The sequence below is a fragment of the Shinella sumterensis genome, assembly GCF_004514425.2.
GTDB lineage: Bacteria > Pseudomonadota > Alphaproteobacteria > Rhizobiales > Rhizobiaceae > Shinella > Shinella sumterensis.
Genome location: NZ_MYFN02000022.1, coordinates 1 through 45,028, shown reverse-complemented (window position 1 = coordinate 45,028; position 45,028 = coordinate 1). Strand labels below are relative to the sequence as shown.

The window sequence follows — 45,028 nt, the reverse complement described above, 5'->3', positions numbered from 1 at the left end:
CACGAACGTCCAGCAGGTGTAGCCGAGTTCCTCCAGCGCAGCGAGGACGGCGTCAGCGCCCCGAGTTCGGAGATTAGAGCTGTTCTCAAGAGCGAACCAACGAGGACGGCACTCTCCGATGATGCGGATGGCTTCGAAATAGAGGCCGCTGCGCGCGCCTTCGACCCCTTTTCCTTTGGTGTTGGCTGAACTGATGTCTTGGCATGGGGGGCTTCCGACGACGACTGACGGAAGTCGTCCGAAATCTCGAAGAATTCGATCTGCCGTGAGGGTGCATACATCGTCATAGATCCTGACGCCTGGGTTGTTCTGCGAGTAGATCTCCCGGCGCCATTCGACGAACTCACAGGCGGCCATGGTCTTGAAGCCGGCGCGATGCATCCCGAGCGACCAACCGCCAGCGGCGGCGCTGAAAAGGTCCAAGACTTCGATCATAGAAACCTCTCCTGATCTCGTGCTTGAAGGTCGGTAAACATCGTCTTCGCCCCTTCCCAGCCGACCTCTTTGCGTTGCGGCCAGCGGGTGTGACGGGACAGCGCGACGATGATCTCAGCCTTGCCGCGCACCGTGCTCATGACCTCTTCCCAGATCGGATGCAGCTCAGAGCCTTCGGACGGCTCCAGCTCCTGCAGGATCGGCTCGGCGCGGTAGGGGATGATGACGTGGTTGGCGTCCTTCTCGCAGGAGCCGTAGATATCGGCATACTTGGGCCGACGGCCGATGGCCTGCATGTATGTCGCCCGGGTCATCTTCCGGTCTTCGATGGCGAAGGTGTTCTTCTTGAGCTGCGCGGCCGCGACGATCGGCAGGCGCAACCGGTTCGCAACCATCTTCAGGCGGCGCGTGACGAACGGTCCGAATTCCGTCTCCGATAGCTTGCCGGTTTCCCGATCGCGCTCCACGAGGCCTATATGGTCGATTATGGCCATGCCGCCGGGGTGGCGCTTGGCGAAGTCCTTCAGGTCGCGCTCGATCTGGGAGAGCGTCATGCTGTCATCGCGGATGAAGCACCGATCCTGCCATGTCTCGGCGTTGCGGCGGGCCGCTTCCAGCTGCTCGTATTCCCGCTCGGTAACCTTGCCGCGGATCTGGCGCCATGCCTGGATGTCCGTCACCCGGGACAGCGACCGATGGGCAAGCTCCTCGATGCCCATCTCGCCCGAATAGATCCACACCGGATGGCCGTTCGATGCCGCGCCGTGGATGATCTGCTCGATGAGGCTCGACTTGCCCTGCTTGGTGCCGCCACCGATCACGATCAACTGGCCGGGCATGAAGGGGCCGACCATATCCATCAGGAACCGGATGCCGTAATCGACGCCGGCCACGCCGCTGCCCTTGTAGGCCGTCGCCGTTGATTCCAGCGCGCGTTTTGCGCCTTCTGCAAGGGTCCGGGCCTCGGTCCGACCGTTCAGCGCGCGAATGATATCGTCCAGCCTTCCCCGCAGCGCCTCGATCTCGTCCATGATCTCCATGTCGGTCGAGAATGCTGCGTCCTCCATCTTGTGACCGATGGAGATCACCGCCCGGCGCGCCGCACAATCCATGATGGAGTAGGCGAAGTCCGGGACGTTCACGAGGTTCACGGCGTCAACAGCGAGCTTCGACACATACTGCGCGGTGGTCATGCCGCCGATCACCGTTTCATCGAGACGGTTCTTGATCGTGATGGTGGTGGCCGCCCTGCCCTGCCTGGCGCTCTCGACGATGACGCCGAATATCTTGCCATGAACTGCTTCCGAGAAGTGCTCGGCCTCAAGCGGTAGGCGGATGGCATCCAGCGCTGTGTTGTTGACCAGCAGAGCACCGAGAAGGGCTTGCTCTGCCTCCACGTTCGCCGGCAGTTCCCGCCGTGCCGTGCCATGCATGGACATGTCTATGGGGTGGACGTTCATATCGCCTCCGAAAACATGTCTGGCTTGTCATAGGCTGCAGCTACTCGCGCCACGGCCATGTCAAAGAATGGTTCGTGGATCTCAATGCCGATGAACTTCCTACCGAGATTGAGCGCGGCAATGGCCGTCGATCCGCTACCCATGAAGGGATCGAGAACGAAATCGCCGGGCTGGCTGGAGTTTCGGATGTACTCTGCCATGAGATAGACCGGCTTTTCGGTCGGGTGGCCAGTCACCTTGTCGATGCCGCCACGCAAGAGCTGCTTGGATGACGGATCATTGATCGTCCGCGCCTTGCCTTTCCAGAGGTACAGCGTGAACTCCAGGTTCTTCATGTACCAACGGTTTGCGGTCGGGCTCACCTTGTCCCAGACGAGAAGGTTGTGAAGCTGAAATCCGGCATCCAGAGCCGCTTGCGTGAGCGGGTGGACGTTCTTGTCGTTGGCCATGACATAGCAGTCCGCATCGTCGGCCAAGGCCGCATACAGGGCTGTCATCATCTCGGGGAACGGGACAGTTGCGGCCACGATCTGGCCGTCGTTCGTGTACCGCTCCGCAGAGAAGATGCCAGACATGGTGCCTACGCCCTTGGAGGGTCCGCCAGTCGTGAGGGCATAGGGAACGTCACTGACGATCAGATCAGCCTTCTGCAGTTTGGGCATGATCTTCATGGCATCGCCAAGGATGAGCTGGCAGTTGCCGATGAGTTCTATCTTCTTGATGTGGAAGGAACTCACGCCGCATCCTCCCGCCGCTCTACCGGCTTTGCGCAGCGCTCACGGGCCGTGAAGCCGTCCGGGTAGCCTTCGACGAGCATCTGTACGATGGTGTCGGCCGTCGCCTCGCAATCGGGCAGCGTAACCTTGCTGGCGTGGATGAAGTTGGGGGAATGGCCGTTGTTGCGCTTGCTCATGCGGCGGCTCCCATCGGCTCAGGACGGGCGGCACGTGGACTGCGCTCCAACAGTGCCTTATATTTAGCTTGGTCACGAGATGCGGGAATGGAAATCCGGTTCTTGCACCGCCAAACCATGGCTATAAGTGCTGCTTCTGCCGCATTGTGCGCGATAGATTTCTGCGGCGGGAGTTGGACGCCGAGTTCTTCGCACTTCTCTACGGCGATGTCCCCCCAGTCCTTTTTCTTGAACTCCAGCTTGCCCGTTTCCTTGTTAACCTTTTGCTTCCCATTTCGGTCGAGAGCCGGGAGGAGAGGTTGCTTGAAGCCATCGGGATATGCCGCGGAACGCCAGCTCTGAGAGTAAATCGTCCCGAATGCGATCCCCATCGTGCAGCAATGGGACAAAATCGCGCCGTGAATGGCCTGTGTCATAGCAAAAGAGTTATCGCCGGTCTTGGAGAAGCGAAGCCTCTCCTCTATCAGGACGAATTCCGGCTTGGTCCGCTGCAACAGCTTGAGTATCTTCGGGCCGACCTGCGCCACCCGCCAATCGTCCCAACTATAGTCGTGCTTTTCCTCTTTTGTTCGCGGATCAAAGTAGGTTTTCGCCGCCGGCAGCTCGATCACGCCCGCATCGATTGACGAAACATCGCGGTCAGAAATCCAGAAGCCATAACCGGTGCAGGTTGAGACATCGAGACCAAGAATTCGGGCGCTCATATCGGTCCTCGTGGAAAAGAGAGCGAGGCATTCGCGCCTCAGGTGGCCCGCCGGTCTTGGGAGGTCGGCGGCGGGCTGGGAGGAACTATTCGGCTGCTTCGGCTGTCTCTTCGCCGAACGGGTTGTCAGTCGCAGGGGCCGGTTCTTCGTTCGTGCGCTTCGCCTCGATGCGCGCGAGGATGTCCGGGATATCGGTCTGGTACTCCCGCTTGCCCTCGTCGTAGGCTTCCAGCCAGAGCTTGTCGTCTGCCGAGCCACCGTCGTAGCCGGACGCGCGGTCAAGATTCGTCAGGCCGGCGTGGTAGCCCTTGGCCCGGATAAGCTGCTCGCCGTCGACGCGGTCAGCCTGCTTGAGCAAGTCTCCGCCGCTCGTCGTCGGAATGAGCCCGAGCCATTCCAGGTTCTCGCGATCGGATTTCAGCTTGTCGACCGGCTTCTGCTGGTCCTCGGCGAGGAAGGCCTTGAGGTAGTGGTCGAGCTTGGCCGACGCGAAGCCGGAGGCCTTCGCGTTCTGCCGGTTCGCCTTCTTCTCCTCGCCGAGGGCCTTGATCTTGGCCGCGATGTCGCGGTCCTTCTGGTGGTAGTAGGAGAAGAGCTTTTGGCGGTCCTTCTCGCTGAGTTCGCTGTTATGTCCTGTCGTCATGCTCTGATCCTTTCCGTTTTCGCGACTGAGAGCGCAGCTTCCGCTCGAGCCTCCAGTGCCTCCACTTCGCCAATAATATCCGCCACAGCAGCATGTCCGTGGACCTCCTCGGTGATCTCAACCTCGTGTTTCAACTGCCTGATCATCCGAAGGCAGTAATTGACGTAGGCGCGGTGAATGCGGCCATAGGTATCCAAGCCGACGATCTTCCGCTCGCCATTGATGAGCCGTTTGAGGGCCCGGCCGGACATGCCGCACCAGTTGGCGACTTCATCGACCGCATTCGTGTCGTCGCCCCAACCCTTGGTCCGGCGCTGGACCATCTTCTTCGCGTAAAGTGCCGCCAGTTCTGGCGTGTAAGCGTCTGGTACTGCAGACATGCGCTTAGCCCCTGTATGCGTTGCCACCGTTTGGTGAGTTTCTTGCCGTGTCATGGTCGCCGCTCCTGATAGGTTGAACCCATCAGCGGCGAAGCGATCAGGAAAGGAGTTGTTGCCGCCCCGCGTAACCGACCTTCCCTTTTGGCCAGCCGGTGGGCTTGGCTTTCGGGTGGAGTTCGTAAGGAGACGGAAGACGAAGTGAGGCGCTTCGAGCCTGCGAAACTTGAGAAAGCGCTTCTGCTTCGGAAATCGAAAAATACTTGGCGATCTGCAGGGTGTCGTAACCCTTGCGAAACAGATCGAGAGGAGTGACGAAGGCGTTCATGCGCGCCTCACGTCAAGGGTCGGATTGCGATCGTCGCCCTCAAGGGCGCCCGAGTGGTCGGAGTTGCCGACCTTCGACATCGCGCGATCCACCAGCCAGAGGAACATTGCGATGATGAGAACGACGAAGCAGATGAGGAGCGTGACAGTCATGCGTCTTCCCTCACCGGCTGATCGGTCTTGTTCAGGAGTTCGCGTAGGATCGACATGCCGGCGTCAGTGCCGCGCTCGGCCACGGGGCGGAAGTGTCGGGCATCCATTGCCAACTCACTGACCTTGTTGGCGTATGGAAGAGCCGGATTTACCAACTCACGGAAGCGCAGCGCTATCACGCCGCTTTCGTGGAGAAACACTTCTCGGATTGTGTAGGTCGTCCCCACCACCGGGTATCGGACATCGAACCCTCTGGAACGGCTCCACGCCTCATGTGCTTCGGCATTGTGAGCGGCCGAAATGCAAACCACCTTCTGCCCAACCTGGAAATTGCATCGCATGTCACACACTCCCCACGTCATCGATGATCGGGATCGCCTCTGCCGAGACCGGCAGGAGATCTGCCGGCATCATGTGGTGCGGGTGCATCGGCACGACATACGGCTGCCATGCCAGCGGCTGCGCGCCGTTCGTCGCAAACCCGGCCCACTGGCCGCGCTTCTTGTCCCATGCAGCCTTGATGACCTTGCCGCACCGGCTTGCAAGCCAGAGGTCGCGGTCTTTCGGCGCTTCGGAAAGGTTGAGGTTCCAGGTCATGCCGCCTCCGCCGCCGCAATCGCGCGGCGCATGCATGTCAGGACAGCCTTGTGACCGTGGCCGTCGTTAAACTCGAAGATGGATTGCTTGCCGCACTGCGCCCGCAGGATGCGGATGGCCGCGCCATAGTCATTGGCGTCGGCCGGAACGCGCTGGATAGCGCCGACCATATCGAAACGCTTTGCTCGGTCGCTGCTTGGCTTCACCTCAGCGCCCCGATGGTCGAGCGCAACGGCGTCCTTAGCCCACCGGCTCGGAGCCGCGATAATCGCAAGCGCGTCTGCCAGGACGGACGCGGCACTCATGCTGCGTTCTCCGCCGCTGGCTTATGCTCGTCGACGAGGCGCGCGATAAGCTTTCGAACCGGCCCCGAAGGGTTGGCTTTCCCGTTCACCCACTTCGACACTGTTCCCTGGTCGACACCGACCAAGTCAGCGAAGCGTGGCTGGTTGAGGCCAAGGTGCTCCATGGCGTCGGCGATAAACTGCGATGTCGAGATGTCTTGGGTCATGCATAATAGATGCATTACGCATTCTTTCTTGTCAATGCCTATCGCATTTTTCTTTACGCTACAAAATGCGCATGACTGATGATCAAGAAATCGGCGCTCGGCTTAAGCTTGCTCGGCAGGCGGCGGGCTTCAGATCGGCAAAGGCCGCTGCGGAATCGCTCGGCGTTGCCTACCCTACCTATGCACAACACGAGAACGGCACTCGCGGCATCGTCCGGGAGGCAGAGCTTTACGCCCGGCGGTACAAGGTATCACTCGACTGGTTGATGCGCGGTCGCGGCGCTGGCCCTGCTGGATCGTCTGCGAACGACAACGACGAGGATGTCGACGCCCCGATTACCTCTGCAGTTCCGAACGCCAGCTTCCCACCGGTCTACCAGCAATTCCCGAGTACTCGACGTATTCCGCTTTTCGGCCAGACCGAGGCCGGGCCGAATGGCAAGTTCATCATGAACGGTGCGCTTGTCGCTGATGTCTTCTGCCCGCCAGGCCTTGAGAATGTTCCGGATGCCTATGCCGTTCGCGTGTACGGCACCTCTATGGAGCCGCGGTACAAGGCGGGCGAGACCGTCTGGCTTAACCCGCAGCTGCCGGTGCGTGCCGGCGACGATGTTGTGGTGCAGCTCAAACCGTCGTTCGATGGAGACGAGATGGCGAGCTACATCAAGGAATTCAGATCTCGATCGTCAAAGGTTCTGAGGCTGTGGCAGCACAACCCCGAGGAAGGGGAGCCGAAGGAGCTCGTTTTCGATAACGACGATGTCTTCTCGGTCCACAAGGTCGTGCATCACGCCACACTCTGAGCGGCCATCCCTCGCCACAGGGGCTTGATATCCAGCCGTCGCCACGGGCGTGGCCGTGGTGGACAGTCCTTGCAGCGGAGCCGTTCACAAAGGCGCTCGAAGTTGTAGACCCCTGAGAATGTGGCTGACTGGAGCTCCTTGAACCCGAGGGATGATGAGCGTCCGCACTCTTCGCAAGATACCTGGACGCTCGAAAGCTCGCAAAGCATCCTGTTCGCGTCCGAATACTCAACAACCCCGCGCATCCTCACCTCCGCAATGTTCTCATTCCGTTCACGTAGAGAAAGCAGGAGTCAGGCTGAGAGTCGAGTCGAAAGTGATTCGTTTTTGGCGTGAACCTCGTAACCGCTGGCCAGGTCAGCGATATTTTTTCGAACCCGCAAAAATCAAAATCGACGCTTTTCGACCGAGCCCGGCTTCATGTGGAGCCACATGTAGAGGGTCGTCAGCCGTTCGCGCTCGATTTTGATCCACTTGTCCTCTGGGATCATCGCGCATCGCGCCACCAACGACTTCTGCTCTGAGTTCATTCGATGAAGCTGAGACTGTAGATAACCTATCATCTCTATCTTTTCCTTGAGGATTTGAACCCGAGTGGAGGGAGGGAGGAAGCAAAGCTCCCCCTACCCCATGAAGTCACAAAGACCCCAAAAGGCAGGGAGAGCGATGCACTGGCTTGAACCGTCGTTCGGTCGGTCGCTCAGCAGGATGCCTTTCGGCTGATCCGTCCCCATTTTCTGGCAGCGCAGTAGGACTTTCGCTCCCGCGCCTCGGGCTTCACCAGCTCGGGAATTGCACCCGGTCGCCCGTTCGATGGCGACAGAGATACGCTCACACACAAACCTGCGTCAACAAAAAAAGATGCGTTTTGCATTCTTTCCACTTGACTGCGAAAGATGCATTACGCATATTAGCCCTCGTAGACAGCGACCACGAAGACGGCTCCGCCAGATCTGGTCGCGGTGAGAACTGAGTGACGGTCACTCCATCAGGGAGGCGGTCATGTGAAGCGCAGCACGGACAACGCGGCGGGGCCCGTGCCTCGAACAACCCCGCCGCCCCCGGCACACCGGGAACATGAGGAGCAAGGGAAATGGACCATCTCGATCACCAGCGCGCAGTCCTGAAACTCAAGTACGTGCCGTTCAATCACCCGGCCATCGACTGGCACTGCCGCGAAGGCAATCGGAAGGTCAACGAGCGCTTTGCTCGCGAGGGATATCCGAGCCGCGACACCGGTTACGACCCCATCATGTCCGACGCCTGACCGATCTTTAGCGGCATCCGCCTCTCCCATGGGGCGGATCTCGATAGAGATGAACCCAGAGGGGATGAAGATGAAGCAGGCCCGAATCCATCAGATCAGTGACCACCTCTGGTCTCAGGGGAAGGTCGCGCGCTTCGATACCGCCGGGAACATCACCTACACGTTCTATCGGCAGAGCGACAAGCGCGTAATGAGGGCCGGGACTGTCTCGGAATATTTCTCGGATGGCGACGGTCACGTTTGGCGCGTTCGAGCCGACGCCGCCTAACCCCACCCAATTCCGTCCAGACGGGAGAGCGTCCCGTCGCAGTTTGAGGACAATGGCAATGCCCGCATTCAGCATGGAATACGACTTCGATGAATTCGAGCTCTGCCCCGGCATCTTCGCGGCTGGCACGGCGACCTTTGTCGAGGACGGCGACGGCGAGTTCTACGTCTCGCAGATCGTCATCGGCGGGAAGCGGTTCACCCGCAACGGCTACGGCTCGGAACGGTTCTTCACCACGACGAACAAGAACATCTTCCTGCTGATCGCTGACCATTTCGAGAACGACGGTCGGGCGCAGCTCGCGTTCGCCGAGGCGATGGCTGGCGAGGATGATGGCAACCCGGATCGCGCGTTCGACATTCGCCGCGATGAGCAGATGGCGGTGCTGTGATGAAGAGCCCTTCCGAATATTTCACCGAGGCATTCGGCGGCATGCGCGTCATGGAAGTGGATGCGGGAACTGTCATCAAAGACGAGCGCAGCGGCGAGGCCATCACGGTCGATGACGAGACGGTGGCCGTCAAAGGTCGGGTCATGTTCTGCACGAAGAAGGTCGCCGACAAGCTCAAGAACGAGGTTCCTATCCATGGACACGCTTGACCGCTGCGACCTCCGCACCCTTCGCGAATGCGACTGCGAGCCCTCTGGCAAGCCGTGCCATTTCCAGCCCGGCGCCTTCGAAATCATCCGTGACGCGAACAACGACATCGCTCGGCATGGGCCGACGGCACTCATCCTTGCCGCGGCAATCGTCTTCGCAATCAGCCTTTACGCCGCGACCAAGTTCGGCACGACCGGGATTTAGGAGCAGCCAGGATGTCCAAGACCAAAACCATCTTCTGCTGTGGCTGCCAGCGCGACGTCGAGGCTCGGCTGACCAGTGGGCGTGAGACCTACTCGCATCGCCGGGACCTTCACGAACTCCCGTTCTGGAAGTGTGACGGCTGCGGCAACTTTGTCGGTTGCCATCACAAGACCAAGAACCGGACGCGCCCGCTCGGCGTGATCCCGACCCCGGGAATAAAGGCGATGCGATCTGAAATTCACTGCGTCATCGACCCGATCTGGAAATCCGGCCGCGTCGGTCGGCGCGAACTCTACGGGATGATCGCGCACCTGATCGGCGTCAACGAATACCACACGGCGGATATCCGCACGGTCGAACAGGCCCGCGAGGTTAAGCGCGTGGCCAAGGAACTGGGAGCAACGATATGAACCGGAATCCAGATATCGACACCGACGCCTTCCAGTCGATCGGCTCCATCGTCGGCAAGATGGTCGATGGGATGAAGCGCGACATTGCCTATCAGGGCGGGAAGATCACGCGGAATGGCGTTTACCGAAATGTTCCAATGTCCGTTTACCACTCGGACTGCTGCGATGGTCCTTCCATCTCATCCAGTGGCTTGCGCGAAATTGCTCCGCCGGATGGCTGCCCCCTCAAGTTCTGGGACAACAGCTATCTGAACCCGGATCGCGCCCCGGAAGAGCCCAAGGATCATTTCAACCTTGGGAAGGCCGTACATACTTTGCTTTTAGGGGAAGACGGGTTCCGCGATGAATTCGTGATCCGCCCCGAAGAGTTTCCCGACTACAAGACCAAGGCGGCTCGTGAATGGCGTGATGCCCAGATTGCCGCCGGCAAGACCGTGCTTCTCCCTTCCGCTCTGGAACAGATCGAGGGCATGGCCGACCGTGTGGCGCGGGATCAGACGTTCATCGACTTGCTTCGCGGGGATGTTGAGCGTTCCGTCATCTACAAGGACCAGAAGACCGGGGTGTGGGTGAAGACCCGCCCGGACTCCATCCCGACAGACAACGTGATTGCTGATCTAAAGACGACGAGTGATGCCAGCGACCGCGGATGCGCCTTGTCCGTACGCAAGTTCAACTATCACATGCAGTTGGCTCTTGCCGGCACAGCAATCAGGGAAGTTCGCGGGGTCGATATCCGCGACCACGTTCTGCTCTTCATCGAGCCGAAGCGGCCCTACGCCTACAACATCAAGCCGATTGACGCCCAGTACATCGAGCTTGGCGCACGACAGAACCGGGCGGCGCTCAACGCCTTTGCCGAATGCTGGAACTCAGGCTTCTGGCCTACCTATTGGTACAGCGGCGTCACGATCAGCCCGACCGATCAGTTCGAAAAGATGATCGAGAACGAACCCTCCATTCCGAAGGCTGCATAACCATGAAGATCGAACGCGCCGTTCGCGAGAAAACCTATACCCTCACGTCCATTGCCGGTCCTTCCGGCTCAGGGAAGACGTACAGCGCCCTTCTGTATGCCCGTGGCCTTGTAGGCCCCGAAGGCAAGATCGGCTTCATCGACACCGAAAACAAGCGCTCCAGGTTCTACGCCGACGTGGCCGGTGGTTTTGACGTGATCGATCTGGATCCGCCATTCACCTCCGGCCGGTACATCGAGGCCATCAAGGCATTCGAGAAGGCTGGATATACCGCCATCGTGGTCGATAGCATTTCTCATGAATGGGAAGGCTCCGGCGGCGTTCTTGAGCAGGCCGAAGCTATCGAGGACAAGACCAAGCGTGCCGGCCTTCATTGCTGGCAGAAGCCGAAGGCCGGCCACAAGAAGCTCATGAACGAGCTGCTGCAGACCCGCGCCCATCTCATCTTCTGCTGCCGCGTCAAGGAAAAGGTTGTTCAGGCCAAGGGTCGTGACGGCAAGACTGAAATCATTAACGAAGGCTTTGTCGTCGTTCAGGAGAAGTCGTTCATCTACGAGATGACGGTCTCCATGATGCTTGAGGAAGGCACTCACGTCCCTACCCTCCAGAAGTGCCCCGGAGACCTGCTGGCTGCTTTCCCGCAGGGAAGCCGTATCACCACCCAGATTGGCGCTTCTGTCGCTCAGTGGAGCAATGAAGGGCGTTCCGTCGATATGGCGCTGGAAGAGGCGAAGCGGGAGGGTCTTTCCGTAGCCGCTCAGGGCATGGGGCCTCTCACCGCATGGTGGAAGGCGCTCGACAAGGACAAGAAGGCCGTTCTGGAAGCCTTCAAGGACACGCTCAAATCTATCGCTTCTGCCCATGACCAGATGCTTGCCGACCAGATGGATGCCGGAGCGGGCGACATTGGCGAGCGCATCGCACATGCCCGCAAAACGGCAGGCGAGCCCGCTGGAGAGCAAGAGGGCTTCAATCGTGACTTTGTGCGCCAGCAGACGCAAAGCGCGTCCACGGCTCAATCTGACAACCCGAACACCGACGAACGCGGACCCGCCAATGAGGCGTCGTCGGTTAACGGCGAGGCGCCCCCGGCCTCGTCGCAGGACGGAGGCGAGGCGTCATCCCCCTCCGCTTCGTCTCCGTCCTCCCTATCAACCGACATGACCGAAGCCGACCGGGCGCTGTTCATCGAATGCGCCGCCAAGCTGTTCGCGATCACCGTTCAGGATGATCTGGACGGGCCCGCCAAGCGCGGCGTTCTCGCCTCGGCCAAGGACGACTGGAAGAGCACTATCCGACCCGAGCTTCACCCGAAGCTGGCCAGCATCTTCCTTGCGGCCGATTCCATCATCACCGGGAAGAACACCAACCGCGCAGGCGCCATCCGTGAGGTGGCCGGGTGGCTGGAGTGTGCGCCGGAAGAGATCGGCGGTGAGGCATGACCAAGACCTTGATCGACCGCCAGCACCAGATGACGGCCCTCCTCCGCCGAGAACTCGCCGTTGCCGACGCATTGAAGCGCCTGAACGACTACCGCGACGGGATCGGCTGGAAGCAGGAGCGCACGCCGGCTCAGACTGCCATGGTTGCCGACATCCCGCCTATCACGGCCTTCATGGGCATGGAGGGGTGAGTATGTGGTCGCCGTATCAAATTACTGTCCTGCTTCATCACCACACGAGCGCCGCCGAGTTCCCGCGCCGCGATGCTCCGGCATACAACGAGGTGATAACCGGGTTTATGGAAATGGGGCTGCTTCACCGCAATCCAGAGGGATTCTTGACCACGACGGAGCGAGCGCACGCCCTCATCGACATGTGGCGCAGCACACCGCTTCCAGAGATACGGTGGATCGATCCGCGCTCCGACCATCGGGAGGGTTAAGATGGCGATGCGTATCAACACCGCGGCCTTCCGCACCGAACCCGAACCGCCGAAGCGCCGGCCGAAGAAGCGGAGCGACTACCTGTCGTTCCTGCACAAGCTCCCGTGCGTCGTAACCGGCCGGTTTGGCGTCGAGGCAGCCCACGTCTCCTATGCCAACATCTTTCACGGCCATTTCGGTCGGGGAAAGCAGACGAAGGCGCCCGATCGGTTCGCCCTGCCCCTGCATCCCGACGAGCATCGCGCGCAGCACGCCATGAACGAGCGGGAATACTGGACCTCAAAGGGCATCAATCCGCACGAGCTGGCGAATACCCTCTTCGGCATCTGGTCGGATTACGACGAGCCCGAGGCCGTCACCCACTGCACCCATCGTATCAACCAGGGCTTGGCAATGGCCGGCCGGCTGCCTTCGAAGGATTGCACATGACTGACATACCCTTGATCCACATGGACCCGCGCACAATCAAGTCGATCTGGTATGACGGCGAGGACGCTGGCGGATATTCCACTGACGCGCGTTTTGACGGCAGCACCTCCAAGATCGTTGCCTACGGCGAGAACGGCCAGTGCGCTACTGTCCCTTTCTATGCCGTCTATGATCTTGCGGGAAATATCAAGGCCCGCGTGCCCGCGCAGATGGTCACGGTCGTTTATGCCGATGCGGAGGATTCCGCATGACCAAGAAGATAGAAGACGGCGGGCCGGCGTTCAGTGGCAGACGTTTCGAACCGCAGCACGGTGGATCGAACGACCGCGAGCCGTGGAACCCAGGCATGAGCCTCCGCGACTGGTTCGCCGGTCAGGTACTTGCCGGTTTCATGTCCGCAAAGCCCATGCATTTCAACCCCGATGATGACGCAGCGTATTGCTACAGGGTGGCCGATGCCATGCTGTCTGCGCGAAAGGTTGGCTCCGAATGAACAGGTACAGCGCAGAACAGTATCTCTGCATCAGCGCCAGCGAAAGCGGCACTGAGGTCGAGTTGCAGATGGTGGTGGACTTCACCGTCCATCCCGGATCAAAAGCGACAATGATCGACCCGCCGGAAGGACCGCTGGCTGAGGTTGAAGACGTTAAGTTCTTCCTCATGCGCGAGGGAAAGCCATCCCAAACGCCGGCAGCCCTGCCGGTCTGGATGATTAATCTCTTCTGTGACAACGATGATTTCCAGCAGTGGATGCTCTCGGAAGCCGCGGATCAGCATGTTGCCGCAGTCGAGGACGCGGCCGACGCCACGCGCGAAATGATGCTGGAGGACCGTGAAGCATGAGCGACCTGTCCTCACTCATCGCAGACAACACCAAGGAATGGCGCTGTTTTCATTGCGGTGACGTTTTCACGACCGAGCGCGCCGCTAGGCTTCACTTCGGCGCGACCGAATGCAGCGCCCCCGCATGCCAGATTAAGGCCGGTGCGGAGATGAGCATGCTCGAAGCGCTTCGTCGCGCAGAGGATGACGCAGAGCGTGCGACAGCCGCTATGCACAACGAGAGCAGCGAAGGCTGGCGGGCATATCATCATGTGACGACGCGTCTCCGCGAACAGGTCGAGGCCGCCGAAAACCTTGGTTACGAGCGCGGCTTGCGCGATGGACGCCAGGAACACGCAACACTTCGCAACGCTATTAACGCGGTCCTGACGTGGGCAGAACAGCGCTGCCCGTGCGAGAATGAGACGCCTGATCCCTGCCCCCTCTGCGGCGCAAGCGTCGAAAACCTTGAGGCGTGCAAGTCGGCGGAAAACACTATCCCGCATCACCTCCTTACAGATCTCCGCGCTCTTCAGCAGAAAGGCTCCTCCAATGGGTGAGAACGTGAAGCATACGCCGACGCCGTGGAACACCAACTCGCCGGATGAAACCCTCATCCTCGGGCCTGACCGACAGATTGTGGCGACCACGCTCCAAGACGAGGAGGACTATCAGGCGAATTACGATACGCGCGCGGCTGACGCCGAACTGATCGTGAAGGCCGTCAACGCCCATGACGAGGCATTGGCCACGTTGCGCGAAGCGTACACTGCCTTGGCCTTCGCCTTCAATCGCATCCAAGGAAGCGCCAGATCGCGTGACGGCGAACTCTGCCAGACCTTCGGCAAGGTGCGGGGTCGGATCGAGAACGTATTCCGCAAAGTCGGAGTGCCGCTATGACCTCCCCCGTATCAGCCATAGAGGCAATAGAGAAGGCAATGGAAGGCGTGACGCATGCGCCCGGTGTGTGGGGGGCGGAAGGCACGGCCGTTTATTGCGATGACAAGACTGGCCAGCGCGTAGCAAGCACCCAAGGCCAGCACCTTCTTTGGACCGAAGATCAGAAGCGCGCCAACGCTCGGTATGTCGCCGCCTGCAATCCCGTCGCCATGCGTGAAGTCCTGGACGAGCTGTACAGGCTCCGAAAAGCTGTCGGCAAGGATGCTCGCGGGTTCATGCAGTCTCTCGTTGACGACGCCAGCCGTTACAACGCTCTCCGCAAAGAAGCAGCCCGCCAGGCAGAGGCGTTGCAGCGGGAGAATGCGGAGCTGCGGGAGGCGGCAGGGTTTGTGAATCCCGCAATGGCCAGCCTCAAAGGCTACGAACGCGACCTTGGCGATAGCCTTCTCGATGAATACGAGATCGGCCGCATCGAGGACAGCCGACACTCCCCATCTTTCCGTATCCGCGTCGGCCACATTCGGAGGCTCGCCCGCGCACTCCTCGGAGGATCTGAAAATGCAGAGTGAAGCAGTAAAGCGAGCGGCAGATGCGATCCTAGCCAAGGTCCCGGTCGGCTACGGCATGACACACGACGAGGCTGCCGAGTATGCCTCAGCCGCCCTCACCGCCGCCCTATCCGATCAAGAGCGGGCGGTAGAGGTGGCTATCAAGCCGCTGGATTGGCATGCCGAGCCGCCTTATCACGTCGCCCGTATGTTCGGGAACGTCTATGCCGTTGAAGCGTGGGATGGCGGCGTAACGCTTTCTGGCATTGGAGGCCGCCGAGACTTCAAGACGGTTTCGGAAGCCAAAGCCGCCGCCCAAGCCGACTACGAACAGCGCATCAGAAGCGCCCTTGTCGATGTGCGGGTAGAGCCGGTAGCAGAGATAGTCGAGGCAACGACGCCGTCCGCACAGATTATCTGCGGTCGAGATATCCTGTTTTACGATGATATGCGCTCTCTTCCCGTAGGAACGAAGCTCTACGCCAGTCCCCATAGAGAAGGAGAGGACAGCGCGGAGGTGTACGAGCGATGCGCAACACTGGCCGAGGAACGGGCCGCTGAGGTCCGTTATGCTTCGTGGGCTGTGGCCCTGAAGCGGCTTGCTCAGGAAATACGAGCCCTCGCCGCCACGCGCAGCGCTTCCGCCAGTACAGCGAAGGGGTGCGCCGAATGACTAAAATAATCATGCCCTGCGCTGTTTGCGGAGCGGATGAAGCAAGCACCTATCTCGGCAAGCCAGGGCCAGGCATCGTTCGATGCTTCGCAGCCGGTTGTGACGCTAAAGTCGGAGGGTATGCCACCGACGAAGAGGCAATCGAGGCATGGAACAAGCGCTATAAAGCGATGGGTGCGGCGATGACGGAAGCCTATTGCTCAGAAGGGCAAGACGGTGACGACCTCAAAGATTGCTTTCTGCACCACGTCAGAACAACGATCGGCTTTTTGGCTTTCGGCGCTCGCACCGGTCCCGAAATGACCATGTATGAGGAGGGATTCAAGGCTGGATATCGACGCTGCAAGGCCGACAACGAACCGGACATAGGTGAAGGCGAATTGGACGATCTGGAGCAAAAGGAGATCACGCTCCTCCAGATTATCGCCGCGATGGGCGGCCAGACCGACAGCAGCGAAAGCAAGTGGAGCTGGCTAAATTGGTTCTGTGCTGACGAAGTTCACTGCGAACACTCAGATACCTTCAATCGCTGCCATACCAAGGGCTGGCTTCACAGCACCCACGACAGCGATACCGATCACAGCGTCACGACGCTGACTGCCGCCGGCCGCGATGTGCTTACCACCCTCAAAGCATCTGGAACCTCCCCTATCCGCCAGAGAGGAGACGGAGAATGAAGCCGGGAACGCTGATGTCCATGGGCGCTTCTGTCGGCGGCTTCTGCCTAGCCCTATCCTTCATAGGTCAGCCGTCCAGCCAGACGATTGTTCTCGTCTTCGCGGCCGGCGCCATCTTCGGCAAGGGCTACGGCGTCTGGGAAGAGCGGACTTCCCGCCGCAACGCACTGGATAAGGAGCGGGGAGAATGAGCCCGGCCCTTCCGTACATCTATCGCTGGAATCGCCAGGACCGGAAAGGCCAGCCCTGCGAGGTCACGGCGCGAGGCACGATGAATTCGTGCGCCGTCCGGTTCGCCGACGGCTACACGATGGTCACGAGCCGGAACGCGCTTATGAAGAACAAGCGCTCCGATGTGCAGAACAATGGGGATATCGGGGAAAGATGAGCAAGCACGCTGTCATCCCTGCCGGTTGCTGGCCTGCTGTCCTGCGCGATGAACTCGCTGCAGCTTATGCCGGAGAGAAGACCGTCGAGGCATTCATGTCTCGCGTCGGCACGGTATGGCCGCGACCGTTCATCGACACTGGCACCGGCAAGGGGAAATTCAGGGCGTGGCGAAAAGTGGATCTGGACAGGATCATCGCCCCAGAACTCGCAGGCGGAGACCTGGAGGTGTTCTGATGGTGCCCATGACAATGCCGCGCTATGTCACCTACAAGCGCAAGAAGGATGGAACCCTCACGTTCTTCTGGTCCTGCCCGACGGCCTTCAAGAAGGTCGGGGCGCCGTTCGCGTCTGTTACGCTCGGCCACGACCTCCCCCAAGCAGAACTCAATGCGGCCGCCGCGGTGTGGAACGAGCGGCTGGACGGATGGCGCGCTGAGCGCTCACCGATGGACCAGCCGGTCGACCTATCCAGATACGGCACGATTGAGTGGTTGGTGAACGCATACCTCAAGCACGATAGCTTTCTCGAGCGCGTCGGGGAGTTCAGCCGGCCCGACTACGTGCGAGTGTTCTCTCGCGTCTGTGACGAAACCATCAAGCGCGAGATGACCGGCGGTGACTTCCGCGTCGGGGATATGAAGATATCCAACGTTGGGGTGAGCACGGCAGAGAAGATCTATAAGGCCTTTGTGGACAAGTCGGCGGCGCGCACGGCGGAGAAGGTTGTCACCTACTGCAAGGCGATGTGGAAGCGCATGCGTCCCCACCATCCCGATCTGTTCCGCCAGGATACGCCGAACCCATGGGAGGGCGTCACGGTCAAGCGCCGCACGAAGGCGGTGAAGGGCTACGCCGATCGAGAGACCACGTATGCTTTCGCTGAAGGCGCTATTGCTCTCGGCCGGCCGGAGCTTGCCGCAGCTGCCGTACTGGCTTTCGAGTGGCTGATGCGCCCCTCCTCGATCGGAGCCGGATACGCCTCATGGGGCGGTTATCGCGGCGAGAGTGCCCCCGACAAGATCATAATCGGCCACAGGAAGACGGCAGAGCGTGCGGAGCACCCCTTGGAGTATGTCGGGGAGGATGGCGACGTTATCGCGCTGTATGCCGAAGCGGAGGCCATTCTGGCGAAGGTTCCGAGATATGGGCTTTCGATCGTGTGCCAGAAGAGTGGGAAACTGTTCGGAGACGGCACCCGCCTGTCGCAGGACGTGAAGGACATCGCTGACCGGCTGGCCGAAAAAGGTAAGCCCGTCGCTGGGTTCACCCTCGATAAGGCGAGGCATGGGGGGATGACTGAGTTGGAAGAGAGGGGCCTGACCGAAGGCCAAGGGCGAGCGCTGTCGAAGCACCGCACCGGGACGGCCTATCGTGGCTATGCGAAAGAGACCGAATTGCGGGTCCTGGAGGCCACGAAAAAGCGCATGGGGATTTCCGAAAGCGCGGAAAATATCAGCAAAATCAATGAGCCAAAAACGGCGAAAAAAGACTAGAAACGCCCCGCTTTTTCGGAAGCGCCGTTGAAATCATTCAATCCTGTTTGGATTTGCAGTCCTCTGCGTAACCACTCCGCCACGAGGCCGTCCGTTTGCTATAAAGCGAGTGGTGCCGGGCGTTTAGAACGAATTGAGAAAGGGCGCAAGGGGCTTCGCTGCGATTGCCATCCTTTTTTCGTTACGGCCGCCCTTCCATCCGGCGCAACAGGGCGTCACCACCCTACCCGCGCCGACATAGTCGATGCAGCGCATTAAAAAGACCAATCTAATATATTGTTTTCCTTACAGGAATGTAATGTTCTCATTCAGTTTTCGTTCATCCCGTCCGCAATAGGGTGTCCTCATCGACAACGAGGAACCACCACATGAAGCTCTTCACCCGCACGCTGCTCGCCGCCGTCGCCCTGTCCTTTGCCGTGGCACCCATGGCACAGGCCCAGCAGCATGGCCATGATCGCAAGCCCGGATATTCTTCCTCCTGGAAGAAGAACGATTACAACAAGAAGCGGCCCCATTGGAGCAAGGGCCAGCGCTATTCGGATTGGAAGCGCCGTCCGCCCGTGCGTGATTATCACCGCCACGGCCTGCGCAAGCCCGGCCGCGGCCAGCAGTGGGTGAAGGTCGACAACACCTATCTCCTGCTGAGCGTCGCATCCGGCCTGATTCTCGGCGTTGCCGCAGCCCGGTAAGCAGAACAAGACAAACGCCACCGTCGCCTTCGGCCGCGGTGGCGTTTTCACATGTCAGCGCAGGAGCAGCGCCGTCCCGTAGAGCCCCAAGCCAAACACCGTATGGGCCAGCAGATTGAAGATGCGCACGGTGTTGGCGTTGGGCAGCCTTGAGGCCGCGACCCCGATGCCGAGGCCCGGCTGCAGCAGAAACCAGCCGGCGGCCACCGTGACGATCCCCCAGATCCAGGCCGGCAGGAAGGTGGGCGCGGCAAGCCAGCCCGGCCCGACCATCAGCACCAGCATCACACCGTAAAGAATGCCGACGGCATAATGAGCGATCCATCCCAGCGCGCGTTCATGGTCATAGGGCGCGGCGCGAGCGATATCGTCGTGAAAGACCGTGCCGTTTTTCAGATACCAGAACCATCGCCCGACGGGCGCCCAGTTGGGGCGCGGCTGGCGGAAGACATTCCATAACAGCACCGCCCAGATATCCATCAGCAGCGTGGCGCCCGTCCCGATCAGGACGCCCTTCAAAAGCAATTCCATCATTTCCCCCATCACGATCAACTTCGCGTTTAGAGCAGGTTCGGATGGGAGAGGCAATGAAGCCTACCGGCGGCCGTCGCGCCGCATCTTGCGCGTCGCCCACCAGACGGCAAAGCGGCGGCGCTGCCGGCGCACGAAATGGGAATCGTGGGAAAGAACAAGCAGGCCGAGCGGCAACATCCAGAAGCCGAGCACCGGCAGGAAGCCGAGAAGTCCGCCGATGACCAGAAGGACCCCGATCAGCGTTCGCATCCATCGCGATTCCGGCAATTTGATCCTGAGCGAACCGATGACGATCTCCCGGGTCCTGGGATCGATACCGAAATGCATGTTGGATTTTCGCGCGGACATTCACGGCTCATTTCTTGTAACGCCCGGAATACCAGGGCTCTTTCTCAACCCAGTTGGCGACTTCTCCACAATCAATCAAGCCCATTGCATTTTTTTGTCAAAAAGCGCTTGGCAAATCGATCAGGCATTTGTATTACGCGCTCACTCCGCAGCGAGCGGATGATCCCTGGTAGCTCAGCGGTAGAGCATTCGACTGTTAATCGACAGGTCGCCGGTTCGAATCCGGCCCGGGGAGCCAGATTCTGAAAGGGGCCGCGCTGTAAAGCGAGGCCCCTTTTTCGTTTCTGATTGATAAGTATTGCGAGACGACACCGTGGGGCACGCAGAGTCCCTCGGCGCTTGTCCGCTTCTATTTCCGATCATCGCAGATTTTCTGGATGACGCTTGATGTTCATCTGGAGTTCGTGGCGGCTGGCGAAGCGGCCGAGCAGCGTCAGCAGCTTGCGTTCCTGCGCCTTGTCGACACCATTCTTCTGGCAATGAGCCGCGACGTCGATGACGGCCCGGCTCTGTGTTTTACCCAACTGGCGATTGTCGATGTGATGGGTCATGGCGGGCCTCCTCGTAAAGCTGACACCGAAAAACCGGCTGAGGCCGCACTTTGTTCCCGTCGGCTTTACATTTTAGGCGACCATGCCCGCGCCGGTCTGGCCGGCCGTGCGCACGGCGCCGTACTCGCGCTCGTGGCGGCTGCGGGATGCCCGGCTGCGCTCGCGCAAAACGGCGGAGGGGTCGCTGCGCAGCACCTCCATCATGCCGTCGGCATAGGTGCCGGTCGCGATGTCGTCGTCCCTGTCGGGGCTGGACTGAAAAAATCCGAAAAACATGAGCGCTCCTCCTTCACGATCGAACTGGACATGCAACGGGCGACATCGAGATTGGTTTCAACGGGCCGCCCGATAGACGCAAAATTAACCATGTTTGCTAACGGGTCGTTAAAGCGGGGTGCTTTTCCCGCACGTCGTTGATCCACTCCAGGACGATTTTCGTATTGGTGTTTCGCCACATTGACGTTAGCCTTCCCCGACATCGGGTTGGCAGAGGGGCAATCGATGATGACCAAAAACCTTACAGAAACGGCGTTTCCGGGCCAGGAGCGGCTGACGCGTGAGACATTTGCCGAGCGCACGAAAGCTTTGCCTCTGCGCGCGCGCATGGTGCTGAAAGGACTTCTGGACATCGAGGCGGGCACGCTCGCCATGACGTTGCCCGTCGGACAAGTCTTCGTGATCGAAGGCGAAAGGCCCGGCCCGGCCGCCGCCGTGACGCTCAACAACTGGAACCTCATTCACCGCGCCGTGAGCGGCGGCACGATCGGCGTCGCGGAAAGCTATATGGACGGCGACTGGGAAAGCCCCGATGCCGGCGCATTCCTTGAACTCGTCCTCGTCAATCCGCAGGTGGGGCGCAACTATGCCAACGGCCCGCGCGGCCTCTTTCTTCTCGTCGAGAAGTTCCGCCACTGGCTGAATGCCAATACGCGCCGCGGCGCGCGCCGCAACATCTCGGCGCATTACGACCTCGGCAACCAGTTCTATTCCCAGTGGCTCGATCCGACAATGACCTATTCGTCGGCGCTTTACACGAGCGGCGCAAACGACCTGACATCCGCGCAGGTCGCAAAATACCGTGCGCTGGCGGAGGCGACCGGTATCGGCCCGAAGGACCATGTTCTGGAGATCGGCTGCGGCTGGGGCGGCTTCGCCGAATTCGCGGCGGGTGAGATCGGCTGCACGGTCACGGGCCTGACCATCAGCCGCGAGCAGCTGGCCTTTGCCCGCGAGCGCATCGCCAGGGCGGGCCTTTCCGACCGGGTCGAGCTGAAGTTCCAGGATTACCGCGACGAGAAAGGCACCTATGACCGCATCGTTTCCATTGAGATGTTCGAAGCGGTGGGTGAGAAGTACTGGCCGGCCTATTTCTCCAAGCTGCATGAATGCCTGAAGCCCGGCGGGCGCGCCGGCCTGCAGATCATCACCATCCTGCAGGAGGCCTATGCGGATTACCGCGCCAACCCCGATTTCATTCAGAAATATGTCTTCCCCGGCGGCATGCTGCCGACACGGGAGCACCTTGCCACGCTCGGCCGCCAATCCGGCCTGTTCACCGCCTCCGACATGGGTTTCGGCCACGATTACGCCCGCACGCTCGCCGAATGGCGGCACCGCTTCTGGGCGGCGTGGGAGCGCATCGTTCCGCTCGGTTTCGACGAGCGGTTCCGCAAGCTGTGGGAGTTCTACTTCTATTATTGCGAAGCGGGATTTCGGGCGAAAAACATCGATGTGCGGCAGGTGGTCTATACACGCCCCCTCGCCTGACCATGACGGTGGAAAAAATCCCTCACGATGAGCGCTTGGCAGGAACAGGATTTCTTGCAAACCGACGGCTGCCGGCCGAAAAGACGCTTCCCATCAAGGCAAACCACATGCGAGGCTCGTCTGCCATGTCCATTCTTCCGTCTGTTCTGGATGCCATCGGCAACACGCCGCTGATCCGCCTCAAGGGGCCGTCCGAAGCGACGGGCTGCGAGATCCTCGGCAAGGCGGAATTTCTCAATCCCGGCCAGTCCGTGAAGGACCGCGCGGCGCTCTCGATCATCCGCAAGGCCGAAGCGGCCGGACAGCTGCGTCCGGGCGGCGTCATCGTCGAGGGAACGGCCGGCAACACCGGAATCGGGCTGGCGCTGGTCGCCCGCGCGCTCGGCTATCGGGCCGTCATCGTCATCCCGGAAACGCAGAGCCAGGAAAAGAAGGACGCCATTCGCGGGCTCGGCGCCGAACTCGTCGAGGTGCCGGCTGTCGCCTACAAGAACCCGAACAATTACGTGAAGCTCTCCGGCCGTCTCGCCGAACAGCTGGCGAAGACGGAACCGAACGGCGCGATCTGGGCCAACCAGTTCGACAACGTCGCCAATCGCGCGGCCCATGTCGAGACGACGGCGCCGGAAATCTGGCGCGACACGGATGGCAAGGTGGACGGCTTCGTCTGTGCCGTCGGCTCCGGCGGCACGCTGGCCGGCGTGGCGGAAGGCCTGCGCGCGAAGAACCCGAACATAAAGATCGCCCTCGCCGATCCCAATGGCGCCGCCCTCTATAACTATTATGCCCATGGCGAACTGAAGTCGGAAGGCAGCTCGATCACCGAGGGCATCGGCCAGGGCCGCATCACCGCGAACCTCGAAGGTTTCACACCGGACTATTCCTACCAGATCCCGGATGCGGAAGCCGTTCCGCTCATCTTCGACCTGATCGAGAACGAAGGCATCGCCGTCGGCGGCTCGTCGGGCATCAATATTGCCGGCGCCATCCGCCTGGCGAAGGATCTCGGCCCCGGCCACACCATCGTGACGATCCTGTGCGACTATGCTAACCGCTATCAGTCGAAACTCTTCAACCCGGACTTCCTTGATTCGAAGGGCCTGCCCGTCCCGGGATGGCTGAAGGCGAAATCGGGGATCAAGGTCCCTTACCAGCCGGTCGAATAGGTCTCATGTCCATAGCCACCACTGCCCTGTTTCGCGACGATTTCTATCTTTCGACAAACGAGGCGGTGGTGACGGCGGTGCATGCCGATGGCGGCATCGAGCTGGACCAGACCTGTTTTTATGCCACGTCCGGCGGACAGCCCGGCGACACCGGCTTTCTGGAGCGCTCCGACGGCAGCCGAATCGCGCTCGGCCCGGCCGTCACCGGTGCCACCAAGGATATCATCATCCACCGCCCGCTGGCCGACGAGACCCTGCCCATCGTGGGCGAAACGCTTGTCGCGCACATCGATTGGGCGCGCCGCTACAAGCTGATGCGCATGCATACGGCCTGCCATCTGCTTTCCGTCGTCTGCCCCTACCCCATCACCGGCGCAGCCGTCGGCGAGGACGAAAGCCGCGTCGATTTCGACATGGCGCAGACCATCGACAAGGACGAGGTGACGGAGAAGCTGATGGGGCTCGTCGGCGAAAACCACCCGATCTTCGTACAATGGATCACGGATGCGGAACTGGCGGCCAATCCCGGCATTGTGAAATCCAAGAACGTGCGCCCGCCGAGCGGCCTCGGCCGGGTCAGTCTGGTCTGCATCGGTGAGAATTCGTCGGTCGACAGCCAGCCTTGCGGCGGAACGCACGTGTCCGAGACGCAAGAGGTCGGCGCCATCTACATCGCGAAGATAGACAAGAAGGGCAAGGAGAACCGCCGGTTCCGCATCCGTTTCGGTGCGCCGGGTTCGGATGCCTGAGAGGAGGATTTGATGTCCAAGGAAAAGAGCAGGTTCGTCGTTTCGGCGGATTGGGTTGAAAAGCAGCTGGGCGCACCGGAGTTCCGCATCGTGGACGCCGCCTGGTATCTGCCCGCGCAGAACCGCAACGGGGCTGCCGAATATGCGAGCGGCCACATTCCGGGCGCCGTATTCTTCGACCAGGACGTGATCGCCGATCATTCCAGCGGCCTGCCGCATACCATACCCTCGCCGGAGTTTTTTGCCTCCGAAGTCGGCAAGCTCGGCATTGCCGATACGGATACGATCGTCGTCTATGACGGGCCGGGCATCTTCACAGCGCCGCGCGTCTGGTGGCTGTTCCGGGTGATGGGTGCCAAAAACGTCTTCGTCATGGATGGCGGGCTGGACGGATGGAAGAAGGAGGGACGGCCGCTCCAGACGGACCTTCCGGAACCCGCCCCTGCCGTCTTCCACACCAATTTCAATCCCTATGCCGTCACCTCCTTCGAGGAAATGCGCGGGATCGTGACGACGCGTGCGCGCCAGGTCGCCGATGCGCGTGGAGCGGGCCGGTTCACCGGCGAGGAAGCCGAACCGCGTGCCGGCATGCGCTCGGGCCATATGCCGGGGGCGAAGAACATGCCGTCGGGCACGTTCTCGGTCGATGGTCATTTCAAGGATCTCGATCAACTCCGCACGCTTTTCGAGGACGCGGGGATAGATCTGTCCAAGCCTGTCGTCACGAGTTGCGGGTCGGGCGTGACGGCCGCGATCATCACGCTCGCGCTGCATTCGCTGGGGCACGAGGACAACACGCTGTATGACGGATCCTGGTCGCAATGGGGCGGACGCGAGGACACGCCTGTCGTGACGGGGAAAGACTGATCATGGCACGGAAGGTCACGCCCGCGCCCATCGCGGTTCATATCACGGCTCTTGAAATGACCGCGCCGCCGAAGCAGAGCCTGCCGGTGCCCGTCAATGTGCACACGGCCATCCTGAATGCGCCGGACATTCCGCTCGCATTCTACCGTTTCCTCTACCGGCAGGTCGGCAGCCGCTGGCACTGGGTCGACCGGCTGCGCATGGACGACGCGACGCTGACGGCAACGCTACATGACAAGCGCAACAGCGTGACCGTGCTCTACGTGAACGGCGCGCCGGCGGGCTTCTTCGAACTCCTCCAGATCGACGCCGATGTCGTCGAGCTCACCCATTTCGGCCTGTTCGAACATGCGCTCGGCCTCGGCATCGGCAAGTGGTTCCTGCTGCAGACGCTCTATGCCGCCTGGACGCTCGGACCGAAACGCGTCAGCGTCACCACGAACAATCTCGACCATCCGCGCGCGCTCCAGCTCTACCAGATGTTCGGCTTCTCGCCTGTGGGCACCGAGGATGCACAGCTCGTCCCGCTCTCAGATGCCGAATTGCTTGAGCTTGCCAAACGCGACTGTCTTCCGCCCACGTGAGGGCGCAACCTACGGCGGAAACCGCGCGCTTGTCCGCCGGCCGTTAAGCAATCTGAACGGGAGATAAAAGCCGGGTTCAGCTCTGCTTCAGATCGACGATGGCATTTTCACGCCAACAGATGATCAACACTACAGGAGACAAGCATGCAACGCCGCGCCTTTCTGACCGCGCTTTCCGCCGCCTTCGCCGCCCCGGCCCTTTCGAGCCTTGCCTTTGCCCAGGAAACGCCGTCGGCAGACGTCATCCTGCGCCGGCTCGATGCCGCTCCGACGCGGCGCATGCGCGAACAGGACCGCGTGACGATCCGCGAGTTCAAGCGCCGGCCGGACCTGCGTGGCGCCGCGCCCTCCATCAATATCCAGTCGATCAACTTTGCCTTCGGCTCCGCCGAAATCCCGCATTCGGAATATCGCAAGGTGCGCCAGATCGCGCGCGCCATGGAGCAGCTGCTGCGCCGCCGGCGTCATGCGGTTTTCCTCATCGAAGGCCATACCGATGCGGTCGGCTCCTTCGAATCCAACCAGATCCTGTCGGAACGCCGTGCCGAATCGCTGAAGCGGGTCCTCGTTCGCGAATTCCTCATCCCCGCCCGCGCCCTTGAAACGGTCGGTTACGGCGAGGAATATCTGCTGGTGCAGACGCAGCTCGAGGAATGGCGCAACCGCCGCGTCACGCTGCGCCGTATCGACGAATTCGTCCGCTGATCGCACGGAAGAACGCCAAAGGCCCGGATCGCTCCGGGCCTTTTCTGTTTCCGGGGATAGCTGCGTCTTACGCGACGTTGAGCACCGCCTCCGGTGCGACGGATTCATAGCCGAGCGCATCGGCGACGGGTCCGTTCGTCACCCGGCCCCTGTGCACGTTGAGGCCGGCACGCAGGTGCCTGTCCTCGGCAATCGCCTTCAGGCCCTTGTCGGCCAATTGCAGGCCGTAATGCAGCGTCGCGTTGTTGAGCGCATGCGCGGAGGTGACCGGCACGGCGCCCGGCATGTTCGCGACGCAATAATGCACCACGCCGTCGACCTCGAAGGTCGGATCGGAATGGGTGGTGGCATGGGAGGTCTCGAAGCAGCCGCCTTGGTCGATGGCGACATCGACGATGACGGCGCCCTTCTTCATGCCCGACAGCATTTCGCGTGTCACGAGCTTCGGCGCGGCGGCACCGGGGATGAGCACGGCGCCGATGACGAGGTCGGCCGCGAAAACCTCTTCCTCCAGCGCATCGATCGTCGAGTAGCGCGTGTGCACGCGGCCGCCGAAGAGATCATCGAGCTGTCGCAGGCGGGGGATGGAGCGGTCGAGGATCGTGACATCGGCGCCAAGGCCCGCCGCCATCCTGGCGGCATGCAGGCCCACCACGCCACCGCCGATGATGGCGACCTTCGCCGGCAGCACGCCGGGCACGCCGCCGAGCAGCACGCCACGACCGCCATTCGCCCTCTGGAGCGCGGTGGCGCCTGCCTGGATGGAGAGGCGTCCGGCAACCTCGGACATCGGGGCCAGCAGGGGCAGGCCCCCGCGGTCGTCCGTCACCGTTTCGTAGGCGATGGCCGTCACGCCCGATTCCAGCAGGCCGCGGGTCTGTTCCGGATCCGGCGCGAGATGAAGATAGGTGTAGAGGATCTGGCCGTCGCGCAGTTGCGTCCATTCGCTCGGCTGCGGTTCCTTGACCTTCACCACCATGTCGGACTTCTGGAAGATGTCGGATGCGGAAGCGACGATGCGTGCGCCAGCGGCGCGATAGGCATCGTCATCGGCGCCGATGCCGGAGCCCGCCCCTGTCTCGATGATCACATCATGGCCATGGGCGACGTATTCGCGCACCGCGCCGGGCGTCAGGCCGACACGATATTCATGATTCTTGATTTCCTTCGGACAACCGACACGCATGCGCGTTCCTTCCCAGTCTGTTTCCATTGCTCCTCCCGCCGTATCGGCGGACGTCCATGGAAGCAGAGGATGCGCGCAATGTCCTTGCAAAGCGGCTTTGCGCCAGAGACGGATATCGAATAATATTCGAAAAAGTGGATGGATTCCGAAGGAAATTCGAATGTCTCAGCTCGACGCCATCGATACTGCGATCCTGAAAGTCATTCAGCAGCATGGCCGCATATCCAATGCGGAGCTTGCCGAGCGTATCGGACTATCCCCCTCCGCCTGCTCGCGCCGTCTCGACATCCTTGAGAAATCCGGCGTCGTGACCGGTTATCATGCCCGCGTCTCGGCCAAGGCGCTCGATTACAAGATGATCGCCATCGTGCACATCTCGCTGTCCGGCCAGTTTGCCAAGACGCTCACCGAATTCGAGGCGGCCGTGAAACTCTGTCCGAACGTCTTGGTCTGCTACCTGATGTCGGGGGAGTACGACTATATCCTGCGCGTCGCGGCGAAGGACCTCGAGGACTACGAGCGCATCCATCGCGACTGGCTCTCCGCCCTGCCCCATGTCGTGAAGATCAATTCGAGCTTTGCCCTGCGCGAGGTCATCGACCGCCCGAATGTCGGGATCTAGCCTGCAACGACCCGGTTGCGGCCGGCGCTCTTGGCGGCATAAAGCCGGGTATCGGCGGCCGATAGCAGCGCATTCAGTGTCGTGCCGTCGGTGTAGCTGTTGGCCACGCCGATACTGACCGTGACGGCGACACCGTCCGGTCGGCGGATGTCCGCCTCCACCAACGCGCGAAGAGCCTCGGCATGCGCTCTCCCGGCCTCCGGCCCAAGATCCTCGCAGATCACCACGAACTCCTCCCCGCCGAAGCGGAAGAGACGATCGCCGCTGCGCACCGCGGTTTGCAGGCGGCCGGCGAGGTCTTTCAGAACGCTGTCGCCGGCAAGGTGGCCGAAATGGTCGTTGATGTCCTTGAAATGATCGGCGTCGACGATCATCAGCGCCATGGGCTTGCCCGCGGCCATCATGGACGACAGCATGCGCGGCGCCTCGAATTCCAGCCGGCTGCGATCGTAGACGCCGGTCAGGGCATCGCGGCCCGAGCGATCCAGCAGGTCCTCGTAGCGTTCGCGGAACGTGAGGTCGGCGAAGATATCGGAGATCGGCCGCGGCGAGACCGGAATGGCCGATATGCGCGAATAATAGAGATAGACCGAGATGAGCACGGCATAAGCGCAGGCCGCCATCATCTTGGCGATCCAGCCGCCCCAGAAAACGGCGATCGGTGCCCCGTTCAGGAAGTTCAGCGCCGCGTAGAAACCGATCTGGTCGAAGGTCAGGACCACGACGCCGGCGACGAAGAAGCGCATGGTCGTGCTCTTCCTGAAGACGCGACCAAGGCGCTCGTAGAGCAGGATGATGGCGAGCGAATCGACATAGAGCAGCATGGTGCCCCAAAGCATCAGCCAGCCCATCTCGTCGATGAAGGCAAGATCCGCCACGCGCCCCGGCACGGCACCGATGGTCTGGTGATGACGCAGGAAGAAACTTAGGCCCACCGTCAGGAAATTGCCGGCCAGAAGGCCGTAGATCGGCGCGCGCACGACGGCCGCATCCTCCTTCACGTAAAGAAGCAGGATCATCATCAGCTTGCCGGAGAACAGCACGGATGAGCCCGGCGAGATCACGCCGAACGGCAGCTCGATATAGAAGACGGCGGCAAGGTAGGTTTCGAGGAAGTGCATCACACCGAGGGCCGCGACGAAGACCCCGATGCCAAGCTGGTGGCGCATATGCAGGATCGCCACCATGAACACGAAATAGAATCCGGCCTCGATGAGAAGCAGGATCAGATTTTCAGTTCCCATGGCCGGCCCGTCGCGTCATCGACCGCCTCCCGGGCGGCCGTATTCAATGATGTTTCAGCCGATACAGGCAAACACGCCGGTTCTCCAGCACGCTTGCGCAACGGTCGCCATTTTTCGGAAGGCTTGTTGCGGTCGGTCGGACGTCAGACCTGCCGGCTTTCCACGCCATCGGCAAAAAGCGATGCGCCATGCTGGTCGGCGATCTGCCTGGCCTTGCGGAACGCCGTGGCCACCGTGTCGTCGCGCGAGGTGAAGATGTCCGCACGAATGAAGCTGCGGACCAGCACCCTGTCGCCGTCGTGCTTTTCGATTCGCCCGGCCAGACGGTACTGGCTGCCCTCCTGGATCGGGGCTGCGACAAGAAGAAGGTCGTTATAGGCCTCGGTTTCCTCGGCAACCTTTGCCGGAGATGCCGAGCCGCCGCCGCGACCGAAGAGTTTTGAGAAGAATGAAGCCATGTCCGAGTGCTACCACAGGCCACGGCGCCCTCCAAGAGCAGAGCGCCATGCCGACGGTTCTCCCAGAGCATTTCCGTTGAAAAACAGACTGCCCGGAAATGCTCCATCTTTTGTTTTGCCGCATTGTCCGACGCCGAAGCGATCCCGCTTCGGCTGGAAATGCTTTAGATGATGAGGTTGGCGAGGATCTCGTTTTCGGTGATGTCCTGATAGCCGAGCCCCGCCGCATCGAAGGCAGCCCTCAGCGCGGTAAAATTCTCCGGTGCCTTCGTCTCGATGCCGATCAGGATGGAACCGAAGTTGCGGGCCGACTTCTTCAGGTACTCGAAGCGGGCGATATCGTCGTCGGGGCCGAGCATGTTGAGGAAATCCCGTAGCGCGCCGGGGCGCTGGGCCAGCCGCAGGATGAAGTACTTCTTCAGGCCCGCATGGCGCATCGCGCGCTCCTTGACGTCGGGCAGGCGCTCGAAATCGAAATTGCCGCCGGAGACGACCGCGACCACCGTCTTGCCTTCGAGCGCCTCACGTCCGAGCGCCTCCAGCGCCGTCAGCGACAGCGCCCCGGCAGGCTCGAGCACGACGCCCTCCACATTGAGCATGTCGACCATCGTCACGCAGATCGCATTCTCCGACAGCAGCATCACCTGGTCGGACGAAAAGCGCTTCAGGGCGTCGAAATTGAGTGTACCGATCTGCGCGACCGCCGCCCCGTCGACGAAGTTGTCCACCTTGTCGAGCGTCACGACCGCGCCGCTCTCCAGGCTGCGCTTGAGGCTCGGTGCGCCCTCAGGCTCGCAGAACAGGAAGCCCGAGGGATCGATCACGTCTCTGAAATAGCCGGTGACGCCGGAGGCCAACCCGCCGCCGCCGACCGGCAGCACCACGAGATCGGGCAGCCTGCCCTCGCCGAGCTGCGCGGCGATCTCGGCCGCCACCGTCGCCTGGCCCTCGATGATGTCGTGGTGGTCGAAGGGCGGCACCATCAGCGCGCCGGTGGCCTCGGCGTGGTCTCGGGCGGCCTTGTAGCACTGGTCGAAAAAGTCGCCGACGAGCCTGATCGTGACGAACTCGCCGCCGAACATGCGGGTCTTGTCGATCTTCTGCTGCGGCGTCGTCACCGGCATGAAGACCACGCCCGGCACGCCGAAATGGCGGCAGACGAAGGCGAAGCCCTGCGCGTGATTGCCGGCGGACGCGCAGACGAAACTGCGCGCGCCCTGCGGATCGGCCAGCACCTTGCGCAGGAAATTGAACGCCCCCCTGATCTTGTAGGAGCGAACCGGCGAGAGATCCTCGCGCTTGAGATAGATCTCGGCACCATAGCGGGCGGAGAGATGTTCGTTGAGCTGGAGCGGCGTTTCGGGAAAGAGCCCGCGCAAGGCGTCCAGGGCTGCGTCGACGTCGGATGTCATTCTGTGGTCCGTCTTCGGTTGGGATGCGGTTCGGTAGGCTGCATGTCGTGCCTTCGGCAAGGACAGAGACAGACGAGGACGATCATTCTTCCGGCCCTTTTACGATCCCGTGGCGCGCCCATGCGCGGTGCGGCGCAACCGATCCCGCCGCCGATCCCGCCGCCTTGGGCGTCCTTGAGTTTGGACGTCGCAGAGGCTATGGCATATCGACGCGACGGTTTCCACCCGCCCTGGCCGAGATGGCCTCATCGAGACCAACCTTGAACGCCACGATCTTCCGTTCCGCCATCAATATCGCCGCCATTGCGGGCATGTACATGTCCGTGGCGATGCTCGTCCCGGCCTTCATCGACGTCTATTACGGCCATCCCGATTCGGAAGTCTTCTTCCTGTCCGCGTTCTTCACGGGCGGCCTTTCGCTTGCCACAGCCGCGGCCACCCGTGCCGGCCCGCCGCCGTTCAACAAGCGCATGGGCTTTCTCGTCGTCAACATGCTGTGGCTTTCGGCCAGCATCATCGGCTCGATCCCGCTGTGGCTGTCCTCGATGAAGCTCAGCTACGCGCAGGCCTTCTTCGAATCGGTCTCGGCGATCAGCACGACGGGGTCCACCGTCATCGTCGGCCTCGATCACGCGCCCCCGGGCATCCTGATGTGGCGGTCGCTGCTGCACTGGCTCGGCGGCGTCGGGATCCTGGCGCTCGGCCTCTTCATCATGCCCTACCTGCGCGTCGGCGGCATGTCCTTCTTCAAGCTGGAATCGTCTGACACCGCCGACAAGCCGTTCGCTCGCATCGCCAGCTATACCCGCGCCTTCCTCGCCATCTACGTGGCGATCACCCTGATCTGCGCCGTCACCTATGCCGCGCTTGGCATGACCCGCTTCGATGCCTTGAACCACGCCATGTCCACGGTCGCGACCGGCGGGCTTTCGACGCATGACGCCTCCTTCGGCTACTTCAAGAGCCTGCCGCTCCTGTGGGCCGCCACCTTCTTCATGACGCTCTCCAGCCTGCCCTTCTCGGTGCTCATCCTCTTCGTCGTGCGCGGCCGGATCGATGCCTGGCGCGATCCGCAGATCCGCGTCTTCCTCGGCTACCTCGTGCTGTTCGCCATCGCCGCCAGCATCTTCCAGCGGTTGCAGAACGGTGTCTCGTTCCACGAGGCGCTGGCGCACTCCTTCTTCACCGTGTCCTCGATCCTGTCCACGACAGGCTTCGTCAGCGACGACTATACGCAGTGGGGCCATTTCATCGTGGCGCTCGCCTTCGTCGCGACCTTCATGGGCGGCTGTTCGGGCTCCACGGCCGGTGGTCTCAAGGCCTATCGGCTGATCATCCTGTTCAACTTCATGCGCACCGGTCTCTACCGCCTGATCTATCCCGACGGCATCCACGCCGTGCGCTACGGGACGATGACGGTCGATGCCGATTTCCAGCGCACCGTCTTCCTGTTCTTCCTGACCTATGTGAGCCTATCCGCGATCGGCGCCATTCTGCTCGGCCTCATGGGCTATGACGTGCTGACGGCCATCTCGGCAGCCGCCACCTCCCTCTCCAACGTCGGCCCGGGTGTCACGGAGGCCATCGGCCCGTCGGGTTCATTCGCCATTTTCCACGACGCTGCACTCTATCTCCTGTCGTTTCTCATGCTGCTCGGCCGTCTGGAAATCCTCACCGTGCTCGTCCTCCTGACGCCGCTGTTCTGGAAAAGCTGACCGGGTACAGTCGTCGAGGCGTTCTTGACTGTTGTCACGCTTCTCCGCATCTTGCCGAAATCGGCTGGAGGAAGACGGAATGTTCGTGTCGAAGTCACTGTTGCCCCTGTTTCTTGCCGCGTCCCTGGCATCACCGGCGCTCGCCGGGCCGCTTGCCGATGCCGCCCGGAAAGCTGAGGAACAAGCCGCGGCCGGTGATCCCGTGGGCGCCCACAACACCATCCGCGACGCCTTCGGCGCCTTCGCCGCCACGCTTCCGTTCACCATCGGCAAGGCCGTGTTCGTCGCGGCCCCGCCCGAGGGATACGGCATGTATTCGACGCGCCCGACCTCCGACTTCAAGTCCGGCGAAACCTTGATCTCCTACGTCGAGCCGGTGGGGCTCACCTGGCGCGCGGGCGATGGCGGCAATCTGGAGTCCCACTTCACCGTCGACTTCGAACTGCTCGATACGAAGGGCGCCAAACTCGCCGAACAGAAGGCCTTCGGCTCCTTCGATTTCAAGGGAACGGTGCGCAACCAGGAGGTCTTCGCCAAGCTGACGCTCAAGCTCAGCGGCCCGCCGGCCGGCGACTACGTGCTGCGCTACCGCTTTCGCGACACGGCAAGCGGCGCCGTCGCCATCAGCGAACAGCCCTTCAAAATCGTGCAGTAAGCCGGCTATCGAAGTTTTCCACAGGCTTTGAGAGAATTGGGACAAGCCCCAATCCGGGCTTTCCAGCGCATGGGCGCTGAATTATGACAGCGACATGACAACCCCAGCCACGTAAGGGGCACCCATGCTCTCGCTGTTTCGCAAACTCATGCCGCGTGAAGACCGGTTCTTCGATCTCTTCGAGCGGCATTCCCGCACCGTCGTCGGCGCCGCCGAGGCGCTCCAGGCCGTCCTGGCCGGCGGCCCGGACATGGAAAAGCACTGCGACCGCATCGTCGCGCTGGAAGACGAGGCGGACGCGATCACGGCCGAGGTCCTGCTTGCGGTGCGCCGCAGTTTCATCACGCCCTTCGACCGCGGCGACATCAAGGACCTCATCCAGTCGATGGATGACGCGATCGACATGATGCACAAGATGGTCAAGACCATCCGCCTCTACGAGCAGACGAGCTTCCAGCCCGGCATGCAGGAAATGGGTGCGGCGGTCGTCAAGGCCGCCCATCTCGTCGCCGAAGCCATTCCGCTGCTCGACAAGGTCGGCGTTCACGCCGACCGCCTCAGCGCCATCGCCCAGGAAGTCACCCGCGTCGAGGGCCGTTCCGACGAACTGCATGATCAGGGCGTGAAGGAGCTCTTCAAGACCTACGGCAAGACCGATCCGATGGCTTACATCATCGGCAGCGAGATCTACAGCGAACTGGAGAAGGTGGTCGACCGCTTCGAGGACGTGGCAGACGAGATCAGCGGCATCGTGATCGAGAACGTCTGATGGACGCCACCCTCGCCCTGCCGCTGCTCATCGCCCTCGTGGGCATCGCGCTGCTCTTCGACTTCCTGAACGGCCTGCACGACGCGGCGAACTCCATCGCCACCATCGTCTCCACGCGCGTTCTTCGCCCGCAATATGCCGTCATGTGGGCGGCGTTCTTCAATTTCATCGCCTTCCTGTTCTTCGGCCTGCATGTCGCCGAAACGCTCGGCAAGGGCATCATCGATCCCTCCATCGTCAGCCCGCTCGTGATCTTCTCCGCCCTCATGGGCGCGATCATCTGGAATGTCGTGACCTGGATCTTCGGCATTCCCTCGAGCTCCTCGCACGCGCTGATCGGCGGACTGGTCGGCGCGGGCCTCGCCAAGACCGGCTTCGACGCCGTCGTCTGGAGCGGCCTGATCAAGACGGCGAGCGCCATCTTCCTGTCGCCGGCCATCGGATTCTTCCTCGCCCTGATCCTGGTCCTCACCGTGTCCTGGATCTTCGTGCGGCAAACGCCGTTCGCCGTCGACCGCACCTTCCGCGTCATGCAGTTCATCTCGGCCTCGCTCTACTCGCTCGGCCATGGCGGCAACGACGCGCAGAAGACGATGGGCATCATCGCGGTGCTTCTCTACTCGCAGGGCTATCTCGGCGGAGAATTCTACGTGCCGTTCTGGGTGGTCATCACCTGCCAGGCGGCCATGGCACTCGGCACGCTGATGGGCGGCTGGCGCATCGTGCACACGATGGGCTCGAAGATCACCCGTCTCAACCCGATGCAGGGCTTCTGCGCGGAAACCGGCGGCGCGATTACCCTCTTTGCGGCGACATGGCTCGGCATTCCCGTCTCGACCACCCACACCATCACGGGCGCCATCATCGGCGTCGGCGCGGCCCGTCGCGTCACGGCCGTGCGCTGGGGCCTCGCCGGCAACATCGTCTGGGCATGGATCATCACCCTGCCCTCGGCCGCGGCCATCTCCGCACTGTTCTACCTGGTCTTCGCCGCCATTTCGGGCTGATCAAAACAAAAAAGTCCGGTGACAGCAACGTCACCGGACGTCCGTCGTCCAACGCGGCAACAGCACGACAGGCTCAGGGCGAAGCCCTCAAAAGCCCGATTCTGCGCCTTCCAGATCGCTGCCCTCGCAGGCCGACACATTGGCGACCTCATAGGTCGTCTTTCCCGGTTCGGCCGGCGGAACGGGCGTCAGCGTGACGATGACGTAGCATTCGGAATTCTGCACGCGCCATTCGATCTGCCCATTGTCGCGCGTGCGAACCTGCTCCAGCGTATCGAACGCCCGTCCGCCCATGGCGAAAGACACCTTGTCGCTGCCGACGACCGCCTGGACCTGCTCGCTCGCATCATAGAACCCCGAAAGCGCCGCCGAAGCCGGCACTGCGAGCCCGAGGGTGATGAGCGATGCAAGAAGCCCATATTTCATGAATAATGATCCCCGCCGCAGAATTCGATTGCCGCCATTCTCCAGAAACGAACCGCTTCGAATCCGAATAAAGCGATAAAAACAGAACACCGGAAAACATCCGGCCCCCGCCGGATTACCCAATCCCGTTTAACACTCGGCTTACGCTTGTCAAACCTTGGGTAAAAAACACATGCGGCTGGACGTGCACAAAGCAGCATGCGTAAAGCACGCAACATCACCGACAAGTAAGCCGAAGACCAACATCCGAACGTTGAGAAAAGCGGTTAATTCAAGAAATTCAGGTGGTGAGCGCGCAGGGATTCGAACCCTGGACCTACTGATTAAAAGTCAGAGCGGTCAATCAATAAATACTTGTTTTAACATGGTAATTTCGAACAAAATTATGACTGTGCGTAATACTGTGCGTGTGAGAGCGGTCTATATCGGCCCCCAAAATGGCCTGCCAACCGCTCACATCTGCGTGATTAGGGAGACACTCACTACTGGTGCACTGCTTTCAAGCTGCCCCATCTGCAAAGCAACCAATTTCTGCTAGCTTCGGCTCATGATCGCTAGAATTGATGATTATCTTGAGGTGTTCGTTGGCGAACCAATCGTACACCGTTCAGAAGAAAAATTTCTTAGAGCTTTGAGCGTGTTTGCGAATGACCGCAAACTGCCATTGCTTGTTTTCAGCAACTTCGAACTCTCGGGCCGCCAGTTTGATTTCGTTGTTGTCACCGCTGCCTGCGTTGCCGTCGTGGAGATAAAGTCGAGCGCCTTTCCTGTACGCGGCGACATCAACGGTAGATGGGAATACGCGACCGCTGATGGAGGATGGGCATCTGTCACCAACGGCTATCAACAGGTTCTTCAGCGAAAACATATTCTTCGCGATGCGATGGAAGGCATATCCGGTCGGCGTCTGGGTTTCTGCCTTCATCAAGTTCCTGCTTGCGCTTGATAACCTCCAATCGTGCCGACGCTACATTGTAGCTGACGGGGGTGCCGATTACCTTGCGGCAACGCTCGCCATTGAACTGGTAGGCATGGATGAACGCTTTACGGCCCAAGGCAGTTACCCTCAGTCCTAACCCCGAAACGGAATTATTGCGGACTCGTCCATCTGCGCCGGTGGGGTGATCCCAGTAGATTTCCTGGTCTTTTCCAGCGGGACAGCTTGCCGTGAAAACAATATCGTCAGTTAAAAATAGTTTAGGCATTCGATGTAACTTCCATGTACCAATTTTATATCAAATGTTACATGGATTGCGGAGCAATGACCAAATACTATTTCAAAAAATGATGTGAATTCAAATGAATAAGATGGGTAATATTTCGGAGAATTCGGAATATTCGGGCTCTTAATCAATTGGTCGTGGGTTCGAATCCCTCCCGGCCCACCAATATTTTCAAAGATTTACCTCGATAGCGCCCCCGCAAGGGGGCGCTTCATGTAGCATCTGTGTAACCGTGACAACACGCAGTATAAGGGGGCAGACATGTTCAACGTTACGCCAGTAGCTTCTAAACCTTTCTCGGTTGACGAGGCCGATGTTCTGCGCATCCAGCACGCCATAACTGGGATCATGCAGCCGGGAAGCAATGCCCGTATTGACGCGAAGGTCACTCTTGACGTTGTGGACGATCCCAAGACCATTGCAGACAAGGTCAATGCAGCCGTCAAACCGCCGCTTGGCGTTCTCACACTCCCTAACGGGAATCCCGTTTGGTTCTCTGGCCCTGCGACACAGGGGCCGATTTGGATTCCTCAGGGCGAAATTGACGCCAAGACAAAGTCCGCCGTCCTCATTGCTGGGAAAAGGCTGTTCGTCCGCAACTCACCCGAAGATGTGGCCCGGATTGTCAAAGAGGCAGGCGGCTACGTTCTTCCAATCAAGACGCTATGGGACGATCTTGATGCCGCAATGAAGAGCGTGGTCCCCGAGCCGGATACCGTCCAAGACTGGCCCGACCAGGACCGATAGCTTTCGACGCCCGTTTCTTGGTCATTCTACTGTCGCCTGTTCTTTGCGCTCTAGCGACCGCGCCCCCCTACCCCACGGCCTTGGTGAACTGCCCCCACTTTCGACCGGACAGTCGGCATAAGCAGAAAGGCTCAAGCACAGGCTTGAGGACAGGCTTATGTCTAACGCATATCGACACGTTGAATTGCTGACCGGTGATGTCCGCCGCAGGCGGTGGACAACGCCCGCGCACGCAAGATTGTGGTGGAGCGGCGGGCAAAGGGCGAAAGCTGCGCCCGCATTGCGCGGGACTTAGGAGTCAGCGAAAGCACCATTTGCCGTATTCAAGCCTGACCGCCCTCCCACTGCCACGTGATGAATATTGACAATATGTGTCACGCTTCCCATACTAAGAAGAGAACGAAAGGGTATGCCCATGCCGTCCGGCAGCATTCATGTGAAGGTCAGCGGCGCGCTGCAAGATCACATCCAGCGGCAAATCGGGGATGACGGTCTCTATGAGAACGCGAGCGAGTACATCCGCGCGCTCATCCGCCGCGACCTTCAAACCCGCGATGAAGCATGGGATACCTTGCAGAAGGAACTGGCTCCCGCCATGCGTGCGGATGACAGCGAGTTCTTCGCTGTTTCCGCCGAGGACGTCATCCGCCGTAACAAGCGCAGCTGACGATGGCCGGTTATCGCTTCTATCCTCGCGCGGATGCCGCGCAGGACAAAATCTGGCGCGACACCCTGGACACCTGGGGTGAGGCGCAGGCGGACGCCTACATTCGTGGCCTTCACGTCCATTTGCAGCGCCTTTGCGAAGTCCGCGCTATCTGGCGTCGTCTCCCGCAAAAGCTGGCGGTTCCGGCCGACGTCAAACGCGAGGCGTATTTCAGCCGCTATGAGCACCACTACGTGTTCTTTCGGGAACTGGATAACGGCGACCTCGGCGTTATGAGCATCCTGCATGAGCGGATGGACCTGCCGGTGCGTCTGAAAGACGACCTTAACGCCCTTGACGCGAAAGGCAGAGAGTAGGTCGTCACGACGGTTGGCGGACACGCGCCCGTGCAGTGGTAACGTGGCCCTCGTCGAGTTCGATACCAAGAAAGCGCCGCCCGCAGGACCGGGCGGCGACCAGAGTGGACCCTGAACCGCAAAACGGGTCAAGCACCAATCCGCCCTCGGGACAATACGTACGCACCAGGGGTTCCAGCACCTCGACCGGCTTCTGGGTCGGATGCAGCCTGTTGCCGGTGTAAACCCAGCCCGAGACGTCCGATACCGGGCGCGCGGGCAAAGGCGGCTTTCCCTTCGCCAGCACATAGGCGCATTCGTGCGAAGCACGGAACAGCCCGCTGCGTGATGCATAGGGCTTGCAGAACACGAGATGCCCTACCCTACGAAAGCCTGCCGCCGCCCATGCGGAGACAAAGGCCTCCGTGGCGGTCCAGCCGTAGAAGCTGATGCATAAGGTGTCCGGCTTCATAAGGCGGTACACCTCGCGGAATGCAGGCTCCAGCCAGTCGGCGCAGGTATCGTTGGCGATCATGCGGCCCAGCCGGTCGCGATAGCCGCAGATATAGGGCGGATCGGTCAGCACGAAATCAACGGATTCGGATGGCAGTCCGGCCATGACCTGGACGCAGTCGCCGTGGAGGACGGTGTCTTCCGGCAAAGCCACCTCCGGGAAATGGAGGTGGCCGTCGCGGACGCGGTAAGGCGCGGGCATCATTGCCCGCGTCCTTTGCGGCTGGTGGCATCGGCCGCCTTGACGGTGCGGATAACCACGCGGCCATCCAGGGGCAGCAGGGTCAAGGTCAGGTTGAGGCCGTTGCCGTCCGCGTGCTGCCATGCAGCACCGATCTTGGTCCAGAAGGCGTTATCGCCTTTGCCTTCGACCACGTAGACGCTGTGCGTCGGCGTGGTGTTGGTGGTGTCGTTGCTCATGTCGGGGTCTCCCGTTGGTTGGTCCGGTCACACCCTTCGCGACCGGTCGGGGTCCCAAGGACGCCGTACGCGCGCGTCCGCAACGGAGGGTCCGGCCGAGGCTCCTACGGGATACGGCTGGATGCCTTGCGGAGGTGACGGACGGTGTCACGCCCGACCTACCGGTGCGACGGACGAGACCGGCCTGACGGAATGCCACGGCAAAGGCACCGCCAACGTCCTGCCGGAAAACGGCGGGACGCTGGGACCGGAGCCGCGTTCCGGCTTCGGGCGCAGCCATCATCGGCAAACAACGTCGGACGTAAAACGTCCGTCCGCTTCACGACCGGAGGTCTGTCACTCCCTCATAAGATTAGGGAGTGACAGACCTCACCAAATCCACTGTGGCAGCGGCCTTTTCGCAAATGCTCCGACACGACCCGCAAATGACGCTGCGCTCCGCTATACGCCGCGCCCATCATTTCCTGCCGTGAGGTCTGGCCACAGGAAGCCGGTGGCGTCCACTATCCCCCAGGCAACACACGCCTGATCGATCTCACTTGACCTTTTTCCCAATCACAGGAGAGCAGAATGCTGGCTCATCTCATACGTGCGCCGCCGCGGCGGCCGCCCCTCCGTTTGCCAACCTCCGGCGCGCGGATGCCCAACAGGGCACACCATATCGACCCGTCAACCGGCGGGTTCGGGAGGCTTCTACCGTAAATACGCATTCCGGCCATGCCGCGAATGACCTTCGCGGGGTGTCCTGCTCTACGGACAGGCATCAGCCATCAACACTCACCTTAAACACCTGAGGAATGGCGGGCTCTACTTCGGCGGTGCGTCCTTGCTGGTCGCGAAGATATGCTTGAAGCAATTCGTTCGATTGTTTCTGGTCGTGTGGAGCTTGCGCAATTACCGCCCAATGCTCGTGACGCGCTTCATCTCTTCGTTGATTCTTCCCGCAGACGCTGGTCCGAGTTGGTGGAGGAGCTTCCGGATGAAGCACCCGCGCGTTTTCCACTTGGCAGCTATGAATTGGGCTTCTCGCTTGTAGGAGCTCAGCCAGCGGCGAACCTCGCCGAACTTCAAGCGCGGCTGGAGCACGCCCGCCGCATCAGCCTTACGGGTTGGCCGTTCTTTCTCCGGATGAACACTCGCGAATGAGCTGCTTCCGGCAACATGTGCCAGTAGGTGCCGGGCCGCGTCATAGCGCTGACCGCGTGCTTCTGAAGGTCTATCTCGTCCTTACCCGCGCGACGATGCCAAAATAGAAACTGGCGGCGGCATCCCTGCTCCCAGGCGTTCCACGCAGCCATTTGATAGTCGCGTGGTCGCCAGCCATGCGCCGGAATGCGGATCGTCGCCATTACGTTTCCGAGAAGCGGACAACCTCAACCTTCAGCGGGCCGCCGTCAGGATCGGTCAAGGCCACTTTGGCGCCGTACTTCTTCGGCTTCAGCTTCTCCGCGATCCACTGCCGTGTTTTGATGCGGAGGTCAGAACGCCGGAGAGCTTCACCATTCTCCTGCCAGCCAATGTTCTCGCCGTCGGCGTTCTTCTTCTCCATCCAGTCGTTCGAACCATCATCGGCGATGTCGATCATCTCGTCGACAAGAGCGTCGGTCTGGGCATCGCGCGCGTACGCGTACTTGGTGCGGAAACCCTCATGCTCTTCAGAGGCAAGCCAATCGAACACTGTGCGCTTTGCCGGCATATCCTCATCGAGACAGATCGACCGAAGACTCTCGCCTTCCGCCAATCGCTCGCAAATCTTCGCCGCTATCGCGTCGGAGTACCGTGAAGGCCTCCCTTGCTTATTTTCCGCCATAGGTTTCGACGCTTCTGTTCGTGGGAACCTCGCCCTTGAGGCCTCCAACACTTCTGTTAGTCTCTCAACCGAAACATTTATGGAGGCAGACTTGAACAAGGATCAGTTGTTGGTGCGCCGCGCTGGATATCAGGAGGAACTCGACAATGTCCTTGAGTCCCTTGCACTTTATGAGAACGGCAGATTCACAATGCATGGCCGCACAGGAGACGGTCCCTTCGTCGACATGACGGCTCAGATGAGAGACCAGTGTCACAGAACGAAGGCTACTCTGGAGCGGATAATTTCCGAACTTAATGAGCGGATTGCGGCACTTTGAAACCTCTACCCTATACCGAAGATACAGTGAGGCATCTGAAAACGAGGGCTAGAGATGAATACGCCGTCACTGCAACATCGGGTCAATCTGCTTGATGATGGGTTAGTTGTTACCGACGAGGGCGAATATCTTGGCACATGGGACGCCGACGATACCGATGCGTTTGTTAGGTTTTTTCCCGACGGCGCGGTCGAATATCTGTTTCTAGACCCGTTCAGATGGGGGCTTTGCAATCGGATTGAGGCCTGGCACGCGAGCCTGTCAAATGGAGAATGAGAAGCCGGACCGAAGCCCGGCTCTCGTTCGTAATGTCTATGTGCGCCAGCGCCTATCATATGGCTCGGCGCTACTTCGTGCAGTAACAACAATAGCCTAGGTACTGCTCATCTCCCACCTTGTAACCGTACATTTGGCCGGGCGGTATATACAGCCAATCCCCCGCCCCCAGCGTGAGGTTGCCGGATGGTAGATCCGTAAAAGTGATACTTCCCAGCGTTATAGTTCGGATGAAACCCTTTGTATGCCTATGAGGCTTAACCACAGAGCCAGGCTTTGCTGTGACTTGGAAAAGCGCTGTACCGTCACAAAAAACAAAGGGTAGAGCAAACTTCTCTACTGTTTCCTCTTCGGGCATGTGGTCTGAGAATTGCGCGTCTATAATTTCACTCTGTCCGAGCGCGTATGCGGAAAAAGCACGTTTAGCGTTTTCTGGGAACTCTTTTGAAGAAACAACTTTGTCTTTCGAAAATCCGAAGGACATCGCTATATCTTCAAATTTATCAACGTTTTGAACGCAATAGAACCGTTCTTCCCCCATTTTGGCCTCCTTTGCCATCGAAATGATAAGCATGACACCATACAATCGAAAAAAAACAATCCTAGAATGCAGATAAATCAACCCTAAGTAAGGTGTTCGGCTATTGGGCTTTTAATCCATTGCGAGGATCGAACCGACGAGGTCGATCTGGCAACAAGATCATTTCAAGTTTCTCGGAATTCAAGCATGATCGAGAAGGCAGATTGGTAAAACCCGAGGTCCTCCGGTTGCTACCGGATCGCTAATCGTGATGCAAAAGCAACTTTCAAGTTTCCGCTTGGCGCTACAGTTCTTCACCTTCAGAGTAGTCGACGTAGATAAAGCCGACCGGTTTTCCAACCCTATCGGTTACCTCATGGTGGCCTTCGTCCAACTCGTCGATTTCAAATCGATCCGCCAATGCTCGCAATACGTCAGCGGCCCACCTGTTGTTCACTGCGGCCGTCGGGCCGGTGAATTGCAGTTGGACATCGCACGCCAGATACTGCGTCAGTTCGCCGTCACTACCCATCTCTTCCATCCCCTAGTTGGGTCGAAAGGGTATAGAAGGCAGAACACCAATGACAAGCACGCGGGACTTTCGGTGGCGCAGAATACTGCATCTGCCCTCTGATAGGCGTTAAATGGCAAACACGCGGGCCCGCCAGGTTGCATCGCAAGCGCTCGCTCCGTTAGTCAGGAATGCAAGGGCGGGTATTTTCGGCAATAGCACGCCAATCGGCCGGATAACTTCCGGCCGGTGCCCCGTGGGTGACTCTGTGGCCCCCAACAGCATCAGGCACAAATCAATTGTGCGTAATTTACGCGACTAGGCGAACGTTTTCAACCCCTATCTCAATTTCCCGAATGGTTCCCAGGATCTCGACAGCGGCCCGCACCGCACGCCTTCCCGCAACGCTCGTGACGCAAAGGTGATAGCCCGCCAAGGCACCGTTCTTCACCTCCACGGTTTGTCCCGCCTTGAGGCGGCGAGCCGGAGGCCGCAGCACATCGAAATCACCACGGGCCTCTGCTTCCTTGAGGTTATCAACTATCTCACGGGATACAGGCAGCGGCGTTCCCTCGCCGTCGCGTAGAAGACCAATCACGTTCCGCATGTCATGGATTCGGCCCACGTCAGCGGGGTGCAGCTCTGCGAAAGCGTATCCGGTGAACAGCGGGAACTCCCGAGAGACCCAGGCTTTTGTCCGGAAGTGTCGCACTTCCTTCCGCATAGTCGGGAAGTAGGCATTAACTCCAGCTTCTTCAAAATCCTTGAGAGCTTGCGACCGCTTCCCGGCCCTCAGACGTGCCACATACCACAACATATCAAACCTCGTTCCTTGCCTGGGAGAGAGACGCCGCACCGGACTAGTGCGACATCAGGGCCCGATATTGGGCAATGAGGTAATCATCAGTTTCCGCCGGATCGAGCGCCGGGATAGCCAGCATAGAAAGCTCATCGGCCCGCTCGTTCCCCCTTACGCCGGAATGCCCTTTCACCCATTGCAGAGTGATCGGGTAGTCCGTCAGCGCTTCATCAAGCGTCCGCCACAGGTCAGCGTTTTTCAGCTCGCCCTCCCCGCGCTTCCAGCCGTTTTTCCTCCAGCGCCGCCGCCACTCATTGCAGCCCTTCACGACATACAAGCTGTCGGAATGCAGGTGGACTTTTCGCCTGGGCGCACGTCGTGGATAGGGAAAAAACCGATCCTCTGTCATGCGGCGCCATCCACGACACATACATCCGAATGAAGCACATAGCGGGCATGGGAGCCGGGAAAGTCCCCGCCATGGCTTTCGCGCACCGTCTCGATGGCAAAGCCATATCCGCGCAGCTTGAAGACGTAGTGGCTCCAACGGGGCCCGGGAGGGTTCATGGGCGTGCAACCGGCCATGCCGGCGCGCATCAAGTTTTCCAACGCCCACTTCTCACGCCCTTTCAGCGTGATCGGAAGGGAGCCGGCCAGGTCGTCACAACGCTGGACGCGGATTTGGTTCTGTGCTCTAGGTTTAGAGGTCATGGGGGTGGAGTGCTCCCCATTTCACCGGACAGATCGGCTAGTTTGATTTAGCCCTGATGAACTGCCGAGGGGAAGCCATCTTGAGTGCGGAATGGGGATGGATTTCGTTGTAGTCTTCGATCCATCCGTCGATGAGCCGGAGCGCCGTTTCGGCGTCTGGCAGAGCTGATATGCGCACGTAATCCCGTTTCAGGGTTTTGACGAATGCCTCTGACATTCCGTTCGACTGGGGACTGGCGACCGGCGTGAAGCA

General features: G+C 60.4%; 74 protein-coding genes and 1 tRNA gene. 43 read left to right on the top strand and 32 right to left on the bottom strand.

The features are described 5' to 3' along the window. From B5M41_RS25070 to B5M41_RS25010, 13 genes are all read right to left on the bottom strand, one after another. The coding region (locus B5M41_RS25070) for a DNA cytosine methyltransferase (protein WP_230640345.1) at positions 1 to 435 on the bottom strand (435 nt) is incomplete at its 3' end. Further along, positions 432 to 1,895, bottom strand: coding sequence for a DnaB-like helicase C-terminal domain-containing protein (locus B5M41_RS25065; protein WP_134651781.1), 1,464 nt, complete (start codon positions 1,893 to 1,895; stop codon positions 432 to 434). The genes B5M41_RS25065 and B5M41_RS25070, both read right to left, overlap by 4 nt. Further along, on the bottom strand, positions 1,892 to 2,632 hold the full coding sequence (locus B5M41_RS27080) for a DNA-methyltransferase (RefSeq protein ID WP_134651783.1): 741 nt from the start codon (positions 2,630 to 2,632) through the stop codon (positions 1,892 to 1,894). Before B5M41_RS27080 ends, B5M41_RS25065 begins: the two co-directional genes overlap by 4 nt. After that, complete coding sequence (locus B5M41_RS25055; protein ID WP_134651785.1) at positions 2,629 to 2,808, bottom strand: hypothetical protein; 180 nt, start codon at positions 2,806 to 2,808, stop codon at positions 2,629 to 2,631. Before B5M41_RS25055 ends, B5M41_RS27080 begins: the two co-directional genes overlap by 4 nt. Continuing rightward, positions 2,805 to 3,512, bottom strand: a complete 708-nt coding sequence (locus B5M41_RS25050) for a RuvC family protein (RefSeq protein WP_134651787.1) — start codon at positions 3,510 to 3,512, stop codon at positions 2,805 to 2,807. Before B5M41_RS25050 ends, B5M41_RS25055 begins: the two co-directional genes overlap by 4 nt. A gap of 85 nt (positions 3,513 to 3,597) precedes the next feature. Continuing rightward, positions 3,598 to 4,155, bottom strand: coding sequence for a hypothetical protein (locus B5M41_RS25045; protein WP_134651789.1), 558 nt, complete (start codon positions 4,153 to 4,155; stop codon positions 3,598 to 3,600). After that, the gene (locus B5M41_RS25040) at positions 4,152 to 4,535 is read right to left on the bottom strand and encodes a hypothetical protein (protein WP_134651791.1); all 384 of its coding nucleotides are present in this window, start codon (positions 4,533 to 4,535) and stop codon (positions 4,152 to 4,154) included. The genes B5M41_RS25045 and B5M41_RS25040 overlap by 4 nt, the downstream gene beginning before the upstream one ends. Positions 4,536 to 4,632: 97 nt before the next feature. Then, entirely contained in the window at positions 4,633 to 4,860 is a 228-nt protein-coding gene (locus B5M41_RS25035) for a hypothetical protein (protein ID WP_134651793.1), read from the bottom strand. After that, positions 4,857 to 5,012 (bottom strand): hypothetical protein, encoded by a 156-nt coding sequence (locus B5M41_RS25030; protein WP_167719405.1) that lies wholly within the window; start codon positions 5,010 to 5,012, stop codon positions 4,857 to 4,859. The genes B5M41_RS25035 and B5M41_RS25030 overlap by 4 nt, the downstream gene beginning before the upstream one ends. Beyond that, complete coding sequence (locus B5M41_RS25025; protein WP_134651795.1) at positions 5,009 to 5,353, bottom strand: hypothetical protein; 345 nt, start codon at positions 5,351 to 5,353, stop codon at positions 5,009 to 5,011. The genes B5M41_RS25030 and B5M41_RS25025 overlap by 4 nt, the downstream gene beginning before the upstream one ends. A gap of 1 nt (position 5,354) precedes the next feature. Beyond that, positions 5,355 to 5,609 (bottom strand): hypothetical protein, encoded by a 255-nt coding sequence (locus tag B5M41_RS25020; protein ID WP_134651797.1) that lies wholly within the window; start codon positions 5,607 to 5,609, stop codon positions 5,355 to 5,357. Further along, positions 5,606 to 5,914 carry a hypothetical protein gene (locus B5M41_RS25015; RefSeq protein WP_134651799.1) on the bottom strand — a complete coding sequence of 103 codons (309 nt, stop codon included), beginning with the start codon at positions 5,912 to 5,914 and terminating at the stop codon, positions 5,606 to 5,608. Before B5M41_RS25015 ends, B5M41_RS25020 begins: the two co-directional genes overlap by 4 nt. After that, positions 5,911 to 6,120 carry a helix-turn-helix domain-containing protein gene (locus B5M41_RS25010; RefSeq protein ID WP_167719408.1) on the bottom strand — a complete coding sequence of 70 codons (210 nt, stop codon included), beginning with the start codon at positions 6,118 to 6,120 and terminating at the stop codon, positions 5,911 to 5,913. Before B5M41_RS25010 ends, B5M41_RS25015 begins: the two co-directional genes overlap by 4 nt. A 71-nt stretch (positions 6,121 to 6,191) precedes the next feature. On the opposite strand from B5M41_RS25010, the gene B5M41_RS25005 reads away from it, so the two are divergent. From B5M41_RS25005 to B5M41_RS24895, 23 genes are all read left to right on the top strand, one after another. Beyond that, positions 6,192 to 6,923, top strand: coding sequence for an XRE family transcriptional regulator (locus B5M41_RS25005; RefSeq protein ID WP_134651804.1), 732 nt, complete (start codon positions 6,192 to 6,194; stop codon positions 6,921 to 6,923). A gap of 1,093 nt (positions 6,924 to 8,016) precedes the next feature. Next, entirely contained in the window at positions 8,017 to 8,190 is a 174-nt protein-coding gene (locus tag B5M41_RS25000) for a hypothetical protein (protein ID WP_167719411.1), read from the top strand. A 326-nt stretch (positions 8,191 to 8,516) separates the two neighbouring features. Beyond that, positions 8,517 to 8,849, top strand: a complete 333-nt coding sequence (locus tag B5M41_RS24995) for a hypothetical protein (RefSeq protein WP_134651806.1) — start codon at positions 8,517 to 8,519, stop codon at positions 8,847 to 8,849. Continuing rightward, a complete protein-coding gene (locus tag B5M41_RS24990; protein ID WP_134651808.1) occupies positions 8,849 to 9,058 on the top strand; it encodes a hypothetical protein in 210 nt (69 codons plus the stop codon). The genes B5M41_RS24995 and B5M41_RS24990 overlap by 1 nt, the downstream gene beginning before the upstream one ends. Beyond that, a complete protein-coding gene (locus B5M41_RS24985; RefSeq protein ID WP_134651810.1) occupies positions 9,045 to 9,263 on the top strand; it encodes a hypothetical protein in 219 nt (72 codons plus the stop codon). Before B5M41_RS24990 ends, B5M41_RS24985 begins: the two co-directional genes overlap by 14 nt. Positions 9,264 to 9,274: 11 nt before the next feature. Continuing rightward, positions 9,275 to 9,673 carry a zinc-finger-containing protein gene (locus B5M41_RS24980; RefSeq protein ID WP_134651812.1) on the top strand — a complete coding sequence of 133 codons (399 nt, stop codon included), beginning with the start codon at positions 9,275 to 9,277 and terminating at the stop codon, positions 9,671 to 9,673. After that, the gene (locus B5M41_RS24975; protein ID WP_230640344.1) at positions 9,670 to 10,650 is read left to right on the top strand and encodes a PD-(D/E)XK nuclease-like domain-containing protein; all 981 of its coding nucleotides are present in this window, start codon (positions 9,670 to 9,672) and stop codon (positions 10,648 to 10,650) included. Before B5M41_RS24980 ends, B5M41_RS24975 begins: the two co-directional genes overlap by 4 nt. Before the next feature lie 2 nt (positions 10,651 to 10,652). Then, on the top strand, positions 10,653 to 12,092 hold the full coding sequence (locus B5M41_RS24970) for an AAA family ATPase (RefSeq protein WP_134651814.1): 1,440 nt from the start codon (positions 10,653 to 10,655) through the stop codon (positions 12,090 to 12,092). Beyond that, a complete protein-coding gene (locus B5M41_RS24965) occupies positions 12,089 to 12,283 on the top strand; it encodes a hypothetical protein (protein WP_134651816.1) in 195 nt (64 codons plus the stop codon). Before B5M41_RS24970 ends, B5M41_RS24965 begins: the two co-directional genes overlap by 4 nt. A 252-nt stretch (positions 12,284 to 12,535) precedes the next feature. Continuing rightward, positions 12,536 to 12,964, top strand: coding sequence for a DUF968 domain-containing protein (locus B5M41_RS24960; protein ID WP_329959106.1), 429 nt, complete (start codon positions 12,536 to 12,538; stop codon positions 12,962 to 12,964). Further along, complete coding sequence (locus B5M41_RS24955) at positions 12,961 to 13,215, top strand: hypothetical protein (protein WP_134651819.1); 255 nt, start codon at positions 12,961 to 12,963, stop codon at positions 13,213 to 13,215. Before B5M41_RS24960 ends, B5M41_RS24955 begins: the two co-directional genes overlap by 4 nt. Beyond that, positions 13,212 to 13,457: a hypothetical protein gene (locus tag B5M41_RS24950; protein ID WP_134651821.1), complete on the top strand. Its 246-nt coding sequence runs from the start codon at positions 13,212 to 13,214 to the stop codon at positions 13,455 to 13,457. The genes B5M41_RS24955 and B5M41_RS24950 overlap by 4 nt, the downstream gene beginning before the upstream one ends. Beyond that, entirely contained in the window at positions 13,454 to 13,807 is a 354-nt protein-coding gene (locus B5M41_RS24945) for a hypothetical protein (RefSeq protein ID WP_134651823.1), read from the top strand. Before B5M41_RS24950 ends, B5M41_RS24945 begins: the two co-directional genes overlap by 4 nt. Next, on the top strand, positions 13,804 to 14,346 hold the full coding sequence (locus tag B5M41_RS24940) for a hypothetical protein (RefSeq protein ID WP_134651825.1): 543 nt from the start codon (positions 13,804 to 13,806) through the stop codon (positions 14,344 to 14,346). The genes B5M41_RS24945 and B5M41_RS24940 overlap by 4 nt, the downstream gene beginning before the upstream one ends. Further along, the gene (locus B5M41_RS24935) at positions 14,339 to 14,686 is read left to right on the top strand and encodes a hypothetical protein (protein WP_134651827.1); all 348 of its coding nucleotides are present in this window, start codon (positions 14,339 to 14,341) and stop codon (positions 14,684 to 14,686) included. Before B5M41_RS24940 ends, B5M41_RS24935 begins: the two co-directional genes overlap by 8 nt. Beyond that, on the top strand, positions 14,683 to 15,255 hold the full coding sequence (locus B5M41_RS24930) for a hypothetical protein (RefSeq protein ID WP_134651829.1): 573 nt from the start codon (positions 14,683 to 14,685) through the stop codon (positions 15,253 to 15,255). The genes B5M41_RS24935 and B5M41_RS24930 overlap by 4 nt, the downstream gene beginning before the upstream one ends. Then, the gene (locus B5M41_RS24925) at positions 15,245 to 15,907 is read left to right on the top strand and encodes a hypothetical protein (protein WP_134651831.1); all 663 of its coding nucleotides are present in this window, start codon (positions 15,245 to 15,247) and stop codon (positions 15,905 to 15,907) included. The genes B5M41_RS24930 and B5M41_RS24925 overlap by 11 nt, the downstream gene beginning before the upstream one ends. Continuing rightward, positions 15,904 to 16,584 (top strand): hypothetical protein, encoded by a 681-nt coding sequence (locus B5M41_RS24920; protein WP_134651833.1) that lies wholly within the window; start codon positions 15,904 to 15,906, stop codon positions 16,582 to 16,584. The genes B5M41_RS24925 and B5M41_RS24920 overlap by 4 nt, the downstream gene beginning before the upstream one ends. Beyond that, a complete protein-coding gene (locus B5M41_RS24915; RefSeq protein WP_134651835.1) occupies positions 16,581 to 16,775 on the top strand; it encodes a hypothetical protein in 195 nt (64 codons plus the stop codon). Before B5M41_RS24920 ends, B5M41_RS24915 begins: the two co-directional genes overlap by 4 nt. Beyond that, positions 16,772 to 16,972, top strand: a complete 201-nt coding sequence (locus B5M41_RS24910; protein ID WP_134651837.1) for a hypothetical protein — start codon at positions 16,772 to 16,774, stop codon at positions 16,970 to 16,972. The genes B5M41_RS24915 and B5M41_RS24910 overlap by 4 nt, the downstream gene beginning before the upstream one ends. Next, on the top strand, positions 16,969 to 17,208 hold the full coding sequence (locus B5M41_RS24905; protein WP_134651839.1) for a hypothetical protein: 240 nt from the start codon (positions 16,969 to 16,971) through the stop codon (positions 17,206 to 17,208). Before B5M41_RS24910 ends, B5M41_RS24905 begins: the two co-directional genes overlap by 4 nt. Then, positions 17,208 to 18,467 carry a hypothetical protein gene (locus B5M41_RS24900; RefSeq protein ID WP_134651841.1) on the top strand — a complete coding sequence of 420 codons (1,260 nt, stop codon included), beginning with the start codon at positions 17,208 to 17,210 and terminating at the stop codon, positions 18,465 to 18,467. Before B5M41_RS24905 ends, B5M41_RS24900 begins: the two co-directional genes overlap by 1 nt. Before the next feature lie 368 nt (positions 18,468 to 18,835). Then, on the top strand, positions 18,836 to 19,159 hold the full coding sequence (locus B5M41_RS24895; protein WP_134651843.1) for an RcnB family protein: 324 nt from the start codon (positions 18,836 to 18,838) through the stop codon (positions 19,157 to 19,159). Between the two features lie 54 nt (positions 19,160 to 19,213). On the opposite strand, the gene B5M41_RS24890 is transcribed toward B5M41_RS24895, so the two are convergent. Both B5M41_RS24890 and B5M41_RS24885 read right to left on the bottom strand, forming a co-directional pair. Beyond that, positions 19,214 to 19,693: a DUF2938 domain-containing protein gene (locus B5M41_RS24890; RefSeq protein ID WP_134651845.1), complete on the bottom strand. Its 480-nt coding sequence runs from the start codon at positions 19,691 to 19,693 to the stop codon at positions 19,214 to 19,216. Positions 19,694 to 19,753: 60 nt separating this feature from the next. Further along, entirely contained in the window at positions 19,754 to 20,041 is a 288-nt protein-coding gene (locus B5M41_RS24885; protein ID WP_134651847.1) for a hypothetical protein, read from the bottom strand. A gap of 163 nt (positions 20,042 to 20,204) precedes the next feature. On the opposite strand from B5M41_RS24885, the gene B5M41_RS24880 reads away from it, so the two are divergent. Then, positions 20,205 to 20,279 (top strand) — tRNA-Asn (locus B5M41_RS24880). 121 nt (positions 20,280 to 20,400) lie between these two features. On the opposite strand, the gene B5M41_RS24875 is transcribed toward B5M41_RS24880, so the two are convergent. Together B5M41_RS24875 and B5M41_RS24870 are read right to left on the bottom strand one after the other, a co-directional pair. Continuing rightward, entirely contained in the window at positions 20,401 to 20,592 is a 192-nt protein-coding gene (locus B5M41_RS24875) for a hypothetical protein (RefSeq protein WP_134651849.1), read from the bottom strand. Between the two features lie 72 nt (positions 20,593 to 20,664). After that, entirely contained in the window at positions 20,665 to 20,868 is a 204-nt protein-coding gene (locus B5M41_RS24870; protein WP_134651851.1) for a hypothetical protein, read from the bottom strand. A 225-nt stretch (positions 20,869 to 21,093) separates the two neighbouring features. Here B5M41_RS24870 and B5M41_RS24865 point away from each other — a divergent pair, with 225 nt between their 5' ends. The 6 genes from B5M41_RS24865 (at position 21,094) to B5M41_RS24840 (ending at position 26,430) form a co-directional block, all read left to right on the top strand. Further along, positions 21,094 to 22,359, top strand: a complete 1,266-nt coding sequence (locus B5M41_RS24865) for an SAM-dependent methyltransferase (RefSeq protein ID WP_134651853.1) — start codon at positions 21,094 to 21,096, stop codon at positions 22,357 to 22,359. Positions 22,360 to 22,484: 125 nt separating this feature from the next. Continuing rightward, on the top strand, positions 22,485 to 23,525 hold the full coding sequence (locus B5M41_RS24860; RefSeq protein WP_134651855.1) for a cysteine synthase A: 1,041 nt from the start codon (positions 22,485 to 22,487) through the stop codon (positions 23,523 to 23,525). 5 nt (positions 23,526 to 23,530) lie between these two features. After that, positions 23,531 to 24,274: an alanyl-tRNA editing protein gene (locus B5M41_RS24855; RefSeq protein WP_202402365.1), complete on the top strand. Its 744-nt coding sequence runs from the start codon at positions 23,531 to 23,533 to the stop codon at positions 24,272 to 24,274. 12 nt (positions 24,275 to 24,286) lie between these two features. Beyond that, a complete protein-coding gene (gene sseA, locus B5M41_RS24850) occupies positions 24,287 to 25,141 on the top strand; it encodes a 3-mercaptopyruvate sulfurtransferase (RefSeq protein WP_134651857.1) in 855 nt (284 codons plus the stop codon). Positions 25,142 to 25,143: 2 nt separating this feature from the next. Beyond that, positions 25,144 to 25,725 carry a GNAT family N-acetyltransferase gene (locus B5M41_RS24845; RefSeq protein WP_134651859.1) on the top strand — a complete coding sequence of 194 codons (582 nt, stop codon included), beginning with the start codon at positions 25,144 to 25,146 and terminating at the stop codon, positions 25,723 to 25,725. Positions 25,726 to 25,869: 144 nt separating this feature from the next. Beyond that, positions 25,870 to 26,430 carry an OmpA family protein gene (locus B5M41_RS24840; protein WP_134651861.1) on the top strand — a complete coding sequence of 187 codons (561 nt, stop codon included), beginning with the start codon at positions 25,870 to 25,872 and terminating at the stop codon, positions 26,428 to 26,430. 67 nt (positions 26,431 to 26,497) lie between these two features. On the opposite strand, the gene ald is transcribed toward B5M41_RS24840, so the two are convergent. Beyond that, on the bottom strand, positions 26,498 to 27,616 hold the full coding sequence (gene ald, locus B5M41_RS24835) for an alanine dehydrogenase (RefSeq protein WP_134651894.1): 1,119 nt from the start codon (positions 27,614 to 27,616) through the stop codon (positions 26,498 to 26,500). A 160-nt stretch (positions 27,617 to 27,776) separates the two neighbouring features. Between ald and B5M41_RS24830 the strand changes: the two genes are divergently transcribed. After that, positions 27,777 to 28,238 (top strand): Lrp/AsnC family transcriptional regulator, encoded by a 462-nt coding sequence (locus B5M41_RS24830; RefSeq protein WP_134651863.1) that lies wholly within the window; start codon positions 27,777 to 27,779, stop codon positions 28,236 to 28,238. Here the strand turns inward: B5M41_RS24830 and B5M41_RS24825 are convergent. From B5M41_RS24825 to ilvA, 3 genes are all read right to left on the bottom strand, one after another. Next, positions 28,235 to 29,482, bottom strand: coding sequence for a GGDEF domain-containing protein (locus tag B5M41_RS24825; RefSeq protein WP_134651865.1), 1,248 nt, complete (start codon positions 29,480 to 29,482; stop codon positions 28,235 to 28,237). The genes B5M41_RS24830 and B5M41_RS24825 overlap by 4 nt on opposite strands. 143 nt (positions 29,483 to 29,625) lie before the next feature. Continuing rightward, positions 29,626 to 29,940 (bottom strand): HlyU family transcriptional regulator, encoded by a 315-nt coding sequence (locus B5M41_RS24820; RefSeq protein WP_134651867.1) that lies wholly within the window; start codon positions 29,938 to 29,940, stop codon positions 29,626 to 29,628. A gap of 164 nt (positions 29,941 to 30,104) precedes the next feature. Continuing rightward, positions 30,105 to 31,352, bottom strand: a complete 1,248-nt coding sequence (gene ilvA, locus B5M41_RS24815) for a threonine ammonia-lyase (RefSeq protein ID WP_134651869.1) — start codon at positions 31,350 to 31,352, stop codon at positions 30,105 to 30,107. A 260-nt stretch (positions 31,353 to 31,612) separates the two neighbouring features. Here ilvA and B5M41_RS24810 point away from each other — a divergent pair, with 260 nt between their 5' ends. From B5M41_RS24810 to B5M41_RS24795, 4 genes are all read left to right on the top strand, one after another. Further along, entirely contained in the window at positions 31,613 to 33,067 is a 1,455-nt protein-coding gene (locus B5M41_RS24810; protein WP_134651871.1) for a TrkH family potassium uptake protein, read from the top strand. 79 nt (positions 33,068 to 33,146) lie between these two features. Then, a complete protein-coding gene (locus B5M41_RS24805) occupies positions 33,147 to 33,722 on the top strand; it encodes a hypothetical protein (protein WP_134651873.1) in 576 nt (191 codons plus the stop codon). Positions 33,723 to 33,846: 124 nt separating this feature from the next. Further along, entirely contained in the window at positions 33,847 to 34,491 is a 645-nt protein-coding gene (locus B5M41_RS24800) for a DUF47 domain-containing protein (RefSeq protein WP_134651875.1), read from the top strand. Next, entirely contained in the window at positions 34,491 to 35,498 is a 1,008-nt protein-coding gene (locus B5M41_RS24795; RefSeq protein ID WP_134651877.1) for an inorganic phosphate transporter, read from the top strand. Before B5M41_RS24800 ends, B5M41_RS24795 begins: the two co-directional genes overlap by 1 nt. A gap of 87 nt (positions 35,499 to 35,585) precedes the next feature. Here the strand turns inward: B5M41_RS24795 and B5M41_RS24790 are convergent, their stop codons facing one another. Further along, positions 35,586 to 35,924: a hypothetical protein gene (locus B5M41_RS24790; RefSeq protein WP_134651879.1), complete on the bottom strand. Its 339-nt coding sequence runs from the start codon at positions 35,922 to 35,924 to the stop codon at positions 35,586 to 35,588. A gap of 547 nt (positions 35,925 to 36,471) precedes the next feature. On the opposite strand from B5M41_RS24790, the gene B5M41_RS27195 reads away from it, so the two are divergent. Then, positions 36,472 to 36,870, top strand: a complete 399-nt coding sequence (locus B5M41_RS27195) for an NERD domain-containing protein (RefSeq protein ID WP_134651882.1) — start codon at positions 36,472 to 36,474, stop codon at positions 36,868 to 36,870. Here B5M41_RS27195 and B5M41_RS27190 read toward each other — a convergent pair. Beyond that, complete coding sequence (locus B5M41_RS27190) at positions 36,755 to 37,129, bottom strand: Arm DNA-binding domain-containing protein (protein ID WP_134651884.1); 375 nt, start codon at positions 37,127 to 37,129, stop codon at positions 36,755 to 36,757. The genes B5M41_RS27195 and B5M41_RS27190 overlap by 116 nt on opposite strands. 279 nt (positions 37,130 to 37,408) lie before the next feature. Here B5M41_RS27190 and B5M41_RS24780 point away from each other — a divergent pair, with 279 nt between their 5' ends. The 4 genes from B5M41_RS24780 to B5M41_RS24765 all read left to right on the top strand — a co-directional run bounded on the left by B5M41_RS24780 (position 37,409) and on the right by B5M41_RS24765 (position 38,917). Continuing rightward, positions 37,409 to 37,894, top strand: coding sequence for a hypothetical protein (locus tag B5M41_RS24780; protein ID WP_134651886.1), 486 nt, complete (start codon positions 37,409 to 37,411; stop codon positions 37,892 to 37,894). Between the two features lie 240 nt (positions 37,895 to 38,134). Further along, on the top strand, positions 38,135 to 38,227 hold the full coding sequence (locus tag B5M41_RS24775; RefSeq protein ID WP_413713358.1) for a helix-turn-helix domain-containing protein: 93 nt from the start codon (positions 38,135 to 38,137) through the stop codon (positions 38,225 to 38,227). An 82-nt stretch (positions 38,228 to 38,309) separates the two neighbouring features. Continuing rightward, positions 38,310 to 38,561, top strand: coding sequence for a ribbon-helix-helix domain-containing protein (locus B5M41_RS24770; RefSeq protein ID WP_134653161.1), 252 nt, complete (start codon positions 38,310 to 38,312; stop codon positions 38,559 to 38,561). A 2-nt stretch (positions 38,562 to 38,563) separates the two neighbouring features. Then, on the top strand, positions 38,564 to 38,917 hold the full coding sequence (locus B5M41_RS24765) for a type II toxin-antitoxin system RelE/ParE family toxin (RefSeq protein ID WP_134653159.1): 354 nt from the start codon (positions 38,564 to 38,566) through the stop codon (positions 38,915 to 38,917). A 4-nt stretch (positions 38,918 to 38,921) separates the two neighbouring features. On the opposite strand, the gene B5M41_RS24760 is transcribed toward B5M41_RS24765, so the two are convergent. Together B5M41_RS24760 and B5M41_RS24755 are read right to left on the bottom strand one after the other, a co-directional pair. Further along, positions 38,922 to 39,614, bottom strand: a complete 693-nt coding sequence (locus B5M41_RS24760; protein WP_230640342.1) for a DNA methyltransferase — start codon at positions 39,612 to 39,614, stop codon at positions 38,922 to 38,924. Further along, entirely contained in the window at positions 39,611 to 39,829 is a 219-nt protein-coding gene (locus B5M41_RS24755; RefSeq protein WP_134653157.1) for a hypothetical protein, read from the bottom strand. Before B5M41_RS24755 ends, B5M41_RS24760 begins: the two co-directional genes overlap by 4 nt. Positions 39,830 to 40,672: 843 nt before the next feature. Between B5M41_RS24755 and B5M41_RS24750 the strand changes: the two genes are divergently transcribed. Beyond that, entirely contained in the window at positions 40,673 to 40,975 is a 303-nt protein-coding gene (locus tag B5M41_RS24750) for a hypothetical protein (protein WP_167719535.1), read from the top strand. 202 nt (positions 40,976 to 41,177) lie between these two features. Here the strand turns inward: B5M41_RS24750 and B5M41_RS24745 are convergent, their stop codons facing one another. Next, positions 41,178 to 41,639 (bottom strand): terminase small subunit-like protein, encoded by a 462-nt coding sequence (locus B5M41_RS24745; protein WP_134653155.1) that lies wholly within the window; start codon positions 41,637 to 41,639, stop codon positions 41,178 to 41,180. 91 nt (positions 41,640 to 41,730) lie between these two features. Here B5M41_RS24745 and B5M41_RS24740 point away from each other — a divergent pair, with 91 nt between their 5' ends. Together B5M41_RS24740 and B5M41_RS24735 are read left to right on the top strand one after the other, a co-directional pair. Beyond that, positions 41,731 to 41,958: a hypothetical protein gene (locus B5M41_RS24740; protein ID WP_134653153.1), complete on the top strand. Its 228-nt coding sequence runs from the start codon at positions 41,731 to 41,733 to the stop codon at positions 41,956 to 41,958. A 54-nt stretch (positions 41,959 to 42,012) separates the two neighbouring features. Next, positions 42,013 to 42,234, top strand: a complete 222-nt coding sequence (locus B5M41_RS24735; RefSeq protein ID WP_134653151.1) for a hypothetical protein — start codon at positions 42,013 to 42,015, stop codon at positions 42,232 to 42,234. 70 nt (positions 42,235 to 42,304) lie between these two features. On the opposite strand, the gene B5M41_RS24730 is transcribed toward B5M41_RS24735, so the two are convergent. From B5M41_RS24730 to B5M41_RS24705, 6 genes are all read right to left on the bottom strand, one after another. After that, complete coding sequence (locus tag B5M41_RS24730) at positions 42,305 to 42,775, bottom strand: cupin domain-containing protein (protein ID WP_134653149.1); 471 nt, start codon at positions 42,773 to 42,775, stop codon at positions 42,305 to 42,307. A gap of 283 nt (positions 42,776 to 43,058) precedes the next feature. Next, complete coding sequence (locus B5M41_RS24725; protein WP_134653147.1) at positions 43,059 to 43,286, bottom strand: hypothetical protein; 228 nt, start codon at positions 43,284 to 43,286, stop codon at positions 43,059 to 43,061. A 289-nt stretch (positions 43,287 to 43,575) separates the two neighbouring features. Then, positions 43,576 to 44,082: a transcription termination/antitermination protein NusG gene (gene nusG / locus B5M41_RS24720; protein ID WP_134653145.1), complete on the bottom strand. Its 507-nt coding sequence runs from the start codon at positions 44,080 to 44,082 to the stop codon at positions 43,576 to 43,578. 43 nt (positions 44,083 to 44,125) lie between these two features. Further along, the gene (locus tag B5M41_RS24715; RefSeq protein ID WP_167719529.1) at positions 44,126 to 44,473 is read right to left on the bottom strand and encodes an RNase H family protein; all 348 of its coding nucleotides are present in this window, start codon (positions 44,471 to 44,473) and stop codon (positions 44,126 to 44,128) included. Beyond that, complete coding sequence (locus tag B5M41_RS24710) at positions 44,470 to 44,775, bottom strand: winged helix domain-containing protein (RefSeq protein WP_134653141.1); 306 nt, start codon at positions 44,773 to 44,775, stop codon at positions 44,470 to 44,472. The genes B5M41_RS24715 and B5M41_RS24710 overlap by 4 nt, the downstream gene beginning before the upstream one ends. Before the next feature lie 37 nt (positions 44,776 to 44,812). Then, positions 44,813 to 45,028: integrase core domain-containing protein (locus B5M41_RS24705; protein WP_230640319.1), on the bottom strand; the 216-nt coding region annotated here is incomplete at its 5' end.

Coding starts and splice junctions, on each gene's coding strand:
- B5M41_RS25065 (WP_134651781.1), bottom strand. CDS start 1,895: ATGAACGTCCACCCCATAGACATGTCCATGCATGGCACGGCACGGCGG.
- B5M41_RS25055 (WP_134651785.1), bottom strand. CDS start 2,808: ATGAGCAAGCGCAACAACGGCCATTCCCCCAACTTCATCCACGCCAGC.
- B5M41_RS25050 (WP_134651787.1), bottom strand. CDS start 3,512: ATGAGCGCCCGAATTCTTGGTCTCGATGTCTCAACCTGCACCGGTTAT.
- B5M41_RS25045 (WP_134651789.1), bottom strand. CDS start 4,155: ATGACGACAGGACATAACAGCGAACTCAGCGAGAAGGACCGCCAAAAG.
- B5M41_RS25040 (WP_134651791.1), bottom strand. CDS start 4,535: ATGTCTGCAGTACCAGACGCTTACACGCCAGAACTGGCGGCACTTTAC.
- B5M41_RS25035 (WP_134651793.1), bottom strand. CDS start 4,860: ATGAACGCCTTCGTCACTCCTCTCGATCTGTTTCGCAAGGGTTACGAC.
- B5M41_RS25030 (WP_167719405.1), bottom strand. CDS start 5,012: ATGACTGTCACGCTCCTCATCTGCTTCGTCGTTCTCATCATCGCAATG.
- B5M41_RS25025 (WP_134651795.1), bottom strand. CDS start 5,353: ATGCGATGCAATTTCCAGGTTGGGCAGAAGGTGGTTTGCATTTCGGCC.
- B5M41_RS25020 (WP_134651797.1), bottom strand. CDS start 5,609: ATGACCTGGAACCTCAACCTTTCCGAAGCGCCGAAAGACCGCGACCTC.
- B5M41_RS25015 (WP_134651799.1), bottom strand. CDS start 5,914: ATGAGTGCCGCGTCCGTCCTGGCAGACGCGCTTGCGATTATCGCGGCT.
- B5M41_RS25010 (WP_167719408.1), bottom strand. CDS start 6,120: ATGACCCAAGACATCTCGACATCGCAGTTTATCGCCGACGCCATGGAG.
- B5M41_RS25005 (WP_134651804.1), top strand. CDS start 6,192: ATGACTGATGATCAAGAAATCGGCGCTCGGCTTAAGCTTGCTCGGCAG.
- B5M41_RS25000 (WP_167719411.1), top strand. CDS start 8,017: ATGGACCATCTCGATCACCAGCGCGCAGTCCTGAAACTCAAGTACGTG.
- B5M41_RS24995 (WP_134651806.1), top strand. CDS start 8,517: ATGCCCGCATTCAGCATGGAATACGACTTCGATGAATTCGAGCTCTGC.
- B5M41_RS24990 (WP_134651808.1), top strand. CDS start 8,849: ATGAAGAGCCCTTCCGAATATTTCACCGAGGCATTCGGCGGCATGCGC.
- B5M41_RS24985 (WP_134651810.1), top strand. CDS start 9,045: ATGGACACGCTTGACCGCTGCGACCTCCGCACCCTTCGCGAATGCGAC.
- B5M41_RS24980 (WP_134651812.1), top strand. CDS start 9,275: ATGTCCAAGACCAAAACCATCTTCTGCTGTGGCTGCCAGCGCGACGTC.
- B5M41_RS24975 (WP_230640344.1), top strand. CDS start 9,670: ATGAACCGGAATCCAGATATCGACACCGACGCCTTCCAGTCGATCGGC.
- B5M41_RS24970 (WP_134651814.1), top strand. CDS start 10,653: ATGAAGATCGAACGCGCCGTTCGCGAGAAAACCTATACCCTCACGTCC.
- B5M41_RS24965 (WP_134651816.1), top strand. CDS start 12,089: ATGACCAAGACCTTGATCGACCGCCAGCACCAGATGACGGCCCTCCTC.
- B5M41_RS24960 (WP_329959106.1), top strand. CDS start 12,536: ATGGCGATGCGTATCAACACCGCGGCCTTCCGCACCGAACCCGAACCG.
- B5M41_RS24955 (WP_134651819.1), top strand. CDS start 12,961: ATGACTGACATACCCTTGATCCACATGGACCCGCGCACAATCAAGTCG.
- B5M41_RS24950 (WP_134651821.1), top strand. CDS start 13,212: ATGACCAAGAAGATAGAAGACGGCGGGCCGGCGTTCAGTGGCAGACGT.
- B5M41_RS24945 (WP_134651823.1), top strand. CDS start 13,454: ATGAACAGGTACAGCGCAGAACAGTATCTCTGCATCAGCGCCAGCGAA.
- B5M41_RS24940 (WP_134651825.1), top strand. CDS start 13,804: ATGAGCGACCTGTCCTCACTCATCGCAGACAACACCAAGGAATGGCGC.
- B5M41_RS24935 (WP_134651827.1), top strand. CDS start 14,339: ATGGGTGAGAACGTGAAGCATACGCCGACGCCGTGGAACACCAACTCG.
- B5M41_RS24930 (WP_134651829.1), top strand. CDS start 14,683: ATGACCTCCCCCGTATCAGCCATAGAGGCAATAGAGAAGGCAATGGAA.
- B5M41_RS24925 (WP_134651831.1), top strand. CDS start 15,245: ATGCAGAGTGAAGCAGTAAAGCGAGCGGCAGATGCGATCCTAGCCAAG.
- B5M41_RS24920 (WP_134651833.1), top strand. CDS start 15,904: ATGACTAAAATAATCATGCCCTGCGCTGTTTGCGGAGCGGATGAAGCA.
- B5M41_RS24915 (WP_134651835.1), top strand. CDS start 16,581: ATGAAGCCGGGAACGCTGATGTCCATGGGCGCTTCTGTCGGCGGCTTC.
- B5M41_RS24910 (WP_134651837.1), top strand. CDS start 16,772: ATGAGCCCGGCCCTTCCGTACATCTATCGCTGGAATCGCCAGGACCGG.
- B5M41_RS24905 (WP_134651839.1), top strand. CDS start 16,969: ATGAGCAAGCACGCTGTCATCCCTGCCGGTTGCTGGCCTGCTGTCCTG.
- B5M41_RS24900 (WP_134651841.1), top strand. CDS start 17,208: ATGGTGCCCATGACAATGCCGCGCTATGTCACCTACAAGCGCAAGAAG.
- B5M41_RS24895 (WP_134651843.1), top strand. CDS start 18,836: ATGAAGCTCTTCACCCGCACGCTGCTCGCCGCCGTCGCCCTGTCCTTT.
- B5M41_RS24890 (WP_134651845.1), bottom strand. CDS start 19,693: ATGATGGAATTGCTTTTGAAGGGCGTCCTGATCGGGACGGGCGCCACG.
- B5M41_RS24885 (WP_134651847.1), bottom strand. CDS start 20,041: ATGTCCGCGCGAAAATCCAACATGCATTTCGGTATCGATCCCAGGACC.
- B5M41_RS24875 (WP_134651849.1), bottom strand. CDS start 20,592: ATGACCCATCACATCGACAATCGCCAGTTGGGTAAAACACAGAGCCGG.
- B5M41_RS24870 (WP_134651851.1), bottom strand. CDS start 20,868: ATGTTTTTCGGATTTTTTCAGTCCAGCCCCGACAGGGACGACGACATC.
- B5M41_RS24865 (WP_134651853.1), top strand. CDS start 21,094: ATGATGACCAAAAACCTTACAGAAACGGCGTTTCCGGGCCAGGAGCGG.
- B5M41_RS24860 (WP_134651855.1), top strand. CDS start 22,485: ATGTCCATTCTTCCGTCTGTTCTGGATGCCATCGGCAACACGCCGCTG.
- B5M41_RS24855 (WP_202402365.1), top strand. CDS start 23,531: ATGTCCATAGCCACCACTGCCCTGTTTCGCGACGATTTCTATCTTTCG.
- sseA (WP_134651857.1), top strand. CDS start 24,287: ATGTCCAAGGAAAAGAGCAGGTTCGTCGTTTCGGCGGATTGGGTTGAA.
- B5M41_RS24845 (WP_134651859.1), top strand. CDS start 25,144: ATGGCACGGAAGGTCACGCCCGCGCCCATCGCGGTTCATATCACGGCT.
- B5M41_RS24840 (WP_134651861.1), top strand. CDS start 25,870: ATGCAACGCCGCGCCTTTCTGACCGCGCTTTCCGCCGCCTTCGCCGCC.
- ald (WP_134651894.1), bottom strand. CDS start 27,616: ATGCGTGTCGGTTGTCCGAAGGAAATCAAGAATCATGAATATCGTGTC.
- B5M41_RS24830 (WP_134651863.1), top strand. CDS start 27,777: ATGTCTCAGCTCGACGCCATCGATACTGCGATCCTGAAAGTCATTCAG.
- B5M41_RS24825 (WP_134651865.1), bottom strand. CDS start 29,482: ATGGGAACTGAAAATCTGATCCTGCTTCTCATCGAGGCCGGATTCTAT.
- B5M41_RS24820 (WP_134651867.1), bottom strand. CDS start 29,940: ATGGCTTCATTCTTCTCAAAACTCTTCGGTCGCGGCGGCGGCTCGGCA.
- ilvA (WP_134651869.1), bottom strand. CDS start 31,352: ATGACATCCGACGTCGACGCAGCCCTGGACGCCTTGCGCGGGCTCTTT.
- B5M41_RS24805 (WP_134651873.1), top strand. CDS start 33,147: ATGTTCGTGTCGAAGTCACTGTTGCCCCTGTTTCTTGCCGCGTCCCTG.
- B5M41_RS24800 (WP_134651875.1), top strand. CDS start 33,847: ATGCTCTCGCTGTTTCGCAAACTCATGCCGCGTGAAGACCGGTTCTTC.
- B5M41_RS24795 (WP_134651877.1), top strand. CDS start 34,491: ATGGACGCCACCCTCGCCCTGCCGCTGCTCATCGCCCTCGTGGGCATC.
- B5M41_RS24790 (WP_134651879.1), bottom strand. CDS start 35,924: ATGAAATATGGGCTTCTTGCATCGCTCATCACCCTCGGGCTCGCAGTG.
- B5M41_RS27195 (WP_134651882.1), top strand. CDS start 36,472: ATGATCGCTAGAATTGATGATTATCTTGAGGTGTTCGTTGGCGAACCA.
- B5M41_RS27190 (WP_134651884.1), bottom strand. CDS start 37,129: ATGCCTAAACTATTTTTAACTGACGATATTGTTTTCACGGCAAGCTGT.
- B5M41_RS24780 (WP_134651886.1), top strand. CDS start 37,409: ATGTTCAACGTTACGCCAGTAGCTTCTAAACCTTTCTCGGTTGACGAG.
- B5M41_RS24770 (WP_134653161.1), top strand. CDS start 38,310: ATGCCGTCCGGCAGCATTCATGTGAAGGTCAGCGGCGCGCTGCAAGAT.
- B5M41_RS24765 (WP_134653159.1), top strand. CDS start 38,564: ATGGCCGGTTATCGCTTCTATCCTCGCGCGGATGCCGCGCAGGACAAA.
- B5M41_RS24760 (WP_230640342.1), bottom strand. CDS start 39,614: ATGATGCCCGCGCCTTACCGCGTCCGCGACGGCCACCTCCATTTCCCG.
- B5M41_RS24755 (WP_134653157.1), bottom strand. CDS start 39,829: ATGAGCAACGACACCACCAACACCACGCCGACGCACAGCGTCTACGTG.
- B5M41_RS24750 (WP_167719535.1), top strand. CDS start 40,673: ATGCTTGAAGCAATTCGTTCGATTGTTTCTGGTCGTGTGGAGCTTGCG.
- B5M41_RS24745 (WP_134653155.1), bottom strand. CDS start 41,639: ATGGCGGAAAATAAGCAAGGGAGGCCTTCACGGTACTCCGACGCGATA.
- B5M41_RS24735 (WP_134653151.1), top strand. CDS start 42,013: ATGAATACGCCGTCACTGCAACATCGGGTCAATCTGCTTGATGATGGG.
- B5M41_RS24730 (WP_134653149.1), bottom strand. CDS start 42,775: ATGGGGGAAGAACGGTTCTATTGCGTTCAAAACGTTGATAAATTTGAA.
- B5M41_RS24725 (WP_134653147.1), bottom strand. CDS start 43,286: ATGGGTAGTGACGGCGAACTGACGCAGTATCTGGCGTGCGATGTCCAA.
- nusG (WP_134653145.1), bottom strand. CDS start 44,082: ATGTTGTGGTATGTGGCACGTCTGAGGGCCGGGAAGCGGTCGCAAGCT.
- B5M41_RS24715 (WP_167719529.1), bottom strand. CDS start 44,473: ATGACAGAGGATCGGTTTTTTCCCTATCCACGACGTGCGCCCAGGCGA.
- B5M41_RS24710 (WP_134653141.1), bottom strand. CDS start 44,775: ATGACCTCTAAACCTAGAGCACAGAACCAAATCCGCGTCCAGCGTTGT.